We start from the raw sequence: 42,683 nt of genomic DNA, 5'->3' as shown, positions 1-42,683 counted from the left end.
GAGGCAAGGCGGCAAACGCAGGCAGGGAAGGAGCATACTGAAGTATGTGACTGACCTGGCAAGTGCAGCCAACGCCGCTTCAGTGGAAAAGATTCGTTTCGTGCACAGAATTTGCCTGGCGGCAACAGCGCGGTGGTCCCACCTGACCCCATGCCGAACTCAGAAGTGAAACGCCGTAGCGCCGATGGTAGTGTGGGGTCTCCCCATGCGAGAGTAGGGAACTGCCAGGCATCAAACAAGCAGAAGGCCATCCTGACGGATGGCCTTTTTGCGTTTCTTCCGCAGCCAGAACCCTGCAAAACCACTTAAGAATTTCGCGCTTTATCCTTTTATCTGCCTCACAGTGCGGATGCATTTACCCAATAGTCGTCTCCAGCCAAACCCTCCTGGCGGTAAGTAAGTGCCGATGGACTTAAATCAAACGCCATCCTTCAGTAATGGCAGCAAGCCATCAATCATTAATCAGGCTTAACAAAGCGCGTGACGTGAAAGTTTCTCACCTTCTACTTGCGGACTCGACATTTCGCCGATTCCTGGGTATCTTCGGCTATCTGGATGTCTAAACGTGTAAACGTATGCAGTGAGGATATAAGTTATGCCGATTCGGGTGCAGGACGAGCTGCCAGCCGTCAATTTCTTGCGTGATGAAAACGTCTTTGTGATGACCACATCGCGCGCAACGGTACAGGAAATTCGCCCGCTAAAGGTGTTGATCCTGAATCTGATGCCAAAGAAGATCGAGACAGAAAACCAGTTCCTGCGTCTGCTATCGAACTCACCGCTGCAGGTGGATGTGCGCTTGCTACGTATTGATGCGCGCGAGTCGCGCAATACGCCTGCGGAGCACCTCGATACCTTTTACTGTAACTTCGAAGATATCCGCGATGAGAACTATGATGGTCTAATCGTCACCGGCGCACCGTTAGGCCTGGTCGAATTTAATGACGTGGCTTACTGGCCGCAAATCGAGCAGGTTCTCGAATGGGCTAAAGATCATGTTACCTCAACCCTGTTTGTCTGTTGGGCAGTACAAGCTGCGCTTAACATTCTTTACGGTATCCCTAAGCAAACCCGCATTGAAAAACTCTCCGGCGTATACGAGCACCATATTCTCCAGCCGCACGCGCTGCTGACGCGCGGATTTGATGATGTTTTTCTGGCTCCGCACTCGCGTTATGCTGATTTCCCGAGCGCCCTTATCCGCGACTATACCGATTTAGAGATCCTTGCCGAAACGGAAGAGGGCGATGCCTATCTCTTCGCCAGCAAAGACAAACGGATCGCCTTCGTTACCGGCCACCCTGAATATGATGACAATACGCTGGCAAACGAATACTTCCGCGATGCGGATGCCGGTCTCAACCCTGAACTGCCCTATAACTACTTTCCGCAAAACGATCCGCAGAACACACCGCGCGCCTCCTGGCGCAGCCACGGCAATTTGCTGTTTATCAACTGGCTCAACTATTACGTCTACCAAATCACGCCATACGATCTGCGCCATATGAATCCAACGCTGGATTAAGCGTTTCAGCCCCTTATCTCAGGCACCTTCGGGTGCCTTTTTTGTTTGCGAAAATCACTTCTCAACGCATTTAAACTTTAACTCTTCTAAGATCAACACCTTAATTGCATTTTAAATTAAAAATGGAAATTGTTTTTGATTTTGGAAAGGTTATTGACCAGGATTGATCCTGCCGAACGAAAACTGCACAGCCGATCTTCGTTGGCATTGAGAACTGTCTTTGCTGCAAATATAAGGAACCGCACCATGACACAACAGGCAACAACAACCGATGAACTGGCCTTCACGCAGCCGTACGGTGAGCAAGAGAAGCAGATTCTCACCCCACAGGCCGTGGAATTCCTGAGCGAACTGGTGGCCCGTTTTACACCAAAACGCAATCAACTGCTGGCCGCACGTCTGCGTCAACAGCAACAAATCGATGCCGGTACGTTGCCTGACTTTATTTCGGAAACCGCTTCCATTCGTGACGGTGAATGGACTATTCGCGGCATTCCTGACGATCTTATCGACCGACGTGTTGAAATTACCGGGCCGGTTGAGCGCAAAATGGTGATTAACGCGCTGAATGCTAACGTAAAAGTTTTTATGGCGGATTTTGAGGATTCGTTGGCTCCCAACTGGGAAAAAGTGATCGACGGACAGATCAACCTGCGCGATGCGGTTAACGGCACGATTAGCTACACCAATGAAGCGGGAAAAATTTACCAGCTGAAACCGAACCCGGCGGTGCTGGTATGCCGCGTGCGGGGCTTACACCTGCCGGAAAAACACGTTACCTGGCGCGAAGAAGCGATTCCGGGCAGCCTGTTCGATTTCGCGCTCTACTTTTTCCACAACCATAAAAATCTGCTCGCCAAAGGCAGCGGCCCCTATTTCTATTTACCGAAAACCCAGTCCTGGCAAGAAGCGGCGTGGTGGAGCGAAGTCTTTAGCTTTGCGGAAGATCGCTTTGACCTGCCGCGCGGTACCATTAAAGCCACGCTGCTGATTGAAACGCTGCCTGCCGTATTCCAGATGGATGAGATCCTCCATGCGTTGCGCGACCACATTGTAGGTCTGAACTGCGGGCGCTGGGATTACATCTTTAGCTACATTAAAACCCTGAAAAACTACCCGGATCGCGTGCTGCCCGATCGCCAGGTTGTAACAATGGATAAACCCTTTCTCAGCGCCTATTCGCGCCTGCTTATCAAGACCTGCCATCGCCGCGGTGCCTTTGCGATGGGCGGCATGGCGGCGTTTATCCCCAGCAAAGATACCGAGCGCAATAACTGGGTACTCAACAAAGTAAAAGCCGACAAAGAACTGGAAGCAAAAAATGGTCATGACGGCACCTGGATTGCCCACCCAGGGCTTGGCGATACTGTAATGGAAGTGTTTAACGCCGCTCTTGGCGAACACAAAAATCAGCTGTTTGTTAGCCGCGAAGACGATGCGCCCATCACCGCCGAACAACTGCTCGCGCCGTGCGAAGGTGAGCGCACCGAAGAGGGGATGCGCGCCAACATCCGCGTGGCGGTGCAGTACATCGAAGCGTGGATTTCCGGCAACGGTTGCGTGCCCATCTACGGGCTGATGGAGGATGCCGCCACGGCGGAAATCTCCCGTACCTCCATCTGGCAATGGATCCACCACGAAAAAACACTCAGCAACGGCAAGCCGGTCACCAAAGCGCTGTTCCGCCAGATGCTGGCCGAAGAGATGCGGGTCATTCAGGACGAGCTGGGCGAGCACCGCTACAGCAGCGGACGTTTTGACGATGCCGCCCGCTTGATGGAGCAGATCACCACCTCGGATGAGCTGATCGACTTCTTGACCTTACCTGGCTATCGCTTGCTGGCGTAATCAGCAGGCTATTTCCTTCGCCATTGTCGGTCCCGACAGCAGGTAAAACCTGACTGCTGTCGGGACCAAATAGCTTTCACCAATAACGGCTGGGCTGCCAGACGTGAAAATATGGAGCATCTGCATCATGAAAACGCGTACCCAACAAATCGAAGAATTACAAAAAGAGTGGACACAACCGCGCTGGGAAGGGATTTGCCGTCCTTATAGCGCGGAGGACGTGGTGAAACTACGTGGTTCGGTCAATCCGGAATGCACACTGGCGCAACTGGGTGCGGCGAAAATGTGGCGTTTGCTGCATGGCGAATCGAAAAAAGGCTATATCAACAGCCTCGGCGCGCTCACCGGCGGGCAGGCTTTGCAGCAGGCAAAAGCGGGTATTGAAGCTATTTATCTCTCCGGCTGGCAGGTTGCCGCTGACGCCAACCTGGCCGCCAGCATGTACCCGGATCAGTCGCTCTACCCGGCAAACTCGGTGCCGGCGGTAGTTGAGCGCATCAACAATACCTTCCGCCGCGCCGATCAAATTCAGTGGTCTTCCGGGATTGAGCCGGGCGATCCACGCTTTGTCGACTATTTCCTGCCGATTGTGGCGGATGCCGAAGCCGGTTTTGGCGGCGTATTAAACGCCTTTGAACTGATGAAATCGATGATTGAGGCCGGCGCTGCGGCGGTGCACTTTGAAGATCAGCTCGCCTCGGTGAAAAAATGCGGGCACATGGGCGGTAAAGTTTTAGTGCCGACCCAGGAAGCGGTGCAAAAACTGGTGGCGGCGCGTCTGGCAGCGGATGTCCTGGGTGTCCCGACACTAGTGGTTGCGCGTACCGATGCGGACGCTGCCGATTTGATCACCTCGGATTGCGATCCCTATGACAGCGCCTTTATTACCGGTGAACGCACCCACGAAGGTTTCTACCGCACCGATGCGGGTATTGAGCAGGCGATTAGCCGTGGCCTGGCGTACGCGCCTTATGCCGATCTGGTGTGGTGCGAAACCTCCACCCCCGACCTTGAGCTGGCACGACGCTTTGCCGATGCGATCCATGCCAAATATCCCGGCAAGCTGTTGGCCTATAACTGCTCGCCATCGTTTAACTGGAAAAAGAATCTCGACGACAGCACCATCGCCCGTTTCCAACAGGAACTGTCCGACATGGGCTACAAGTTCCAGTTCATTACCCTCGCGGGCATCCACAGTATGTGGTTCAACATGTTTGATTTAGCCCATGCCTATGCTCAGGGCGAAGGGATGAAACATTACGTTGAGAAGGTGCAACAGCCGGAATTCGCCGCCAGCAACGAGGGCTATACCTTCGCTTCTCATCAGCAAGAAGTGGGCACCGGCTATTTCGACAAAGTCACCACCATTATCCAGGGTGGAGCCTCTTCGGTCACCGCGTTAACAGGATCGACGGAAGAAGCGCAGTTCTAATCGTCAACATGCCCGGCAGGATTCAGCCTGCCGGGCTTATGTCTGAGGGAATACGATGTCGCGTGGCCTGGAACTGCTGATTGCTCAAACCATCCTGCAGGGCTTTGATGCCCAATATGGTCGTTTTCTGGAAGTGACCTCTGGCGCGCAGCAGCGCTTTGAACAGGCCGACTGGCTCGCTGTCCAGCAGGCGATGAAGCAGCGCATTCATCTGTATGATCATCATGTTGGCCTGGTGGTTGAACAGCTGCGTTGCATCACCGACAGCCAAAGCCCGGACGCCGGTTTTTTACTGCGCGTCAAAGAGCACTACACGCAGCTACTGCCGGATTATCCCCGTTTTGAAATTGCTGAAAGCTTCTTTAATTCCGTGTATTGCCGTCTGTTCGATCACCGCTCCCTGACGCCCGAACGGCTATTTATCTTTAGCTCCCAGCCGGAACGCCGCTTTCGTACCATTCCCCGTCCGCTGGCGAAAGCTTTTTCGCCCGAGCGCGGTTGGGAAGTGCTGCTGAGCAAAGTGCTGTCCGATTTGCCGCTGCGCCTGCCGTGGCAGGATAAAGCGCGCGATGTGCGTTATATCACCGCCCATCTGCAGGAGACCTTCGGCAGCGAAATCCTGGCCCATTCACACTTACAGGTGGCGAACGAGCTTTTCTACCGCAACAAAGCCGCCTGGCTGGTTGGCAAACTGCACACGCCGATGGCGACGCTGCCCTTTTTATTGCCGATCCATCGCAGCGATGACGGCGAGCTGTTTGTCGATACCTGCCTGACCACCTATGCGGAAGCGAGCATCGTGTTTGGCTTCGCCCGCTCCTATTTTATGGTTTACGCGCCGCTGCCCGCCGCTACCGTGGAGTGGCTGCGGGAGATCCTGCCGGGGAAAACCACCGCTGAACTCTATATGGCGATTGGTTGCCAGAAACACGGCAAAACGGAAAGCTACCGCGAGTATTTACATTACATCAACGCCAGCGACGAGCAGTTTATCGAAGCGCCGGGGATCCGCGGCATGGTGATGCTGGTGTTTACGCTGCCCGGATTCGACCGGGTCTTTAAGGTGATAAAAGATCGCTTCCCCCCGCAAAAAGAGATGAGCGCCGCCCATGTGCGCGCCTGCTATCAGCTGGTGAAAGAGCATGATCGCGTGGGGCGCATGGCCGATACCCAGGAGTTTGAAAACTTCGTGCTGGAAAAAAGGCAGATCGCACCGCCGTTGATGGCGCTGCTGCTGGAGCAAGCGCCGGGTAAAATCACCGATCTTGGCGATCGCATCTCAATCAGTCATCTCTATATCGAGCGCCGGATGGTGCCGCTCAATTTGTGGTTTGAGCAGGTCAAAGGCCAGCAGTTACGCGACGCGGTAGAGGAGTATGGCAACGCCATTCGCCAGCTTGCCGCCGCCAATATTTTCCCCGGCGACATGCTGTTTAAAAACTTCGGCGTTACGCGCCACGGCCGCGTGGTGTTCTACGACTACGACGAAATCTGTTATATGACCGAGGTGAACTTCCGCGATATTCCCGCGCCGCGTTACCCGGAAGATGAGCTGAGCGCCGAGCCGTGGTACAGCGTGTCGCCAGGCGATGTTTTTCCCGAGGAGTTTCGCCACTGGTTATGCGCCGACCCGGAAATCGGCCCGCTGTTTGAAGAGATGCATGCCGATTTACTGCGTGCCGACTACTGGCGGGGCTTGCAGGCGCGCATTCGCGACGGGCATATAGAAGATGTTTATGCCTATCGCAAACGCCAGCGCTTCAGCCTACGCTTCGGCGCTGGCGTATTGCAGCCGGCGGGGTGATTTTACAGCCGTAATCTCTTATCCTTCAATCGCCTATCTTTTGCGCATGCCGTCTGGCATGCGCAAACACCCAAGATTAACGCGTTCCACCATACGCCAGCGTCACCTCTTTCGCCCCGCGAATCACCATTGCGCCCAGCTCTGTCACGCGGTCATCGGTGATGCGTGATATGGGCCCGGAAAGGGAGATTGCGGCGAAGGGATCGCCGTATTCATCAAAAATACAGGCCGCCACGCAGCGCAGGCCCAGCGCATGTTCTTCATCATCAAAGGAATAGCCGCGCTTACGTGTCTGGGCGAGATCCTCTTTCAGATGGACCGGCGAGACCAGCGTGGCAGGGGTATAAGCGTGCAGCCCCTGGCGGTGCAGCAAACTCCCAACTTGCTCATCGCTCAGGCGCGACAAAAAGGCTTTACCCGCCCCGGAGGCGTGCATCGGCAGCTTGCCGCCAATAGGCGCGGACATCCGCATCAGCTGCGTACACTGAACCTGGTCGATAATAATCGCTTGATGATCGCTCTTATCCAGTACCGCCAGATTGACGGTTTCGCCGGACTCTTCCATCAATTTGCGCAGGATCGGGTGGACAATGGCCATCAGGTTGCGGCTTTGCAGAAAACTGCTGCCGACGATAAACGCATGCGCGCCAATAGACCAGTGGCCCAGTTCGCCCACCTGGCGCACAAAGCCGAGCTGCTGCATCGTGGTCAGCAAGCGGTGCGTGGTAGAGTTGGGCAAACCGGCCTGTTGTGCCAGTTCGGTAAGGGCGACGCTGCCATGCGACTCGGCAATCCATTCCAGCAGTTTCAGGCCGCGGGTTAATGACTGGACTTGCCCACCCGCAGGCGCGGCGGGGGCTGTAGCTTTTCTGCCACGTTTAGCGGGAACGGAAGCAACCATAGCTGGCTCCTTTTTCTGTATCGTGGAAATCGTTTTCGTTTTAACGAGTATAACGCAACTCCTTCGCAGACTGATCGGATGAGTATGCTGAACATCTCTCATGTTAATCCCGCGTCGCTTTTCCACCCTGCCACTTTGTGCCAGTATGTTCTGCTGGCCTTTTGGCCTGGTTGACCGTTGGCGGGAGCGCGTGTGAGCAGCAAAGTTGAGCAACTGAAACAGCAGTTAAGCAAAAGAATTCTGGTTCTGGATGGCGGCATGGGTACCATGATCCAGAGCTATCGTTTAAGTGAACAGGATTTTCGCGGCGAGCGTTTTGCCGACTGGCCCTGCGATCTAAAAGGTAACAACGACTTGCTGGTGCTCAGCAAGCCGCAGGTGATCAGTGCGATTCACGACGCCTACTTTGCGGCGGGCGCGGATATCATCGAAACCAACACTTTTAACTCCACCACCATCGCGATGGCGGATTACCAGATGGAATCCCTGTCGGCGGAAATCAACTATGCTGCCGCCAAACTGGCGCGCGCCAGCGCGGACAAATGGACGGCGCAAACGCCGGATAAACCGCGCTATGTCGCCGGGGTGCTTGGCCCGACCAACCGCACCGCCTCGATCTCGCCCGATGTTAACGATCCGGCGTTTCGCAACGTCTCATTCGATCAGCTCGTCGCGGCTTACCGGGAATCGACCAGGGCGCTGGTGGAGGGAGGATCGGACCTGATCCTGATCGAAACCGTGTTTGATACCCTTAACGCGAAAGCGGCGATCTTTGCAGTCAAAGAGGAGTTCGACGCGCTGGGCGTTGAACTGCCGATCATGATTTCCGGCACCATCACCGACGCCTCCGGCCGTACGCTCTCCGGGCAAACTACCGAAGCGTTTTACAACTCCTTGCGCCACGCCGATGCGTTCACCTTCGGCCTGAACTGCGCGCTGGGTCCGGACGAACTGCGCCAGTATGTGCAGGAACTCTCCCGTATCGCCGAATGCTATGTTACTGCCCACCCGAACGCCGGTTTACCGAACGCCTTTGGGGAATACGATCTGGATGCGGAGACCATGGCGGCGCAGATCGGCGAATGGGCGCAAGCCGGATTTCTCAACATTGTCGGCGGCTGCTGCGGCACCACGCCTGAGCATATTGCTGCCATGAGCCGTGCGGTTGACGGTGTGCCGCCGCGCCAGCTGCCTGCGTTGCCGGTGGCTTGCCGCCTGGCGGGGCTGGAGCCGCTCACCATTGGTGATGACAGTTTATTTGTTAACGTTGGCGAGCGTACCAACGTAACCGGTTCCGCCAAATTCAAGCGCTTAATTAAAGAAGAGAAGTACGCCGAAGCGCTGGATGTGGCGCGACAGCAGGTGGAAAGCGGCGCGCAGATCATTGATATCAATATGGACGAAGGGATGCTCGACGCCGAAGCGGCGATGGTGCGCTTCCTGAATCTGATAGCCGGTGAGCCGGATATTGCCCGCGTGCCAATTATGATCGACTCCTCGAAATGGGAAGTGATAGAAAAAGGGCTGAAATGCATTCAGGGGAAAGGCATCGTCAACTCCATCTCGATGAAAGAGGGGGTTGATACCTTTATTCACCACGCGAAACTGGTGCGCCGTTATGGTGCTGCCGTGGTGGTGATGGCCTTTGATGAAGTGGGCCAGGCAGACACCCGCGAGCGTAAAATCGACATTTGCCGCCGCGCTTATAAAATTCTTACCGAAGAGGTGGGTTTCCCGCCGGAAGACATTATCTTCGACCCAAATATTTTTGCCGTCGCCACCGGCATTGAAGAGCACAACAATTATGCGCAGGACTTTATTGGTGCCTGTGAAGATATTAAACGCGAGCTGCCGCACGCATTAATTTCCGGCGGTGTTTCCAACGTCTCTTTCTCATTTCGCGGTAACGATCCGGTGCGTGAAGCGATTCACGCCGTCTTCCTCTATTACGCCATTCGCAACGGTATGGATATGGGCATCGTTAACGCCGGGCAGCTGGCGATTTATGACGATCTGCCCGCTGAACTGCGTGACGGCGTGGAAGATGTAATCCTCAACCGGCGCGATGATGCCACCGAACGGATGCTGGACCTGGCAGAAAAATATCGCGGCAGCAAAGGTGCCGATGAGGGGGCGAATGCCCAGCAGGCCGAGTGGCGCAGCTGGGATGTGAAAAAACGCCTCGAATATTCGCTGGTGAAAGGCATTACCGAATTTATCGAGCTGGACACCGAAGAGGCGCGCCAGCAGGCTGCCCGCCCGATTGAGGTGATTGAAGGGCCATTAATGGACGGTATGAACGTGGTAGGCGATCTGTTCGGCGAGGGCAAAATGTTCCTGCCGCAGGTGGTGAAATCCGCGCGCGTGATGAAGCAGGCCGTGGCCTACCTTGAGCCCTATATCGAAGCCAGTAAAGAGAAGGGCAAGACCAACGGCAAAATGGTTATCGCCACGGTGAAAGGCGACGTTCACGACATTGGCAAAAACATCGTTGGCGTGGTGCTGCAGTGTAATAACTACGAAATTATCGATCTCGGTGTGATGGTGCCTGCCGATAAAATCCTTAAAACCGCGCGCGAAGTGAATGCCGATCTGATTGGCCTTTCCGGGTTGATTACGCCCTCCCTCGACGAAATGGTTAACGTGGCGAAAGAGATGGAGCGTCAGGGCTTCACCATTCCGCTGCTGATTGGCGGCGCGACCACCTCGAAAGCGCACACGGCGGTGAAAATCGAGCAGAACTACAGCGGCCCAACGGTCTATGTGCAAAACGCCTCGCGCACCGTGGGCGTCGTGTCGGCGCTGCTGTCCGACACCCAACATGATGATTTTGTTGCCCGCACGCGCAAAGAGTATGAAACCGTGCGTATCCAGCATGGGCGTAAAAAACCGCGCACGCCGCCGGTAACGTTACAGGCGGCGCGGGAAAACGACCTCGCCTTTGACTGGGCAAGCTATACGCCGCCGGTTGTACACCGCCCTGGGGTACAGGAAGTGACGGCCAGCATCGAGACGCTGCGCAACTATATCGACTGGACGCCTTTCTTTATGACCTGGTCGCTGGCCGGGAAATATCCGCGCATTCTTGAAGATGAAGTTGTGGGTGAAGAGGCGAAGCGCCTGCTTGCGGACGCCAATGCGATGCTCGATCAATTGAGCGCGGAAAAACGCCTGAACCCGCGCGGCGTGGTAGGGCTTTTCCCGGCGAACCGCGTCGGCGACGATGTTGAAATTTACCGCGATGAAAGCCGCACGCAGGTGCTGGCTCTGGGCTGTCATCTGCGCCAGCAAACGGAAAAAATCGGTTTTGCGAACTACTGTCTGGCAGATTTTGTCGCGCCGAAACAGAGCGGTAAAGCGGACTATATCGGTGCTTTCGCGGTCACCGGCGGTCTGGAAGAGGATGCGCTGGCGCAGGCTTACGACGAGGCACATGATGATTACAATAAAATCATGGTCAAAGCGTTGGCCGACCGGCTGGCAGAAGCCTTTGCGGAATATCTCCATGAGCGGGTGCGTAAAGTATATTGGGGCTATGCGCCGAATGAGAACCTCAGCAATGAGGAGCTAATCCGCGAAAATTATCAGGGGATCCGCCCGGCCCCTGGCTATGCGGCCTGCCCGGAACACACGGAAAAAGGCACTATCTGGCAGTTGCTCGACGTGGAGAAACATACCGGGATGAAGCTGACCGAATCCTATGCCATGTGGCCGGGCGCGTCGGTATCCGGCTGGTATTTCAGCCATCCCAACAGTAAATATTTCGCCGTTGCACAAATACAGCGCGATCAGGTAGAGGATTATGCCCGGCGTAAAGGCATGGCGGTAGCGGAAGTGGAGCGCTGGCTGGCGTCTAATTTAGGTTACGACGCAGATTAACGGCAAAGGGGTATTTAAAATGCCCCTTTTTTCTGCGTGATTTCATTTTTACGAAACTATTGTGAAGCAAAGATAATATAATTTGAAACTAAGAACATTCTTAAAAATGTATATTGTCTTAGCGACTTGATCCTGTTCATGCGTATGATGAGGAGGATCTCCACAGCATCTTAAGTTACTTTTTCTGCATTCCTTTAATCGTTACAAATTCAACTTGGGTATTATAAAATGGATATTTATGATATAAGAAAAACAAATCTATTGCCGAAAGATTATGAAAATATTGTGGCGCCGGATATCGCGAAAAATATTATACAAAAGGAGTATTATATTGAAAGCAGTCCGAATAATCTGTTGAGCAGCATCGATGGTTATAGCATAAAGCGGCACCACGGTTTTAAATATGGATTACCGCACGATCCCTTAGGTCATCAAAAAGAAAAATATATCGACTGCCTGATAGATAAAGGCGTGGTGGTAGTGATTTGTTCAGATATCAGCACGCGTAACCGCTTCTATTATCCCTTTTTTATCGCGGAAAACGCCGAGCTTTTTTGCGTCCAGCCGCTGTCGTTTAACGCGGTATTTATCAGAACCATTATTAACGGTTATAAAGGCAGCGTTGCGATACATGGGCGACCGGCGCCGACCCGCAGCACCTTTGTGCCGATAACGTCAGAATATGGGCCAGGCTACTGGAAAAGCAGCGAAAGTGATTTTAACGGCGTCAAAAATGCCGCCGCGATGCTGCTCAACCGGGCAAACAGTCTCGGCGAGGAGGGGCGTGCATTTGGCTCAGACCCGAAGGACTATATCAATACCACGCGTGAGAAAGTTCAACTTTGGACGCCGTTGCCTGAAAGCTTAACAGCCGATGCGCGGGAAACCCTGTGTAGCCGTTCAGTTATTCGCCGCTACGGTGAAAAACGCACGGTTTTGCAGAAATACCTTGCAGGTGAAGATACCCAGGCGCAAGCGGGGAAATCCTGGCAATGGATTCCTGGCGCAAGGGATGAAGATTATGAAATTAAGTCATAAAATATATATTTTTTGGGGCGTGATGGATCTGCTGGCGCTGACCAGCTATTTACTCTTTCCACTGCAACGCGGTAAGGTGCCCTTTTATTCAGATATAAACGACTTTTACGTAAATTATGCGCAAATGGAATTGAGCGGTTTAGCCGGGAGCATGATACAGTTTTTTTTCTTTGTTAATATCTTGTTGATTATATCACTGGCCTTTTCTGCGTGGTCTTTTTTTGTTAAAAAAGATATTTCAATAATTTTCTTTATTGCGCAGGAAATAGCGCGCGTGCTCTCGTTTTCATGCTCAGTGGCATTAATCCCGCTGTTTATCCATTTCACCGGCATAACCAGCGCAGCGGCAGCTCTCGCGTTGTTTATCGTGTCGGAAGCGCTAAAAATTGCGTCGGTGGTATGGGCTAAGCGCCAGACAACGGCGCTGATAGAGTCTTTCACTTCCCGCTAGCGGTTAAACCCTCGCTTCTGTCACAAAACCGTCATTTTTCCTGACACCTCGCAGGGCGCTTATCGGCACCCTGCGCTTTTCCTGGCATTGACACTTTATACTTACCACATAATGTTGACGTTACTTTTATGGATAACGAGCAACGCATAACGACAAGGAGGACCTAATCCCGTGCTGACTTTGCTTCATCTGCTTTCTGCCGTGGCTCTGCTGGTGTGGGGTACACATATTGTGCGCACTGGTGTGATGCGGGTTTTCGGTGCCCGTTTACGTACCGTGCTTAGCCGTAGCGTTGAAAAGAAACCCCTCGCCTTCTGCGCCGGGATCGGCGTGACGGCGCTGGTACAAAGCAGTAACGCCACCACCATGCTCGTGGCGTCGTTTGTCGCTCAGGATCTCGTGGCGCTCACTCCGGCGCTGGTTATTGTGCTGGGTGCCGATGTAGGTACCGCGCTGATGGCGCGTATTCTGACATTCGATCTCTCATGGCTCTCGCCGCTGCTGATTTTCATTGGCGTGATTTTCTTTCTCGGGCGTAAACAGACGCGCGAAGGGCAGCTTGGGCGCGTGGGCATCGGCCTTGGGCTGATTCTTCTGGCGCTGGAGTTGATTGTGCAGGCCGTTACGCCCATCACTCAGGCCAACGGCGTACAGGTGATTTTCGCCTCGCTGACCGGCGATATCATGCTTGATGCACTGATTGGCGCGGTGTTCGCCATTATCAGTTACTCGAGCCTGGCAGCGGTGCTGCTTACCGCGACGCTGGTAACTGCGGGGATTATCTCTTTCCCGGTTGCGCTGTGTCTGGTCATTGGCGCGAACCTGGGTTCCGGCCTGCTGGCGATGCTCAATAACAGCGGCGCCAATGCCGCCGCACGGCGCGTGGCTCTTGGGAGCCTGTTATTCAAGCTGGTGGGCAGCCTGATTATTCTGCCGTTTGTCCATCTGCTTGCGGCCTCCTTACACAAAATTCCGCTGCCGGAAGCGGAGCTGATCATCTATTTCCATGTGTTTTATAACCTGATCCGCTGCCTGGCGATGGTGCCGTTCGCAGAACCCATGGCGAAGTTCTGCAAACGCGTCATTCGTGAAGAGCCAGAATTGGATGCACGCTTAAAACCGAAGCACCTCGACAGCTCCGCGTTGGATACACCGACGCTGGCGCTGGCTAATGCCGCGCGTGAAACGCTGCGCATGGGCGATGCGATGGAGCTGATGCTCGAAGGGCTGCATAAAGTGATGCACGGCGAGCCCCGGCAGGAGAAGGAGCTGCGTAAACAAGCGGAAGATATTAACGTGCTGTATACGGCGATTAAGCTCTATCTGGCGCGGATGCCGAAAGAGGCGCTGGCAGAAGAGGAGTCGAAACGCTGGGGCGAGATCATCGAAATGTCGCTAAACCTTGAACAAGCCTCGGATATCGTCGAACGGATGGGTAGCGAAATCGCTGACAAATCCCTGGCCGCGCGCCGTGCGTTCTCGGTGGAAGGTTTGCAGGAGCTCGACGCGCTGCATGAGCGGCTGGTCAATAACCTTAAGCTGGCGATGTCGGTCTTTTTCTCCAGCGACGTCACCAGCGCCCGGCGTTTGCGCCGCAGCAAACACCGTTTTCGCATTATGAACCGCCGCTATGCTCATGCGCACGTTGATCGCCTGCATCAACAAAATGTGCAGAGTATCGAAACCAGTTCGCTGCACCTCGGGTTGCTGGGGGATATGAAGCGTCTTAATTCCCTGTTCTGTTCGGTGGCTTACAGCGTGCTGGAGCAGCCGGATATCGACGACGAGCGCGAAGAGATGTAATCGGACCGTGCCTGCGGGCACGGTCTTTTAAGCCGGTGTTTTACGCGATAACAGCACAGATTCTCTTTTGTGCGACGAAAATCCGGTTTTCTCTCTCTGCGAAGCCAGTTATATTCCGCTTTTACAGGAGAATTTATGCTGCCAGCTCAATCAACACGTTTAAATAAATACATCAGCGAAAGCGGGATTTGCTCACGCCGCGAGGCCGACCGTTATATCGAACAAGGCAATGTTTTTATCAATGGCAAACGCGCCGGGATCGGCGATCAGGTGGTTGCCGGAGACGTTGTAAAGGTAAATGGTCAACTTATCGAGCCGCGCAACGAAGAAGATTTGGTATTTATCGCGTTGAATAAGCCCGTTGGCATTGTCAGCACCACCGAAGACGGCGAAAAAGACAATATTGTCGATTTCGTTAACCACAGCAGCCGTATCTTTCCCATTGGTCGTCTGGACAAAGATTCCCAGGGGCTGATTTTTCTCACCAATCACGGTGACCTGGTGAATAAAATCCTGCGCGCCGGTAACGATCACGAGAAAGAGTATCTGGTGACCGTCAATAAACCGGTCACCGACGAATTTGTGCAGGGCATGGGCGCGGGCGTGCCGATCCTCGGGACCAAAACCAAAAAGTGTAAAGTGAAAAAAGAAGCGCCGTTCACCTTTCGCATCACGCTGGTTCAGGGGCTGAACCGGCAAATTCGCCGCATGTGCGAATACTTTGGCTATGAAGTTACAAAGCTCGAACGCACACGCATTATGAACGTCAGCCTCACCGGGCTGCCGCCGGGCGAATGGCGCGATCTCACCGCCGACGAGCTGATCGGGTTGTTTAAGCTTATCGAGAATTCATCGTCGGAAGCGAAGCCAAAAGCCAAAGCGAAACCGCAGGCGGCGAAGAAGCCGGCGGTCAAAGCGGCGAAGCCGGAAGAGAAAAGCCGTGCAAAACCGGCCGGGAAGCGCTTTACCCAACCGGGCAGAAAAAAGAAAGGGCGTTAATTAACGCTTACCGCGCGGCGAGGTATTTCCCGACCACGAAAACGTGGCGTTCTCATCGGGTTTATAAGCCTGCTGTTTCTTCACCTGGCGGGCTTTTTTCATCGCCGTTTCGCGCTGCGCCATCAGTTTATCGATGTACTCCTTCTTCACATGATTTGCTTCAGAGTTGCTGAGCGGACGCCCGTGTGCGATGCGGGCGCGATCCAGCAGCGTTTTTAACTCTCGCTGTTCACTCTCCGTCATCTCTTTTTGCGTCAATCTGGTCTGTGCCATAGGGCTCTCTCCTTGGGAAGTGCACCGAGTCTACGCGATGGGCACAAGCGCTGTATACGTGGCTGCGCATAAACCGTGGAAAGGGCTGCGCAGATTTACCTCAGTATGGGTGACTTTTATGGCGTATGAGTCGATCGTAGTTGTGTTGGTATAAAATTTTATACAAGGATGTGATATGTTTGATTTGCGACCGGCATTTAAAGCAATCGTCTGGATGGGCTCGTCATATAACGATTTACTCGCTTTTCCGGACTCAGCCCGTAAAGACGCAGGCTATCAGTTATATAAAATCCAGGCCGGTTTGGAAGCAGCAGACTGGAAACCCATGCCAGAAATTGGCACGGGCGTCGAAGAAATACGTCTTCGCGATAGTGCAGGGGCGTTTCGTATTTTTTACCTGGCCAGACGTGACGATGCGCTTTACGTTTTGCACTGTTTTAATAAAAAGTCCCAGCGCACTTCTGTTAGGGATAAAACAACGGCCCGGACGCGATATCGCGCCCTCGTTGAGCACTCCAGGAGACAAAAATGAGCACTACACAAAATGACCTGATTGGCCATGTGACCCCGGCTGACGCTAATATTTTTGCTGAGCTGGGCTTTGATGCACAACAAGCTCATGCGCTTGAACAGGATGCGGAACGAGAAGTGATGCAGTTGTTAAGTATTAAAAAGCAGCTAATGCATGAAATCGCTGTGTGGATAGCGGAAAATCATTTTAAGCAGGAGGAAGCGGCGGCAAAACTCAATATTTCGCGCCCCCGCGTATCCGACGTGGTTAACCAGAAAACCGGTAAATTTACTATCGATGCCCTCGTGACCATGCTGGCGAAACTCGGCAAGCCGGTCACCGTCACGGTAGGCTAAAACAGAGTAAACGGCCGGATAAAACCATAAACCCGGCCGTAATCAGAGACTTAAACCTGTTTCACCGCTTCAGTTTTTCCCTTCTCAACCGCTTTCCCCGACCAGTAACCCGCCAGCAGCGAGCCGGAGAGGTTATGCCACACTGAAAAGAGCGCGCCCGGCAGTGCGGCAAGAGGTGAAAAGTAAATTTTACCTAACGCAGCCGCCAGCCCGGAGTTCTGCATCCCCACTTCACTCGCCAGCGTACGGCAGGTGGATTCATCAAAGCCGAACAGACGCCCGCCCCAGTAGGCGGCCCGTATGGCGAACTTCGGTATTGAAGTGGCGTCGCTGGGGGTGAAAGACATCATCCTGCCTGGCGAGATGAAAACCATCCTCTCAAGACTGGTGGAAGCAGAGAAAGTGGCGCAGGCCAATGTTATCCGCCGCCGTGAAGAGACCGCAGCGGCCCGTTCGTTGCTGAATACGGCAAAAGTCATGGAGAGTAATCCGGTGGCGTTGCGCTTAAAAGAGCTGGAAGCGCTGGAACGTAGCGCGGAGCGCATCGATAAAATTTCAGTCTTCGGCGGCCTCGACCAGGTTTTGCACGGCCTTATCAACATCAAAGGAAAGCAGGATGAAGTATAACGATTATCAACTGCTGGTGCAGGCGAACAGCGCGCCGGTGAAAATGTGGACCCACGGTGTGCCGGTTGAACCGGAGGCGCGAGAACAGCTGCTGAACACGGCGAAAATGCCCTTTATCTTTAAGCATCTGGCCGTTATGCCGGATGTGCATCTGGGGAAAGGCTCGACGATTGGCAGCGTGATCCCGACCAAAGGGGCGATTATCCCGGCAGCTGTGGGGGTGGATATCGGCTGCGGTATGATTGCCGTACGCACCTCGCTGCTGGCGGCAGATCTGCCGGATAACCTGAGCGGGTTGCGCAGCGCTATTGAGCAAGCGGTGCCGCATGGCCGTTCGGTGAATCGTTCGAAACGCGATAAAGGGTCATGGGAAAAACCACCGCAGGAGGTGAACAGCCACTGGGCTCACCTTGCGCCGCGCTTTAAGCGTCTGACGGATAAATACCCGCGTCTGTTGCAAACCAACAACCTGCAACATTTGGGAACGTTAGGAACCGGCAACCACTTTATAGAAGTGTGCCTGGATGAACAGCAGCGCGTATGGGTGATGCTGCACAGCGGCTCACGCGGCGTCGGTAACGCTATCGGCAATATCTTTATTACCCTGGCACAGCAGGATATGCAGCAGCATATCGCTAATTTGCCGGACCGAAACCTGGCCTATTTCCAGGAAGGCAGCAAGCACTACAACGATTATCTGGAAGCGGTGGAATGGGCCCAGGATTTCGCCCGGCATAATCGGGAAGTGATGATGTCCCGCGTGCTGGCGGCGCTGTCGCGCATTGTCACCAAGCCGTTTGCCACGCACCAGGAGGCGGTGAATTGCCACCATAACTACGTGCAAAAAGAGACGCACTTTGGTGAAGAGGTGCTGATCACGCGTAAAGGCGCGGTATCGGCGCAAAAAGGCCAGATGGGGATTATTCCCGGTTCAATGGGGGCAAAAAGCTTTATCGTGCGCGGGCTGGGTAATGAAGAGAGCTTCTGTTCATGCAGCCACGGAGCGGGGCGCACCATGAGCCGTACGGCGGCGAAAAAACGCTTTACCGTGGAGGATCAGATTCGCGCTACCGCCCATGTTGAGTGCCGTAAAGATAGCGAGGTGATCGACGAGATCCCGATGGCGTACAAAGATATCGATGCGGTAATGGCTGCGCAAAACGCGCTGGTGGAAGTGGTGCATACCCTGCGCCAGGTGGTGTGTGTTAAAGGATAAGAGGGCGAGAATAATAGAGCCGTCAGGCGTGGACACCGCCAATGCGCTGCTGGAAAGCGGCAATGGCAAGGCCATGGAGCTTGACCAACAGAATAAAAGGCCCGGTATTTACCGAGCCTTCTTTTGTAGCCTTTAACCTGACGGTCGTTATTCAAACAGATTATGGTGCAGTTTCTGCACCACTTGCTCAGCCTCTTTGCCCGGCACGAGGAAGCAGAGGTTATGGCTGGATGCGCCATAGCAAATCATGCGAATGTTGAACGGGTCGAGTACGCCGAATACCTCTTTACCGACACCGCAGGCTTTCGACAATTCGTTGCCAATAATCGCCACCAGTGCCAGATCCTCTTCCACTTCCACCCGGCACAGCGAAGAGAGCTCCGTCAGCAGCCCCTGGGTTAACAACGTATCGCCCGTCGACGTTGAACCGGTGGTATCCAGCGTCAGCGCCACGCTCACTTCCGAGGTGGTGATCAGATCAACAGAGATACTGTGACGCGCCAGGATGCCGAACACTTCCGCAAGAAATCCGCGGGAGTGGAGCATATTCAGGCTGTGCAGCGTCAGCAGAGTCTGCTTACGGCGCAGCGCCAGCGCGCGAAACAGCGGCGGGCTGCTGGTTTTATTGCACACCAGCGTGCCGCCTGCTTTAGGATCCTTACTGGAGCCGACAAAAACCGGAATATCGCTGCGTACGGCGGGGAGTAATGTTGCCGGGTGCAGCACTTTCGCACCAAAGGTCGCCATCTCGGCCGCCTCTTCAAAGGCAATTTCATCAATGCGCTTCGCGCTTGGCACCACGCGCGGATCGGTGGTGTAAATACCGGGAACATCAGTCCAGATATCGACGCGGGTGGCATTGAGCGCTTCGCCCAACAGCGCGGCGGTATAATCGCTGCCGCCGCGGCCAAGCGTGGTGGTGCGGCCTTTGGCTTCGCTACCAATAAACCCCTGGGTAATCACTAATCCTTCATGCAGGCGCGGAGCGAGCTGCTGCCCGGCCAGTTCAGCCAGTGCGGCGACATCCGGCTCGGCACGGCCGAAACGGTCACTGGTGCGCATCACTTTACGCACGTCAAACCACTGCGCCTGCACGCTGCGCTGGCGCAGTACTTCAACAAACAGCAGCGTCGACATCAGCTCGCCGTGGCTCACCAGTTCGTCGGTCAACGCGGTAGAGGTGGCAAGGGATGCGGCTTCGGCCAGGGTGGTGATATTTTCCAGCAGACGTTCGATCTCTTCGCGGATCACCGCCGGGTTTGCCAGACGCTCAAGGATATCGAACTGAATCTTACGGATAGCGTCGAGCTTGACGAAACGCTCGCTGGCCTCCAGCCCTTCGGCCAGCGACACCAGCAGATTTGTTACGCCTGCGGAAGCGGAAAGCACAACCAGCCGAACGCTGGTATCGGAAAGCACCACGTCCGCACTGCGGTTCATGGCATCAAAATCGGCAACGCTGGTGCCGCCAAATTTGGCGACAACGAAACTCGTCATAAAAACCTCGTGTCAGGGGGGATTCTCCATTCAGCCATGGCGCAAGGGAAGAGCAATAATAAGGGGCGCAGAGTGCTAAACCGCTACGATTTCCCCCGAATGCTCCACCTTGCCTGCCCGCAGCGCCTAAGCTTCGAGGACATAAAACGTTTGACCGGGAACATGGATACGCAAAGAGAGCGTCTATAAATAAAGGCTCACCGGGCATGCTGTCAACGCCGGGATTATGCGGATTTTTCATGGGGCTTTTGCGATTAGTAAAATGACTTATGTTGTACATAAATGCAGCGTTTTTGTGCGGTACCCTGCCCGCCTCAGTGGCGAGCCAACAGAAAAACCATCACAATTTTCCCCGGCAGGCGCTACAATCGACGGCAGTCACAATTCTCAAATCAGAAGAGTATTGCTATGAAAAACATCAATCCAACGCAGACCTCTGCCTGGCAGGCATTACAAAAACACTACGCTGACATGAAGGACGTCACTATCGCGGAACTGTTCGCGAAAGAGGGCGACCGTTTTAGCAAATTCTCCGCAACCTTCGACGATCTGATGCTGGTGGATTACTCCAAAAACCGCATCACTCAGGAGACGCTGGACAAACTGCTGGCGCTGGCCAAAGAGACCGATCTGGCGGGCGCAATCAAATCCATGTTCTCCGGTGAGAAGATCAACCGCACCGAAGATCGCGCCGTGCTGCATGTCGCGCTGCGTAACCGTAGCAATACGCCGATTATCGTTGACGGCAAAGATGTAATGCCGGAAGTGAACGCGGTGCTGGAAAAAATGAAAGCCTTCTCGGAAGCGATCATCTCCGGCGCGTGGAAAGGTTATACCGGCAAACCGATCACCGACGTGGTGAATATCGGTATCGGCGGTTCCGACCTCGGCCCGTTTATGGTCACCGAAGCGCTGCGTCCGTATAAAAACCACCTGAACATGCACTTTGTTTCGAACGTCGACGGTACGCACATCGCCGAAGTGCTGAAAAAAGTGAACCCGGAAACCACGCTGTTCCTGGTTGCGTCCAAAACCTTCACCACTCAGGAAACCATGACCAACGCCCACAGCGCGCGCGACTGGTTCCTGAAAACCGCCGGTGACAACAAGCACGTTGCGAAACACTTTGCGGCGCTCTCCACCAACGCGAAAGCCGTTGGTGAGTTCGGCATTGATACCGCGAACATGTTTGAGTTCTGGGATTGGGTCGGCGGTCGCTACTCACTGTGGTCAGCGATTGGTCTGTCGATCATTCTCTCCGTAGGCTACGACAACTTTGTCGAGTTGCTCTCTGGCGCACACGCCATGGACAAACATTTCTCCAGCACCGAGCTGGATAAAAACCTGCCGGTACTGCTGGCGCTGATTGGTATCTGGTACAACAACTTCTTCGGTGCTGAAACCGAAGCGATTCTGCCTTACGACCAGTATATGCACCGCTTTGCCGCGTATTTCCAGCAGGGGAATATGGAATCCAACGGTAAATACGTTGACCGTAATGGCAACGCCGTGGATTACCAGACCGGCCCAATTATTTGGGGCGAGCCGGGCACCAACGGTCAGCACGCGTTTTACCAGCTGATTCACCAGGGCACTAAAATGGTGCCGTGCGATTTTATCGCCCCGGCTATCACGCATAACGCCTTGTCCGATCACCACCAGAAACTGCTGTCGAACTTCTTCGCGCAGACCGAAGCGCTGGCGTTTGGCAAATCCCGTGAAGTCGTTGAGCAGGAGTATCGCGATCAGGGTAAAGATCCGGCCACTCTGAATCACGTGGTGCCGTTTAAAGTGTTTGAAGGCAACCGCCCGACCAACTCTATCCTGCTGCGCGAAATTACTCCGTTTAGCCTCGGCGCGCTGATTGCGTTGTATGAACACAAAATCTTCACCCAGGGCGCAATCCTCAACATCTTCACCTTTGACCAGTGGGGCGTTGAGCTGGGTAAACAGCTGGCAAATCGTATTCTGCCTGAACTGGGCGATGACAAAACTATCGCCAGCCACGACAGTTCTACCAATGGGCTGATCAACCGCTACAAATCCTGGCGCGGTTAATGCTTTGAGCGCCGCTTCGGCGGCGCTTTTTTGCTGTTTTCAACAAAATCATCTCACCCTTCATTTTTTTATTTCCCTGGTAACACATCGGGCAGATACTTTGTCTACTGTAATGCTGGGAGCAATAAAAAGGCTTTCACTTGCTGCGACTAAATCGCGTTGCTCAGAATTAATATGTTTCCACTGCAAGTACTCCTGGAAAGCGAACTCTTCACTTTTTATATTCTCCAGTGCGATCAACAACGTAGTTCAGAAGTTGGTGATCTCCTCCCTGAAAACAGTGCCAGTCTAAACTGAAGTGCTTTAACCAGGACTCAAGCGCTGTAGTTAATAAAAGGAGAGCAGGTCAGCACCTGTCGTCACTCTGGCGATCATTAACATGTTTTTAAAATGGATATTAATGATTTTTGAGCACCACTTCACTTCACAAACGGGCCCTTGATGAGTTTATAGCTCTGACCGTTCCAGGCTTGCGCCTGACATGTTCTCGCAATAAAAATCGTCTGCTGACAGTGTGACGCTATAGAACGCCTTTCCAGGGGGCATTTTAGATATCGAAAATTATGGTACGCGCGGCTGTCGCGTAACTCCCTTCAAAGGCGCGGAGCTAGCATGCAGGGGGCTCCGATCAGTATATCCAGTTGGGACCTGATAACACGCTGGAGGCGACAGCTAAAAAAGCAGTGGAAGTCTTCCTGGAACAAGATAATAAACGGTATGACAAGGTACGGGATATCTATAGCGAAACGCTCTATGAAAAGGGCAAACCGGATGTGGCTCAGGGCTGTTGTCACCCTGCCGGCATTCAGTCTGGCGTTACGGGCGACGTGACCAGAAAAAGTGACTTCACTAAGATACGGTTTTTTTGCAAAATTTGCCTCTATAAGCAACATAATCATTTTTATGTTCTTTCATCCTGTTTCAGATCAGCAATAAAATAGAGCACATATAACTGACATGGATTAAAACAGTCGCAGAAATGTACACGAATTCGATGATAGTCAGCAAAATGCAGGCGGACAGGCATCTCGCATTAGTTCTTGATCGTGCCGTTGCCGGTGTTCGTGATGAAGTGATTAAACAGGGAGTGAATCTTCAAGACGGAATGACTCGCCTTGCGTTCTATGCGAGTTGCTTTACAAAAAACTATCGTGAGGTGTGCGTAAAGCAAAAAGCGGAGGATGTACGCTTTGCCGAGAATATTTTCGGCCTACTTGATAAGCGTGATGTCATTCAAAAAATGATTCGGATTTATGTTGATTTATTGCTTCAGAATCTGACGCCGGAGCGCTTGCGCCGTATAGAAAGTGCACTTGTCGAAGGTGGCGCGAATATTGTGTCGGCTTCCTGGACTAACCAGGCTCTGGCGGCAGCCATCACTACCGCCGCGAGTTATTCGTTTGGTATAAGCGTTTCTGTTGATCGTGCAGTTCTAAGATATTCCCTCGTGGCCGTCACGCTTACTGGCTGGTATGCCTATATTCAAAAGGCTGCTGACGCTGCCGACAGGATTAAGCAACAGAATGCTATTTATTATCAGGCGCTTTATGCTGAGAAACTGGAAATGCTGTATTTTTTGATAGAACCTGTTATTAGCAGAAATCCATCATTAAACCGGATCATTTCTTCCGATGACGAAATTACAGCTGCTATTCTGCGGATAATTCGATGAATTTTTTAAAAAAATGGCTTCGTTTTCAGCTCCGGCTACTGGTTGGCATTATTGTTTGTGCTGTTTTAATCCTCAGCGTTGCAGCTTTGGGCGGTAAATTCTGGCCTGATTATGCCTGGAATGTCGCTGCACTTTTTACCGTGTTTATTATCTGGCTTGTTTCGAGAATCATATAATATATGTTCGCTATTCATGATAAAGAATACCCGTTACCTTACCGACAGGGCTGATCAGGTACTTAAGGGTATAAGTGGATTCCCAAAGGAACTGCTCGGTAGTTTGCACTGTTTGCGGAAATCGCCGTGTCTTCTACGGATATTGTGCGCCAAGCCTGGGAGAAAATATTCTATTCCGTTTCTGATAAGCTGCTTCCAGACCTCACGTGAAACGTTGTTGCTAGAGCCATTTGGCAACGTCAAAGCAACTTTGTCCCACGCACAAAGCTGCAACAGTATTCTTTCCTGCAAGCTGAGCCCGGCCACCGGTACGCCGTGTATTTTCCAGCGCGAATCACCTTCTACAACCCTACCGGAGGACTCTTAACTCATCGCCTCAGTAGTCTTACTTGTTGTTGCAGGCTGGAATGCCAGCCCGGCTCAATTCCCACATGGTTATATGTCTGGCAAATTCGCTCATAATTATAACGAAATCCAATATTGATATTTTTAAGCTAAACCGGGCAGATTATTTCGATAGCATCGTTGTTGCTCGCGATAAGGTTTATCCGAAAAAGGGTACAGGCGTATCTGGAGTGGCTAAAGATTTTAGGACAAGCCTTATTGTGTCTCTATTTTATCTTTATTTAATTATTTGATTTATATTGCATTTATTAATTTTGCAGTTATTTATAAACGTGCGTTACCATTTTTCCGAAAACCTTCCCCGCTATTTCCCGATGCGTAAACCCGGCGCTTGAGTTGTGTATACTCGATAGCGCCTGAATTCTTTCAGGTAAATCTCCATTCATTCAATGAAGGGAAATTGATATGAAAAAAGTCCTGTATGGCATTTTTGCCATATCCGCGCTTGCGGCGACTTCTGCTTTTGCGGCACCGGTGCAAATTGGTGAAGCAGCAGGGTCGGCAGCGACCTCTGTCTCTGCGGGTAGCTCCGCGGCGACGAGCGTCAGCACCGTAGGTTCTGCGGTGGGTGTCGCTCTGGCGGCAACCGGTGGCGGCGATGGTTCCAATACCGGAACCACGACCACTACGACCACAAGTACCCAGTAATAGCGGGTACATTAACTATAACCACACTTCGGTGTGGTTATTTCGCCCCTTTCGGAGAAGAGTCGTGAAGCGACCTGGTATCATTTTAATTTGCCTGCTCCTTCAGGCATGTTCAGGCCATATCAAAGGCCTCGGCAATTCACTTTGGGAAAGCGTATTCGGCGTACCGGGCGTGCAGCTCACGGACGACGAACTTCTCAATATGCCCTATGCCAGCCAGTACATGCAGCTAAATAACGGCCCGCAACTCTTTGTGGTGCTCGCTTTCGATGAAAACGGGCAGCAAAAATGGGTGACGCAGGATCAGGCCACTATCGTTACGCAAAACTACCGCATCGTAAAAACCCACTTCGGCGGCGATAACCTGCTGGATATGAATAATCTGGCGGCGGATCCGCTGGCGAAGCCGAATCAAATTGTCGATGGCGCAAGCTGGACGCGCTTAATGGGCTGGACGGAACACAAGCAGGTGCGCTACGCCACGGCCCGTTCCGTCTTCCGCTGGAACGGCACCGACACGGTGAGGCTGGCAAACGATGTCACACCCGTACGTATTCTTGATGAAGAGGTGTCGACCGATCAGAAGAGCTGGCGCAACCGTTATTGGGTAGATGAACAAGGGGTTATCCGGCAATCGGAACAGTATCTTGGCGCGGCCTGGTTCCCGGTGAAAACCACCCTGATTAAGGCGGCGAAATAATGAAAAAAATCACACTTCTTCCGCTATTACTCACCCTTATTTCTCCGCTGGCGTTCTCTGTCGGTACCGTGGATGTTTACCTGCAGGGCGAAAGCAAACCCAAAACCTTAACCAATGCCGAGCATCTGCTGGATCTGGTCGGCCAGCCCCGGCTGGCGGATAGCTGGTGGCCAGGTGCGGTGGTCAGCGAACGTCAGGCGACGGCGGTGGAACAGGCGCGCCACCAGGCGTTACTGGCGCGGCTCGGTCTCCTTGCCGCCGATGAGAGCGGCAACAGCGCCGCCGCGATCCGCGCCTTACAACAGCAGTTGCAGGCTATCAAAGTCACCGGCCGACAAATTGTCCGCCTGGATCCCGATTACTTACGCACCCACCGCCTCGCCAATCGTCCGTTAGACGGACAATACACGCTGTGGGTTGGCCCGCAGCCGACCACTATCACCGTGGTGGGGCTTATCAGCAGCCCCGGCGAGAAGGTGTTTACGCCCGGTCGGGATGTGGTGAGTTACCTGGATGATATGAGCCTGCTCAGCGGGGCGGATCGCAGCTATGCCTGGGTGATTTATCCCAACGGCGGCACGCAAAAGGTACCGGTAGGCTACTGGAACCGACGCCACGTAGAGCCGATGCCCGGCAGCGTGATTTTTGTTGGTTTCGCACCGGGTTTGTGGAGCAACGAGTATGACGAGCTCAATGCCGACATTCTTCAGTCCCTGACGCATCGGATACCGGAATAATAATGAAAACATCGTTTGTCATAAGCCTGTTGGCGCTGGGAATTAGCGCCGCCTGTCACGCTGAAACCTATCCGGATCCGATTGGCCCTTCGCAGTCGGATTTCGGCGGCGTCGGTCTGCTACAAACGCCGACGGCGCGTATGTCGCGCGATGGCGAATTAAGCCTCAACTACCGCGATAATAAACAGTATCGCTACTACTCCGGTTCGGTGCAGCTCTTTCCCTGGCTGGAAACCACCCTGCGCTATACCGACGTGCGCACGCGCAGATACAGCTCCGTTGATGCCTTCTCCGGCGATCAGTCCTATAAAGATAAAGCCTTCGATTTGAAACTGCGGCTGTGGCAAGAGGGCTTCTGGCTACCGGAAGTGTCCGTTGGCGCCCGTGATATCGGCGGTACCGGGCTTTTTGACGGCGAATTTCTGGTGGCGAACAAAGCCTGGGGGCCGTTCGATTTCTCACTCGGGATCGGTTGGGGCTATCTCGGCACCAGCGGCAATATTAAAAACCCGCTCTGCTCCTACGATGCAAAATATTGTGTGCGCGATACCCGCAACAAAATGGCCGGTTCGACGGATACCAGCCAGATGTTCCGTGGACCGACGTCGCTCTTTGGCGGGGTTGAGTATCAAACGCCGTGGAATCCGCTGCGGTTAAAAGTGGAATATGAAGGCAACAACTACCAGCAGGATTATGCCGGTAAACTGCCGCAGCGCAGCAACGTCAACGTCGGGGCTATTTACCGCGTTTCGGACTGGGCCGACATCAACCTCAGCTATGAGCGCGGCAATACCTGGATGTTCGGCTTTACCCTGCGCAATAACCTGAATGATTTGCGCCCGTCGTTTAATGATAACGCGCGGCCGAAATATCAGCCGCAGCCGCAGGATGCCATCCTGCAGCACTCGGTGGTCGCCAACCAGCTGACCTTACTGAAGTACAACGCCGGCCTTGCTGACCCGCAGCTCCAGGTGAAAGGCGATACGTTGTATGTGACCGGCGAGCAGGTGAAATACCGTAATACACAGGAAGGGGTGCTGCGCGCCAACCGCATCGTGATGAACGATCTGCCGGACGGTATTCGCACCATTCGCGTGACGCAGAATCGTCTTCATATGCCGGTCGTCACTACCGAGACGGATGTCGCCAGCCTGAAGCGCCACCTTGAAGGCGAACCGCTGGGGCAGGATACGGATCTGGTACAAAGCCGTGAAACGCCCATCGTGCCGGACAAACCGGAACAGGGCTGGTATATCGATAAATCCTCCTTCGGCTTCCATATCGATCCGGTACTTAACCAGTCTCTCGGTGGCCCCGAAGGCTTCTATATGTACCAGCTTGGCGTAATGGCGACGACGGACTTGTGGTTAACGGATCACCTGCTGACCACCGGTAGCTTGTTCGCCAACCTGAAAAACAACTACGACAAATTTAACTACACCAATCCGCCGAGGGATACGGCGTTGCCGCGCGTGCGTACCCGCGTACGTGAATATGTGCAAAACGACATCTACGTCAACAACATGCAGGCGAACTACTTCCAGTATCTGGGCAACAACTTTTATGGTCAGGTGTATGCCGGTTACCTGGAAACGATGTATGGCGGTGCCGGTGCAGAACTGTTGTGGCGGCCGGTGGATGGGCATTGGGCGTTTGGTCTTGACGGTAACTACGTGAAACAGCGTGACTGGCGCAGCGCGCAGGACATGATGAAATTCACCGATTACAGCGTGAAAACCGGCCACTTCACCGCTTACTGGACGCCATGGTTTGCTGAAAACGTACTGGTGAAAGCGAGCGTCGGGCAATATCTGGCGGGCGATAAAGGCGTGACCCTGGATGTGTCGAAGCACTTTGACAGCGGCGTTGTCGTTGGTGCATATGCCACCAAAACTAACGTCTCTGCGGCGCAGTACGGGGAAGGGAGCTTCACCAAAGGGGTGTACATTTCGGTGCCGCTTGATCTCTTCAGCACTGGCCCGACCCGCAGCCGCGCCGGTATTGGCTGGACGCCGCTGACCCGTGACGGCGGTCAGAAACTGGGGCGTAAGTTCGAGCTCTATAACATGACCAGCGACAAAACTATTAACTTCCAGTAATCCCTCTCCCCGTTTGGGGAGAGTTTCTCGCTATAACCGGCGCAGCAGCCGCGCCGGATTTCCCACATACACCCCTTTCTCCGTTATCGATTTGCTCACCACGCTGCCTGCGCCAATAACACAACCATCGGCAATCGTTACCGCCAGAATCGTTGCGCCGCTGCCAATCGACACATCATTGCCAATCACAATTCGACACCAGCTATTACGGTCGGGATCCGGCTTGCCGCTGCGAAACATATCGTTGGCGAACATCACCCCATGACCGATAAAGCAGCGTTCGCCGATCGTCACGTACTCGCAGATAAAACTGTGCGACTGGATTTTGGTCCCTTTGCCCACCTGCGTGTGCCCCTGGATCTCCACAAACGGGCCGACAAAAACACCATCCGCCAGGCTGCAGTCGTAGAGATTGGCGGGTTCATAAATCACTACGTTTTCGCCACAGGTGACATTGCGTACAGCGGCCTGACGTAAAGCGGCGTTGGTCATTATCGCTCCTTAAAGGGAATTACCGAGAAAAGGCGGTGCCAACGCATCATGTCATCACGCTGCTTCATAAAATATAAGTAAAAAATGTAGATCCAGATCACAATTTTGCGATATACACACTCTTTATTACTTATTATGAGGTGCCGCTATGACATCCCTAACAAAGCCGCGCGTGGAGTTTATTTCGACCCTCTTGCAGACCGTGCTCAATCTGGGTCTGTTGAGTCTTGGTCTGATTTTGATGGTTTTTCTGGGTAAAGAGACGCTGCATCTGGCGGATGTACTGTTTACGCCGGTGCAAACCAGCAAGTATGCGCTGGTAGAAGGGCTGGTGGTTTACTTTCTTTACTTCGAGTTTATCGCCCTGATTGTGAAATACTTTCAGTCCGGGTTTCACTTTCCGCTGCGCTACTTTATCTACATTGGCATTACCGCGATTGTGCGGTTGATCATTATCGATCACCAGTCACCGATGGATGTGCTGATCTACTCGGCGGCGATCCTGCTGTTGGTGATCACGCTGTGGCTGTGCAATTCGAACCGACTAAAACGTGAATAAAAAAAGGGCGGCCTGTTCAGGGCCGCCAACGACTTCACAAGATAAGTTGAGGGTGCAGTGACAATAACAACGATGAAAATTAACCTTTTACCCCGCCCGCCGTCAGACCGTTAACCAACCAGCGTTGTGCCAGCAGGAAAACCAGCGTAATTGGAATGGCGGAGAGTACTGCCGCAGCGGCAAAATCGCCCCACAGGTAGTTTTGCGGGTTGAGATATTGTTGCATCCCCACCGCCAGCGTGTAGCTGTTTACATCGCGCAGCAGCAGCGAGGCTACAGGCACTTCCGTAATCGCGGCGATAAAGGAGAGAATAAACACCACCGCGAGGATCGGCACCGACAGCGGCAGCAGCACTAAGCGGAACGCCTGCCACGGCGTTGCCCCATCCAGCGAGGCCGCTTCTTCCAGCGAGCCATCGATGGTTTCGAAATAGCCTTTAATCGTCCAGACATGTAGCGCAATCCCGCCCATATACGCAAAGATCACCCCGCCGTGGGTATTGAGGCCGATAAACGGCACATATTGCCCGAGCCGGTCAAACAAGGCGTACAGCGCCACCAGCGAAAGAACCGCCGGGAACATCTGGAAAATCAGCATCCCTTTTAACAGCGTCGCTTTGCCGCGAAAACGCATACGGGCAAAGGCGTACGCGCTGGTGGTGGAAAGCGCGACAATGCCGACGGCGGTAATGCTGGCGATTTTCACCGAGTTCCACAGCCACAGCAGTACCGGGAACGGCGGCGGCGTCACGCGGCCATCGGCGTGTTCAACACTAAAGCCCAGCGCCAGTCGCCAGTGCTCCCAGGAGATCGTTTCGGGAATTAAACTGCCGGTGGCGAAGTTGCCCTCACGCAGTGAAATGGCGATCACCATCAGCAGCGGGAACATAATGGCGGCAATAAACACCAGCAAAAACAAATGGGTAGTAAACAGCCTGAGCTTTTGCGATTTCGCCTGCACCATAGCCATAATCTCGTCCTCCTTAATCGAATTTCATGCGTGTGGCTTTCAGGTTGACGATAGCCAACGCGCCCACCAGCAGGAAAATCAGCGTGGCGATAGCGGCGGCAAGCCCAAAGTCCTGGCCACCGCCTCCTTCAAAGGCGATGCGGTAGGTGTAGCTCACCAGCAAATCCGTGTAGCCCGCAGGCGTGGTGGTGCCAATGCGATCCGGGCCGCCGTTGGTCAACAGCTGGATCAGCACGAAGTTATTAAAGTTAAATGCAAAGCTGGCGATCATCAGCGGCGTTAGCGGCTTGATCAGCAGCGGGAAGGTGATACGGAAGAAGTTTTGCAGCGGTCCTGCGCCGTCCATTGCCGACGCTTCATACAGATCGTCGGGGATCGCTTTCAACAGCCCCATGCACAAGATCATCATGTACGGATAACCGAGCCAGGTATTGACGATCACGATCATCGCCCGGGCGGTTGTCGGATCGCTAAACCACGCGGGCTTAATACCAAACAGCGCGTTGAGCATCATATTGATCTCACCGAAGCTCTGGTTAAACAGCCCCTTGAAGATCAAAATTGAAATAAACGACGGCACCGCATAAGGCAGAATCAGCAGCACGCGGTATATCGCTTTACCTTTCAGCGACTCCCACTGCACCACGCAGGCTAGCACCATGCCCACGGCAACCGTCAGCACCACGGTGAGAATGGAGAAGAGCACCGTCCAGATAAAGATGGCAATAAAGGGTTTTTGAATGCCCTCATCGGTAAAGACGCGGGCGAAGTTTTCCCAGCCGATGGTCACGGTATAGCCCGGACTGAGCTTCTCGCTGGCCCAGCTACCGTCGGCGTTAATCGCCTGGAAAAAACCCATCTCATTATTCGGCCGGTATTTTGCGCCGCTCTGGTTATTGGTTAATGTGCCGTTCTTCTCAAGCTGGTATAGCGGGCGTGTACCGGAGAACTGGCGCAGCGAACTCATTACCACCTTGCTGTCATCGGGCAGGAGTGCGGTTAACTGGTTCAACGCCTGGCGGTTTTGCGTAATGATACGCAGGCTGGCACGCTCGCCCGTGGGCAGGGCATCCGCCTCTTTTAAGGCCAGCTGCTGTTCGCCGCCGGGTTTAAACGTCTCACTAAGATAGTGTTTACCGCTCGCGTCATCCGTCAGCGCCAGCTGCCATGCGTCACCCTGCGGGTAAAGGCCGAAGGTATAGGCTTTACCTGCCTGATAGGAGCGGTCGAGCAGCACCTGCTGCGCGCGTTCCTGAGTGAGCTGGTTGGTACTGCTGTAGTTGGTAAAGGCGATGGCAATAGTACAGATTAGCGGAAACAGGACAAACAGGCCCATCCCGGCAAGACCCGGATAAACATAGCGCAAGGCGTAAGCCTTACGGTTGGCGAAAATATAGAGACCCGCTGAACTGAGGATAAGCGTGGTGATGGCGAAAAGGTATTCCCCCTGGGCATACATCATAACGATAAGGTAAGCCACCATTAGCCCAACAACAGTTATGGCCGCCCACGTAAGCTGCGGGCTTTGCCACCAGTGGCGTTTTCTCACTACATCCATGGGGATTTCCTTTTACAACGTTTGAGCATTCACCCTCCCCATACAAGGGAGGGTGAGGGGACTACATTACTTGGTAATACGACCCTGCGCGTCTTTCAGGGCAGCGTCGACGGTTTGACGACCGCTAACGGCGTTAATAACCGCGGTACGTGTTGCATACCAGAAGGCGGCCATTTGCGGGATATTCGGCATAATTTCGCCGGTTTTCGCGTTTGCCATGGTGGCGGCGATACGCGGATCTTTCGCCAGTTCATCCTGGTAAGATTTCAGCGCAACCGCGCCCAGCGGTTTGTCTTTGTTGACGTCCGCCAGACCCTGATCCGTCAGCAGATAGTTTTCGAGGAACTCTTTCGCCAACTCTTTGTTCGGACTGGCGGCGTTGATGCCCGCGCTCAGTACGCCAACGAACGGTTTAGAAGGCTTGCCATTAAAGGTCGGCAGCGGCGCAACGCCGTAGTTGATTTTGCTCTTATCGATGTTGGCCCACGCCCACGGCCCGTTAATGGTCAGCGCGGTTTCACCTTTATTGAACGCCCCTTCCGCAATCGAGTAATCGGTGTCGGCATTCATATGTTTGTCTTTAATCAGCTTCACCAGGAAGCCAAGGCCCGCTTTCGCGCCGGCATTATCAACGCCGACATCTTTCACGTCGTATTTGCCGTCTGCAAATTTAAAGGCGTAACCGCCATCGGCGGCAATCAGCGGCCAGGTGAAGTACGGCTCTTGCAGGTTGAACATCAACGCGCTCTTACCTTTCGCTTTCAGCTGTTTGTCCAGCGCCGGGATCTCTTCCCAGGTTTTTGGCGGGTTCGGTACGAGGTCTTTGTTATAAATCAGCGACAAGGATTCAACGGCAACCGGGTAGGCGATCAGCTTGCCATTGTAGCGAACGGCATCCCAGGTGAAGGGGAACAGTTTGTCCTGGAAGGCTTTGTCCGGCGTCACTTCCGCCAGCAGACCGGATTGTGCATAGCCACCAAAGCGATCGTGCGCCCAGAAAATAATGTCCGGGCCGTCGCCGGTCGCGGCAACCTGCGGGAATTTCTCTTCCAGTTTGTCCGGATGTTCAACGGTGACTTTAATGCCGGTATCTTTCTCGAATTTTTTACCCACTTCGGCAAGGCCGTTATAGCCTTTATCGCCGTTGATCCAGATAACCAGCTTACCTTCTTCTATTTTGGCGAGGGCAGAGGCGGAAAACATCATCGTTGCCACTGCGGACAAAGCGAGAATGCGCGCGCCTGTTTTGATTTTCATATATCCCGTCCTTTAGGTGTTGTGCTCGTGGATACGCTCAAGGTGGTTCGACGGCCGTTAGTCTCCTTTGTTGGCAAGCGCTTCTCATCCTCCTGAGCCCTACGCCCCAGGGGGTATTTGTGTGATCTCTGTTACAGAGATTTTCAATATGTGTGTCAGCGCACATAAAAAAGTGCCGATTTTTGTAGGACCCATCACGAAAAACGTTACCGGCCGCCCGTTCAGGGGGCAGAGGCGTTGTTCTCATCCTCCCGTCTCCTCCCCCACAAAAAACCAGGGGGGTGGAGGATTCGCCCGCCGGATCGATGCCCCATAGTCAGCGCACTTGAATGTTTCTGTTGGTGACAGGTTGTAACAAGGGAGAGGGGCATGGCCAGCGTACAGCTGCGTAATGTAACGAAAGCATGGGGCGATGTGGTGGTATCGAAAGATATCAGTCTCGACATTCACGAAGGCGAATTCGTGGTGTTTGTCGGTCCGTCAGGCTGTGGTAAATCAACGCTGCTGCGCATGATTGCCGGGCTGGAAACCATTACCAGCGGGGATTTGCTCATTGGCGATACCCGTATGAATGAGGTTCCTCCCGCCGAACGCGGTATCGGCATGGTGTTTCAGTCCTATGCGCTCTATCCGCATTTATCCGTCGCGGAAAATATGTCTTTTGGCCTTAAGCTCGCGGGCGCGAAAAAAGAGATGATTAAATCGCGCGTCACGCAGGTAGCGGAAGTGCTACAGCTGGGGCATTTGCTCGATCGCAAACCGAAAGCCCTTTCCGGCGGTCAGCGTCAGCGCGTGGCGATTGGCCGTACGCTGGTGGCGGAACCCCGCGTCTTCTTACTCGACGAACCCCTGTCCAACCTTGATGCCGCCCTGCGCGTGCAGATGCGTATTGAGATCTCCCGTCTGCACAAGCGTCTTGGCCGCACGATGATTTACGTTACCCACGATCAGGTGGAAGCGATGACGCTGGCCGACAAAATTGTCGTCCTCGACGCCGGTCGCGTGGCGCAAGTCGGTAAACCACTGGAACTTTATCACTACCCGGCGGATCGCTTTGTTGCCGGTTTTATCGGCTCGCCGAAGATGAACTTCCTGCCGGTCAAAGTGACCGCCACCGCGATTGAACAGGTTCAGGTGGAGTTGCCCAACCGCCAGCACGTCTGGCTGCCGGTGGACAGCGCCAACGTGCATGTCGGCGCGAATATGTCGTTAGGTATTCGCCCGGAACATCTGCTGCCCAGCGATATCGCCGATGTCACGCTGGAAGGCATTGTTCAGGTCGTCGAACAGCTTGGTCACGAAACACAAATTCATATCCAGATCCCCGCAATACGTCAGAACCTGGTTTACCGCCAGACCGACGTGGTGCTGGTAGAAGAGGGTGCCACATTCGCCATCGGCTTGCCGCCGGAGCGCTGCCATCTTTTCCGTGAAGATGGCACCGCATGCCGCCGGTTACATAAAGAACCCGGCGTTTAAGCATTCCAAAAAAACTGCACCGACCCCTGGCGGGCGACGTGCAATAAGAAAAGCATGTCAGGAGATAGAACGATGATTACTCTGCGCAAACTACCACTGGCTCTCGCCATCACGGCAGGCATTCTGTCTGCCCACGCGGGCGCTGTCGATTTCAAAGGTTACGCACGTTCGGGCATTGGCTGGACCGGCAGCGGCGGCGAACAGCAATGCTTCGGGGTAACCGGGGCAGAAGCTAAATACCGTCTCGGTAACGAATGCGAAACCTATGCGGAAATTAAATTAGGCCAGGAAGTCTGGAAAGATGCGGATAAAAGCTTCTATTTCGATTCCAACATCGCCTACAAATCGGGGCAGCTGAACGACTGGGAAAACAACGAAGTACCAGCGGTTCGCGAGTTCAACGTGGTGGGTAAAAACCTGATCGATTCCCTGCCAGGCGCCAACATTTGGGCCGGTAAACGCTTCTATCAGCGCCACGACGTGCATATGATCGACTTCTACTACTGGGATATCTCCGGTCCGGGCGCAGGCCTTGAAAATATCGACGTCGGTATCGGTAAACTCTCCCTGGCCGCCACGCGCTCTTCAGAATTAGGCGGTTCATCGGCCTTTGGCGATCGTGATTCTAACGGTGTACGTACTTATAACCATGTCGTGCCAAACGATGTTTTTGACGTACGTTTAGCGCAGATGGCGATCAACCCGGACGGCATGCTGGAATTAGGCGTTGATTATGGTCATACCAACATTCCTGATGACTATTATCTGCAACCCGGCGCGTCAAAAGATGGCTGGTTGTTCACCGCAGAACACACCCAGAGCATGATGAAAGGCTACAACAAGTTTGTGGTCCAGTACGGCACTGACTCAATGACCTCCCAGGGTAAAGGTCAGTCACGCGGCGGCGCGGTGGATAATGATGGCAGCCTGGTGCGTATTCTTGACCACGGCGCAATCAACCTCTCCGATAAATGGGACCTGATGTACGTCGGTATGTATCAGGATATCGATCGCGACAATAAACAAGGCACCACCTGGTATACCGTGGGCGTTCGTCCGATGTACAAATGGACGCCGATCATGAGCACCCTGATGGAAGTGGGCTACGATAACGTCAAGTCTCAGCAGACCGGCGATCGTAACGGCCAGTACAAAATCACCCTTGCCCAACAGTGGCAGGCTGGCGACAGCATCTGGTCTCGTCCGGCAATCCGTATTTTCGCAACCTATGCGAAATGGGATGAAAAATGGGGCTACGTGAAAAAGGATGCTGACGGTAACACCACTTCCTTAGCTGCCAGCAACAACACCATTACGCAGTTTGGTACCTCCAGCCGTGGCGACAACGATGAGTGGTCCTTCGGTGCCCAGATGGAAATCTGGTGGTAATCCTTTAATACCCACTGTCATGACCAATCGAGGGGCGTAAGCCCCTCTATCTTAGGTGACGCGCGCTATTGCCTGGCTAACGCTCACCTCGCAATCAAGGTAATCAGAATGAAAATGAAAAAAAGTCTGATCGCGCTCTGCTTATCGGCAGGGCTGCTGGCGGCGGCACCCGCTACCAGCATGGCTGCTATTAATATCGTGCCGCAGGATGTTTCTGCTGCGCCATCGATTCCCGCTTCGGCACTGCAACAACTGCACTGGACGCCGGTTTCGCCTTCGCAAACCCTTACCAGCGACATCGCCGCAACCGGCCAGAGACTGAATGCCGGTGATATTACCGGCCCGGTGATGGCCTATAGTGTGCCGGCGAATATCGGCGAGTTAAATATTACCCTGTCCAGCAAAGTGAATAATGAGAGCGTTTACGCGCCTAACGTGCTGGTTCTCGATCAAAACTTCACCCCGGCGGCGTTTTTTCCCTCCAGCTTCTTTGCCTATCAAGAGCCGGGTGTAATGTCGGATAACCGTTTAGAAGGCGTGATGAAACTGACCCCGGCGCTGGGGCAGCAGAAGCTCTATTTGTTGGTCTTTACCACCCATAAAGATCTGCAGCAAACGACGCAGATGGTCGATCCCGCCAAAGCGTATGCCAAAGGCAATGGCAATGCCGTGCCGGCTATTCCCGATCCGATTGCCCGCCATGCTGAAACAGGTTCGCTGGCGTTGAAAGCCAGCACGTCATCCTCTTCCAGTATTCTGGTAGGCCCGCTGTTTGGTTCTTCAGGGCCCGCATCAGTGACCGTCGGTAACACAGCCGCGCCGGTCGCCAGCCCGCAACCGGCAGCCGCCCCCGCTGCGGCACCTGCTCCTGCTGCGCCAGCGGCGAAGAGCGAGCCGATGCTCAACGATACGGAGAGCTATTTTAACCAGGCCATCAAACAAGCCGCTGCGAAGGGCGATATTGATAAGGCGCTGAAATTACTCAATGAAGCAGAACGCCTCGGGTCGAAATCCGCCCGCGCCACTTTTATCAGCAGTGTAAAAGGCAAGGGGTAATCTCTCCCCGCAATGTTGATACTTGCAGCAACTGGTGCGTCGCCTGACGCACCTTTTTTTCACTTCCTCACGTTACGTCGTTGCTCACCTGTTGCGCTGATGAAAACGGAATGAAGTTTCCCCGCCCGCCATCCCGGTTCTGCGATACAATAATGTTACGTTATGTACCGGAGAGTCAGGCATGTCACACCCTGCGCTTACGCAATTGCGTGCGCTGCGCTACTTAGACGCAATCCCCGCGCTTGAACCACAACTGCTTGACTGGCTGTTGCTGGAAGATTCAATGACCAAACGTTTTGAACAACAGGGCAAAACCGTCAGCGTAACGCTGATTCAGGAAGGCTTTGTTACGGTGGATGAGATCGCCGAAGAACGCGACAGCCTGCCGATGGAGAGCCGTTACTGGCTGCGGGAAATTATCCTTTGCGCCGACGGCGAACCCTGGCTTGCCGGGCGAACCGTGGTGCCTGAATCCACGCTGAGCGGGCCGGAACTTGCGTTACAAACCCTGGGCAAAACGCCACTTGGGCGATATCTCTTCACCTCATCTACGCTTACGCGTGACTTTATTGAAATTGGTCGTCATCAGCAGCTTTGGGGCCGCCGTTCTCGCCTGCGTCTGGGCGGTAAACCGCTGATGCTGACCGAACTGTTTTTGCCCGCGTCACCGCTGTATTAAGAGGAATATGGAAATGGAGTGGAGTCTCACGCAGACTAAGCTGTTGGCCTTTCACAGGCTTATGCGTACGGACAAACCAATTGGCGCTTTGCTGCTGCTGTGGCCCACATTGTGGGCGCTATGGGTAGCGACGCCGGGCGTACCGCCGCTGTGGATCTTACTGGTGTTTGTCGCCGGCGTCTGGCTGATGCGCGCCGCCGGTTGCGTGGTTAATGACTACGCGGATCGTAAATTTGACGGCCACGTAAAACGCACGGCCAATCGACCGATGCCCAGCGGCGCGGTCACGGAAAATGAAGCGCGCGTGCTGTTTGTTGTGCTGGTACTGCTGGCCTTCGCGCTGGTGCTGACGCTGAATATGATGACGATTCTGCTCTCCGTCGCGGCGCTGGCGCTGGCCTGGGTTTATCCCTTTATGAAGCGCTATACCCACCTGCCGCAGGTGGTGCTCGGCGCGGCGTTTGGCTGGTCAATTCCGATGGCCTTTGCGGCGGTCAGCGAATCGGTGCCGCTGAGCTGCTGGATTATGTTCCTCGCCAATATCCTGTGGGCGGTGGCCTATGACACACAATACGCAATGGTTGATCGCGACGACGATGTGAAGATTGGTATTAAGTCTACGGCGATTCTGTTTGGTCGTTTTGACAAGCTGATTATCGGTATCTTGCAGGTCGCCGTGCTGGTACTGATGGCAAGCATTGGCTGGCTGAACGGCCTTGGTGGGATCTATTACGTGACGGTGCTGATTGCGGGTGGGCTGTTTGTTTATCAGCAAAAGCTGATCGCCGGTCGCGAGCGGGAGGCGTGTTTCAAAGCCTTTATGAACAATAACTATGTCGGGCTGGTGCTGTTTTTAGGTCTGGCAGTGAGTTATCTGCATCTGTAATCCGCGTTTCCCCTCTCCTTACGGAGAGGGGAATATGGCACTCATGCTTCTGCTTGCGTCGCGCTCTCAATCGTCAAACGTACATCCGACGTAATCAGCTCCGCCAGCATCTGGTAGACGCCCAAGGTGCGCGCCGGATCCGCATCGCCAGTATCACTGATGTAGCCTTCATCGCGCAGGGTCAATACCAGCGTACTGAACACCGCTTTATCGAAGAACTCCGGCGCGTTAATGCCGTGCAGCACCGACAGGCGCTGCGCCAGCGTGCGGCTCTCTTTCTCAAGGGAGCTACGGTTCATAGCCGGGTTAGCGCTCAGCAGCCAGAAGGTAATGGCGTAACGCTGCAGGGTTTCACGCGCGCCCGCCGCCAGCAGCTGCAGAGTACGGGAGTGGGCCGGATTGATGCTCAGCCGATCCTCTTTCGCCGTCAGTAGGCCCTGGCGCAGCAGCTCCTGGGTCAAATTCTCCAGCACCTGTGCCAGCTCGGCTTTTTCCCAGCGCAGGAACAGCTCGGCTTTCAACATTGGATAGAGCAGCTCGACGTGACGCAGAATCTCACTACGGGAAATCGCCCGGTGCTGGGTCACAATCGCCGCCATCAGCGACGGCAGCATCAGCATATGGGCAATGTTATTGCGGTAGTAAGTCATCAACACCGCCTGCTCGCGCGGCAGAATAATGATGTCGCCGATGGTGTCCTTTTCGACCTGGAACTTATTCATTTGCAACGCGTGATCAATCAGCTCGCTGGCGCTGGCCGAAGGCGCGGTCGAATCCGGGGAGTAGGGCACGTTGCGCATCAGCTCAAGATAGCAGGTCAACTGCTCGGTAAGCTGCTCACGGGTCAGCGAACGCTGACGAGAGGCTAACAGTGCGGTACAGCACAGGTTCATGGCGTTCGCCGCACCGGCATTGTTGATACGCACCATCAGATCGGCGGCAATGCTGTTTACCGTTGGCGTTAACCACGCCGGGCGAATGGCTTCAATTGGGTCGATCGACTCGCGCCATTCGGGAACATGGTGGTTCAGGTAGTTCATCAGCGGGATCGGTTCGCCGAAGTTGACATAGCCCTGGCCGAGATTACGCAGCTTACTCAGGCCACGCACCATCTGCAGCAGACTCTCTTTCTCTTTCGTGGCGCCGCGCAGCTCTTTCGCGTAGGTGCCCACTTCCATCACATGCTCATAACCGATGTAAATCGGCACCAGCGTGATCGGACGCGTGCCGCCGCGCAGCATCGCCTGGATGGTCATCGACAGCGTACCGGTTTTCGGATCGAGTAAACGCCCGGTGCGCGAACGGCCGCCCTCAACGAAGTATTCCACCGAATAGCCACGGCTAAACAGCTCGCCCAGATATTCGCGGAACACCGTCGAATAGAGCTTGTTGCCTTTAAAGGTGCGGCGAATAAAGAAAGCGCCCAGGCGGCGGAAAATCGGCCCGGCGGGCCAGAAATTCAGGTTGATACCGGCGGCGATATGCGGCGGCACCAGCCCCTGATGATAGAGCACGTACGAAAGCAGCAGATAGTCCATATGGCTGCGATGGCAGGGCACATAGACAATTTCGTGGCCATCGTGGGCCAGCTGGCGTACGCGCTCGGCATTATTTACGTTGATGCCCTGATAGAGACGGTTCCAGGTGAAACCCAGAATACGGTCCGTCAGGCGGATCATCTCGTAGGAGAAGTTGGCGGCAATCTCTTCCATCAGCGCAATCGCGTTTTGCTGCGCTTTATCGTGGGAGATTTTCTTGCTGCGCGCTTCATCTTCGACGGCGCGGGCAATCGCTTTGGAAGAGAGCAGCTTATTGAACAAGTCCTGACGTGCGGGCAGGCGCGGGCCAACGGCCGCCAGACGCTGACGGGCAAAGTGCATACGCGCTACACGTGCCAGCTTCTGGGCGATGATTTTATCGGTGCCGTGCTCCGTCGCCATACGGCGCAGGGAAACCGGCGGCGAGAAACGCACAAAGCTGTCGCGGCCAAGCCAGGAGACAGCGAAGAATTTCTGCACGCCGTTGAGCATCCGCAGCGGCGGATTCATCTCGCCTTTTTCGCGACCGGGTGAACGGCCAAACATCACCGATACTGGCACCATCTGCACATCCAGATCGGGATGGCTGCGGTGTAAATCCAGGTAGTCGTGGAACAGCTTGATCGACTCTTCTTTCGGCGTGTAATAGGTGAACACGCGCGGTCCGCCGTGAATAAACACGTAGCGCGGCAACAAAGCGCCGTCGATTTCCAGCGGTTCCAGAGGATCGGGCAATTCATGTAACAGACATTGCGCGCGCAAGGTCATTAAATCTGCCTTGGAGTTATAAGGCAGCACGTACATGATAGGACGTGATGTATCGAGACCCAGCTCCTGTGCAGGTTCTGCGGGGATCGACTTACTTTTTACCAACACGTTTAATGGTAAATTAAGTAATTTGTAGTAAATTCGTGGCCAGCCGGACATAAAAGATGTAAAGCCTCTGGTTAATAGTGCCATTGCGCCGCAAGGATATCAGAAAGCGTGAATAATTTCTGTTGTACCGCTGCGCGCTTGCTGAGACATTGACGCCAATTTGATTAAAAGGTTCTTTTTAATGGCCAATAATACCACCGGATTTACCCGGATAGTTAAAGCTGCCGGTTATTCCTGGAAGGGCGTTCGCGCCGCATGGATTAATGAAGCGGCATTTCGCCAGGAAGCGGTTGCGGTTACCGTGGCAATTATAATCGCTTGTTGGTTGGATATTGATGTTATTACGCGCGTATTACTGATTGGTTCGGTATCGCTGGTGATGATTGTTGAAATTCTCAACAGCGCTATCGAAGCGGTAGTGGACCGCATTGGCGCTGAATTCCACGAACTTTCCGGGCGCGCGAAGGATATGGGCTCGGCGGCGGTGCTGATGTCTATCCTGCTGGCGCTGTTTACCTGGGTCTCTCTGCTCTGGTCTCATTTTGGGTAGCGCTTCGCGGATTCACCATGGCGCCTGCTTTTTTGCTCAAATTTGATTCCAAAATCACCTTTAGCTGTATATACTCACAGCATAACTGTATATACACCCAGGGGGCGGGATGAAAGCATTAACGGCCAGGCAGCAAGAGGTGTTCGACCTTATTCGCGATCGTATCACTCAAACCGGTATGCCACCAACGCGTGCGGAAATCGCACAGCAGCTGGGGTTCCGTTCCCCAAATGCAGCGGAAGAGCACCTTAAAGCGCTGGCGCGCAAAGGGGTTATCGAAATTGTTTCTGGCGCATCGCGCGGTCTGCGTCTGCTGCTGGAAGAAGAGGACGATATTGGCCTGCCGCTGATTGGTCGCGTTGCTGCGGGCGAGCCGCTGCTCGCGCAGCAGCATATTGAAGGTCACTATCAGGTCGATCCGGGCTTGTTTAAACCGCATGCGGATTTCCTGCTGCGCGTTAGCGGGATGTCGATGCGCGATATCGGTATTATGGACGGCGATCTGCTGGCGGTGCATAAAACCCAGGATGTGCGTAACGGCCAGGTTGTCGTCGCACGTATTGAAGACGAAGTGACCGTCAAGCGTTTGAAAAAACAGGGTAACACCGTTGAACTGCTGCCGGAAAACAGCGATTTTTCACCCATCGTTGTCGATCTGCGCGACCAAAACTTCACCATTGAAGGGCTGGCGGTTGGCGTCATTCGCAATGGCGCGTGGCTGTAACGCCCGTTTGCTCTG

General features: G+C 53.9%; 35 protein-coding genes, 1 rRNA gene and 2 pseudogenes. 29 read left to right on the top strand and 9 right to left on the bottom strand.

From position 1 onward, the window contains the following. Positions 1-114 precede the first annotated feature (114 nt). The 5 genes from rrf to aceK all read left to right on the top strand — a co-directional run bounded on the left by rrf (position 115) and on the right by aceK (position 6,609). A 5S ribosomal RNA gene (rrf, locus tag RW65_RS06030) occupies positions 115-230 on the top strand. A 365-nt stretch (positions 231-595) separates the two neighbouring features. After that, positions 596-1,525, top strand: a complete 930-nt coding sequence (metA, locus tag RW65_RS06025; RefSeq protein ID WP_039055778.1) for a homoserine O-acetyltransferase MetA — start codon at positions 596-598, stop codon at positions 1,523-1,525. 246 nt (positions 1,526-1,771) lie between these two features. Continuing rightward, positions 1,772-3,373, top strand: a complete 1,602-nt coding sequence (gene aceB / locus RW65_RS06020; RefSeq protein WP_039055777.1) for a malate synthase A — start codon at positions 1,772-1,774, stop codon at positions 3,371-3,373. A 127-nt stretch (positions 3,374-3,500) separates the two neighbouring features. Next, positions 3,501-4,805, top strand: coding sequence for an isocitrate lyase (gene aceA / locus RW65_RS06015; RefSeq protein ID WP_039055776.1), 1,305 nt, complete (start codon positions 3,501-3,503; stop codon positions 4,803-4,805). A 55-nt stretch (positions 4,806-4,860) separates the two neighbouring features. Then, positions 4,861-6,609 carry a bifunctional isocitrate dehydrogenase kinase/phosphatase gene (gene aceK, locus RW65_RS06010; RefSeq protein ID WP_039055775.1) on the top strand — a complete coding sequence of 583 codons (1,749 nt, stop codon included), beginning with the start codon at positions 4,861-4,863 and terminating at the stop codon, positions 6,607-6,609. A 76-nt stretch (positions 6,610-6,685) separates the two neighbouring features. On the opposite strand, the gene iclR is transcribed toward aceK, so the two are convergent. Continuing rightward, positions 6,686-7,510: a glyoxylate bypass operon transcriptional repressor IclR gene (iclR, locus tag RW65_RS06005; RefSeq protein WP_039055774.1), complete on the bottom strand. Its 825-nt coding sequence runs from the start codon at positions 7,508-7,510 to the stop codon at positions 6,686-6,688. Between the two features lie 192 nt (positions 7,511-7,702). On the opposite strand from iclR, the gene metH reads away from it, so the two are divergent. From metH to rluF, 5 genes are all read left to right on the top strand, one after another. Next, on the top strand, positions 7,703-11,389 hold the full coding sequence (metH, locus tag RW65_RS06000; RefSeq protein WP_039055773.1) for a methionine synthase: 3,687 nt from the start codon (positions 7,703-7,705) through the stop codon (positions 11,387-11,389). A gap of 228 nt (positions 11,390-11,617) precedes the next feature. Next, entirely contained in the window at positions 11,618-12,427 is an 810-nt protein-coding gene (locus RW65_RS05995; protein WP_231564363.1) for a DUF8093 domain-containing protein, read from the top strand. After that, positions 12,411-12,878 carry a hypothetical protein gene (locus RW65_RS05990; protein ID WP_072037707.1) on the top strand — a complete coding sequence of 156 codons (468 nt, stop codon included), beginning with the start codon at positions 12,411-12,413 and terminating at the stop codon, positions 12,876-12,878. The genes RW65_RS05995 and RW65_RS05990 overlap by 17 nt, the downstream gene beginning before the upstream one ends. A gap of 171 nt (positions 12,879-13,049) precedes the next feature. Beyond that, positions 13,050-14,681, top strand: coding sequence for a Na/Pi cotransporter family protein (locus tag RW65_RS05985; protein ID WP_039055772.1), 1,632 nt, complete (start codon positions 13,050-13,052; stop codon positions 14,679-14,681). Positions 14,682-14,816: 135 nt separating this feature from the next. Next, complete coding sequence (gene rluF / locus RW65_RS05980; protein WP_039055771.1) at positions 14,817-15,680, top strand: 23S rRNA pseudouridine(2604) synthase RluF; 864 nt, start codon at positions 14,817-14,819, stop codon at positions 15,678-15,680. Here rluF and RW65_RS05975 read toward each other — a convergent pair whose 3' ends face one another. Next, positions 15,681-15,953 (bottom strand): YjbD family protein, encoded by a 273-nt coding sequence (locus RW65_RS05975; RefSeq protein WP_039055770.1) that lies wholly within the window; start codon positions 15,951-15,953, stop codon positions 15,681-15,683. Between the two features lie 175 nt (positions 15,954-16,128). Here RW65_RS05975 and RW65_RS05970 point away from each other — a divergent pair, with 175 nt between their 5' ends. Both RW65_RS05970 and RW65_RS05965 read left to right on the top strand, forming a co-directional pair. Further along, on the top strand, positions 16,129-16,485 hold the full coding sequence (locus RW65_RS05970; RefSeq protein ID WP_039055769.1) for a type II toxin-antitoxin system RelE/ParE family toxin: 357 nt from the start codon (positions 16,129-16,131) through the stop codon (positions 16,483-16,485). After that, on the top strand, positions 16,482-16,820 hold the full coding sequence (locus tag RW65_RS05965) for a helix-turn-helix domain-containing protein (RefSeq protein ID WP_039055768.1): 339 nt from the start codon (positions 16,482-16,484) through the stop codon (positions 16,818-16,820). Before RW65_RS05970 ends, RW65_RS05965 begins: the two co-directional genes overlap by 4 nt. Positions 16,821-16,870: 50 nt before the next feature. Here the strand turns inward: RW65_RS05965 and RW65_RS21650 are convergent. Next, positions 16,871-17,110: pseudogene (locus RW65_RS21650) on the bottom strand (bile acid:sodium symporter family protein); the annotation flags it as partial. Between the two features lie 4 nt (positions 17,111-17,114). On the opposite strand from RW65_RS21650, the pseudogene RW65_RS05960 reads away from it, so the two are divergent. Both RW65_RS05960 and RW65_RS05955 read left to right on the top strand, forming a co-directional pair. Beyond that, positions 17,115-17,447: pseudogene (locus RW65_RS05960) on the top strand (SPFH domain-containing protein); the annotation flags it as partial. Further along, entirely contained in the window at positions 17,437-18,663 is a 1,227-nt protein-coding gene (locus RW65_RS05955; RefSeq protein ID WP_039055766.1) for an RtcB family protein, read from the top strand. The pseudogene RW65_RS05960 and the gene RW65_RS05955, both read left to right, overlap by 11 nt. Positions 18,664-18,810: 147 nt before the next feature. On the opposite strand, the gene lysC is transcribed toward RW65_RS05955, so the two are convergent. After that, entirely contained in the window at positions 18,811-20,160 is a 1,350-nt protein-coding gene (lysC, locus tag RW65_RS05950; RefSeq protein ID WP_039055765.1) for a lysine-sensitive aspartokinase 3, read from the bottom strand. 408 nt (positions 20,161-20,568) lie between these two features. Here lysC and pgi point away from each other — a divergent pair, with 408 nt between their 5' ends. From pgi to RW65_RS05905, 7 genes are all read left to right on the top strand, one after another. Beyond that, on the top strand, positions 20,569-22,218 hold the full coding sequence (gene pgi, locus RW65_RS05945; protein ID WP_039055764.1) for a glucose-6-phosphate isomerase: 1,650 nt from the start codon (positions 20,569-20,571) through the stop codon (positions 22,216-22,218). Between the two features lie 994 nt (positions 22,219-23,212). Further along, positions 23,213-23,890, top strand: a complete 678-nt coding sequence (locus tag RW65_RS05935; protein WP_231564362.1) for a hypothetical protein — start codon at positions 23,213-23,215, stop codon at positions 23,888-23,890. Beyond that, positions 23,887-24,066 carry a hypothetical protein gene (locus RW65_RS05930; protein ID WP_039055761.1) on the top strand — a complete coding sequence of 60 codons (180 nt, stop codon included), beginning with the start codon at positions 23,887-23,889 and terminating at the stop codon, positions 24,064-24,066. Before RW65_RS05935 ends, RW65_RS05930 begins: the two co-directional genes overlap by 4 nt. Positions 24,067-24,876: 810 nt before the next feature. Then, entirely contained in the window at positions 24,877-25,119 is a 243-nt protein-coding gene (gene yjbE / locus RW65_RS05920) for an exopolysaccharide production protein YjbE (protein ID WP_007372406.1), read from the top strand. Between the two features lie 64 nt (positions 25,120-25,183). Then, entirely contained in the window at positions 25,184-25,819 is a 636-nt protein-coding gene (locus RW65_RS05915; protein ID WP_039055759.1) for a YjbF family lipoprotein, read from the top strand. After that, the gene (locus tag RW65_RS05910; protein WP_039055758.1) at positions 25,819-26,556 is read left to right on the top strand and encodes a capsule biosynthesis GfcC family protein; all 738 of its coding nucleotides are present in this window, start codon (positions 25,819-25,821) and stop codon (positions 26,554-26,556) included. Before RW65_RS05915 ends, RW65_RS05910 begins: the two co-directional genes overlap by 1 nt. Before the next feature lie 2 nt (positions 26,557-26,558). Then, on the top strand, positions 26,559-28,655 hold the full coding sequence (locus RW65_RS05905; protein WP_039055757.1) for a YjbH domain-containing protein: 2,097 nt from the start codon (positions 26,559-26,561) through the stop codon (positions 28,653-28,655). A 30-nt stretch (positions 28,656-28,685) separates the two neighbouring features. On the opposite strand, the gene RW65_RS05900 is transcribed toward RW65_RS05905, so the two are convergent. Beyond that, a complete protein-coding gene (locus tag RW65_RS05900) occupies positions 28,686-29,147 on the bottom strand; it encodes an acyltransferase (protein WP_039055756.1) in 462 nt (153 codons plus the stop codon). A 148-nt stretch (positions 29,148-29,295) separates the two neighbouring features. Here RW65_RS05900 and psiE point away from each other — a divergent pair, with 148 nt between their 5' ends. Then, positions 29,296-29,706, top strand: coding sequence for a phosphate-starvation-inducible protein PsiE (gene psiE, locus RW65_RS05895; RefSeq protein ID WP_039055755.1), 411 nt, complete (start codon positions 29,296-29,298; stop codon positions 29,704-29,706). A gap of 79 nt (positions 29,707-29,785) precedes the next feature. Here psiE and malG read toward each other — a convergent pair whose 3' ends face one another. The 3 genes from malG to malE all read right to left on the bottom strand — a co-directional run bounded on the left by malG (position 29,786) and on the right by malE (position 33,491). Next, entirely contained in the window at positions 29,786-30,676 is an 891-nt protein-coding gene (malG, locus tag RW65_RS05890) for a maltose ABC transporter permease MalG (protein ID WP_039055754.1), read from the bottom strand. Between the two features lie 13 nt (positions 30,677-30,689). Further along, on the bottom strand, positions 30,690-32,234 hold the full coding sequence (gene malF, locus RW65_RS05885) for a maltose ABC transporter permease MalF (RefSeq protein WP_039055753.1): 1,545 nt from the start codon (positions 32,232-32,234) through the stop codon (positions 30,690-30,692). Positions 32,235-32,300: 66 nt separating this feature from the next. Continuing rightward, entirely contained in the window at positions 32,301-33,491 is a 1,191-nt protein-coding gene (gene malE, locus RW65_RS05880; RefSeq protein WP_039055752.1) for a maltose/maltodextrin ABC transporter substrate-binding protein MalE, read from the bottom strand. 369 nt (positions 33,492-33,860) lie between these two features. Between malE and malK the strand changes: the two genes are divergently transcribed. The 5 genes from malK to ubiA all read left to right on the top strand — a co-directional run bounded on the left by malK (position 33,861) and on the right by ubiA (position 38,980). Further along, positions 33,861-34,970, top strand: coding sequence for a maltose/maltodextrin ABC transporter ATP-binding protein MalK (gene malK, locus RW65_RS05875; protein ID WP_039055751.1), 1,110 nt, complete (start codon positions 33,861-33,863; stop codon positions 34,968-34,970). A 72-nt stretch (positions 34,971-35,042) separates the two neighbouring features. Further along, positions 35,043-36,359: a maltoporin gene (locus tag RW65_RS05870; RefSeq protein WP_039055750.1), complete on the top strand. Its 1,317-nt coding sequence runs from the start codon at positions 35,043-35,045 to the stop codon at positions 36,357-36,359. Positions 36,360-36,467: 108 nt separating this feature from the next. Continuing rightward, positions 36,468-37,415 (top strand): maltose operon protein MalM, encoded by a 948-nt coding sequence (gene malM / locus RW65_RS05865; protein WP_039055749.1) that lies wholly within the window; start codon positions 36,468-36,470, stop codon positions 37,413-37,415. A 181-nt stretch (positions 37,416-37,596) separates the two neighbouring features. Next, complete coding sequence (gene ubiC, locus RW65_RS05860; protein ID WP_039055748.1) at positions 37,597-38,094, top strand: chorismate lyase; 498 nt, start codon at positions 37,597-37,599, stop codon at positions 38,092-38,094. A 13-nt stretch (positions 38,095-38,107) separates the two neighbouring features. Beyond that, on the top strand, positions 38,108-38,980 hold the full coding sequence (ubiA, locus tag RW65_RS05855) for a 4-hydroxybenzoate octaprenyltransferase (RefSeq protein WP_039055747.1): 873 nt from the start codon (positions 38,108-38,110) through the stop codon (positions 38,978-38,980). A gap of 41 nt (positions 38,981-39,021) precedes the next feature. Here the strand turns inward: ubiA and plsB are convergent, their stop codons facing one another. Continuing rightward, positions 39,022-41,445 carry a glycerol-3-phosphate 1-O-acyltransferase PlsB gene (gene plsB / locus RW65_RS05850; protein WP_039055746.1) on the bottom strand — a complete coding sequence of 808 codons (2,424 nt, stop codon included), beginning with the start codon at positions 41,443-41,445 and terminating at the stop codon, positions 39,022-39,024. A gap of 130 nt (positions 41,446-41,575) precedes the next feature. Here plsB and RW65_RS05845 point away from each other — a divergent pair, with 130 nt between their 5' ends. Together RW65_RS05845 and lexA are read left to right on the top strand one after the other, a co-directional pair. After that, positions 41,576-41,944, top strand: coding sequence for a diacylglycerol kinase (locus RW65_RS05845; RefSeq protein WP_039055745.1), 369 nt, complete (start codon positions 41,576-41,578; stop codon positions 41,942-41,944). Between the two features lie 109 nt (positions 41,945-42,053). Further along, positions 42,054-42,668, top strand: a complete 615-nt coding sequence (gene lexA / locus RW65_RS05840) for a transcriptional repressor LexA (RefSeq protein ID WP_039055744.1) — start codon at positions 42,054-42,056, stop codon at positions 42,666-42,668. The last annotated feature ends 15 nt before the right edge of the window (positions 42,669-42,683 follow it).

This window comes from Enterobacter sp. Bisph1, assembly GCF_000814905.1.
Classification (GTDB): domain Bacteria; phylum Pseudomonadota; class Gammaproteobacteria; order Enterobacterales; family Enterobacteriaceae; genus Kosakonia.
This window is presented reverse-complemented; position numbering and strand designations above follow the sequence as displayed.

Excerpts from the sequence above, each read along its gene's own strand:
- malK (WP_039055751.1), top strand. The coding sequence starts at position 33,861 with ATGGCCAGCGTACAGCTGCGTAATGTAACGAAAGCATGGGGCGATGTG.
- lysC (WP_039055765.1), bottom strand. The coding sequence starts at position 20,160 with ATGACGAGTTTCGTTGTCGCCAAATTTGGCGGCACCAGCGTTGCCGAT.
- RW65_RS05970 (WP_039055769.1), top strand. The coding sequence starts at position 16,129 with ATGTTTGATTTGCGACCGGCATTTAAAGCAATCGTCTGGATGGGCTCG.
- metA (WP_039055778.1), top strand. The coding sequence starts at position 596 with ATGCCGATTCGGGTGCAGGACGAGCTGCCAGCCGTCAATTTCTTGCGT.
- RW65_RS05955 (WP_039055766.1), top strand. The coding sequence starts at position 17,437 with ATGAAGTATAACGATTATCAACTGCTGGTGCAGGCGAACAGCGCGCCG.
- ubiC (WP_039055748.1), top strand. The coding sequence starts at position 37,597 with ATGTCACACCCTGCGCTTACGCAATTGCGTGCGCTGCGCTACTTAGAC.
- RW65_RS05935 (WP_231564362.1), top strand. The coding sequence starts at position 23,213 with ATGATAGTCAGCAAAATGCAGGCGGACAGGCATCTCGCATTAGTTCTT.
- malE (WP_039055752.1), bottom strand. The coding sequence starts at position 33,491 with ATGAAAATCAAAACAGGCGCGCGCATTCTCGCTTTGTCCGCAGTGGCA.
- RW65_RS05905 (WP_039055757.1), top strand. The coding sequence starts at position 26,559 with ATGAAAACATCGTTTGTCATAAGCCTGTTGGCGCTGGGAATTAGCGCC.
- malM (WP_039055749.1), top strand. The coding sequence starts at position 36,468 with ATGAAAATGAAAAAAAGTCTGATCGCGCTCTGCTTATCGGCAGGGCTG.
- rluF (WP_039055771.1), top strand. The coding sequence starts at position 14,817 with ATGCTGCCAGCTCAATCAACACGTTTAAATAAATACATCAGCGAAAGC.
- lexA (WP_039055744.1), top strand. The coding sequence starts at position 42,054 with ATGAAAGCATTAACGGCCAGGCAGCAAGAGGTGTTCGACCTTATTCGC.
- pgi (WP_039055764.1), top strand. The coding sequence starts at position 20,569 with ATGAAAAACATCAATCCAACGCAGACCTCTGCCTGGCAGGCATTACAA.
- RW65_RS05845 (WP_039055745.1), top strand. The coding sequence starts at position 41,576 with ATGGCCAATAATACCACCGGATTTACCCGGATAGTTAAAGCTGCCGGT.
- aceA (WP_039055776.1), top strand. The coding sequence starts at position 3,501 with ATGAAAACGCGTACCCAACAAATCGAAGAATTACAAAAAGAGTGGACA.
- psiE (WP_039055755.1), top strand. The coding sequence starts at position 29,296 with ATGACATCCCTAACAAAGCCGCGCGTGGAGTTTATTTCGACCCTCTTG.
- yjbE (WP_007372406.1), top strand. The coding sequence starts at position 24,877 with ATGAAAAAAGTCCTGTATGGCATTTTTGCCATATCCGCGCTTGCGGCG.
- RW65_RS05910 (WP_039055758.1), top strand. The coding sequence starts at position 25,819 with ATGAAAAAAATCACACTTCTTCCGCTATTACTCACCCTTATTTCTCCG.
- malG (WP_039055754.1), bottom strand. The coding sequence starts at position 30,676 with ATGGCTATGGTGCAGGCGAAATCGCAAAAGCTCAGGCTGTTTACTACC.
- RW65_RS05930 (WP_039055761.1), top strand. The coding sequence starts at position 23,887 with ATGAATTTTTTAAAAAAATGGCTTCGTTTTCAGCTCCGGCTACTGGTT.
- ubiA (WP_039055747.1), top strand. The coding sequence starts at position 38,108 with ATGGAGTGGAGTCTCACGCAGACTAAGCTGTTGGCCTTTCACAGGCTT.
- iclR (WP_039055774.1), bottom strand. The coding sequence starts at position 7,510 with ATGGTTGCTTCCGTTCCCGCTAAACGTGGCAGAAAAGCTACAGCCCCC.
- RW65_RS05965 (WP_039055768.1), top strand. The coding sequence starts at position 16,482 with ATGAGCACTACACAAAATGACCTGATTGGCCATGTGACCCCGGCTGAC.
- plsB (WP_039055746.1), bottom strand. The coding sequence starts at position 41,445 with ATGTCCGGCTGGCCACGAATTTACTACAAATTACTTAATTTACCATTA.
- RW65_RS05990 (WP_072037707.1), top strand. The coding sequence starts at position 12,411 with ATGAAATTAAGTCATAAAATATATATTTTTTGGGGCGTGATGGATCTG.
- aceB (WP_039055777.1), top strand. The coding sequence starts at position 1,772 with ATGACACAACAGGCAACAACAACCGATGAACTGGCCTTCACGCAGCCG.
- RW65_RS05995 (WP_231564363.1), top strand. The coding sequence starts at position 11,618 with ATGGATATTTATGATATAAGAAAAACAAATCTATTGCCGAAAGATTAT.
- RW65_RS05900 (WP_039055756.1), bottom strand. The coding sequence starts at position 29,147 with ATGACCAACGCCGCTTTACGTCAGGCCGCTGTACGCAATGTCACCTGT.
- RW65_RS05975 (WP_039055770.1), bottom strand. The coding sequence starts at position 15,953 with ATGGCACAGACCAGATTGACGCAAAAAGAGATGACGGAGAGTGAACAG.
- RW65_RS05870 (WP_039055750.1), top strand. The coding sequence starts at position 35,043 with ATGATTACTCTGCGCAAACTACCACTGGCTCTCGCCATCACGGCAGGC.
- malF (WP_039055753.1), bottom strand. The coding sequence starts at position 32,234 with ATGGATGTAGTGAGAAAACGCCACTGGTGGCAAAGCCCGCAGCTTACG.
- aceK (WP_039055775.1), top strand. The coding sequence starts at position 4,861 with ATGTCGCGTGGCCTGGAACTGCTGATTGCTCAAACCATCCTGCAGGGC.